Annotated in this window: 56 protein-coding genes, 2 pseudogenes and 1 riboswitch; of the genes and pseudogenes, 21 read left to right on the top strand and 37 right to left on the bottom strand. The window is 63.9% G+C overall.

All coding sequences use genetic code 11. The features are described 5' to 3' along the window. Window positions 1–87: 87 nt before the first annotated feature. From F3J20_RS21410 to F3J20_RS21400, 3 genes are all read left to right on the top strand, one after another. The gene (locus tag F3J20_RS21410) at window positions 88–1,473 is read left to right on the top strand and encodes a DUF2957 domain-containing protein (protein ID WP_167047556.1); all 1,386 of its coding nucleotides are present in this window, start codon (window positions 88–90) and stop codon (window positions 1,471–1,473) included. Between the two features lie 144 nt (window positions 1,474–1,617). Further along, window positions 1,618–2,868: a DUF2957 domain-containing protein gene (locus F3J20_RS21405; protein ID WP_167047553.1), complete on the top strand. Its 1,251-nt coding sequence runs from the start codon at window positions 1,618–1,620 to the stop codon at window positions 2,866–2,868. Between the two features lie 186 nt (window positions 2,869–3,054). Continuing rightward, complete coding sequence (locus tag F3J20_RS21400; RefSeq protein ID WP_167047550.1) at window positions 3,055–3,879, top strand: OmpW family protein; 825 nt, start codon at window positions 3,055–3,057, stop codon at window positions 3,877–3,879. 338 nt (window positions 3,880–4,217) lie between these two features. Here F3J20_RS21400 and F3J20_RS21395 read toward each other — a convergent pair whose 3' ends face one another. Next, entirely contained in the window at window positions 4,218–4,850 is a 633-nt protein-coding gene (locus tag F3J20_RS21395) for a LysE family translocator (protein WP_167047547.1), read from the bottom strand. Between the two features lie 103 nt (window positions 4,851–4,953). Beyond that, entirely contained in the window at window positions 4,954–5,823 is an 870-nt protein-coding gene (locus F3J20_RS21390; RefSeq protein ID WP_167047544.1) for an NAD(P)-dependent oxidoreductase, read from the bottom strand. Window positions 5,824–5,940: 117 nt separating this feature from the next. On the opposite strand from F3J20_RS21390, the gene F3J20_RS21385 reads away from it, so the two are divergent. Continuing rightward, window positions 5,941–6,699, top strand: coding sequence for a Mut7-C RNAse domain-containing protein (locus F3J20_RS21385; protein WP_167284450.1), 759 nt, complete (start codon window positions 5,941–5,943; stop codon window positions 6,697–6,699). Window positions 6,700–6,749: 50 nt separating this feature from the next. Then, on the top strand, window positions 6,750–7,028 hold the full coding sequence (locus F3J20_RS21380) for a hypothetical protein (RefSeq protein WP_167047538.1): 279 nt from the start codon (window positions 6,750–6,752) through the stop codon (window positions 7,026–7,028). Between the two features lie 204 nt (window positions 7,029–7,232). Here F3J20_RS21380 and F3J20_RS21375 read toward each other — a convergent pair whose 3' ends face one another. Next, complete coding sequence (locus F3J20_RS21375) at window positions 7,233–7,448, bottom strand: hypothetical protein (RefSeq protein ID WP_167047535.1); 216 nt, start codon at window positions 7,446–7,448, stop codon at window positions 7,233–7,235. A 472-nt stretch (window positions 7,449–7,920) separates the two neighbouring features. Here F3J20_RS21375 and F3J20_RS21370 point away from each other — a divergent pair, with 472 nt between their 5' ends. Further along, on the top strand, window positions 7,921–8,850 hold the full coding sequence (locus tag F3J20_RS21370; protein WP_167047532.1) for a DMT family transporter: 930 nt from the start codon (window positions 7,921–7,923) through the stop codon (window positions 8,848–8,850). 37 nt (window positions 8,851–8,887) lie between these two features. Here the strand turns inward: F3J20_RS21370 and F3J20_RS21365 are convergent, their stop codons facing one another. From F3J20_RS21365 to F3J20_RS21355, 3 genes are all read right to left on the bottom strand, one after another. Continuing rightward, entirely contained in the window at window positions 8,888–9,139 is a 252-nt protein-coding gene (locus F3J20_RS21365) for a hypothetical protein (protein WP_167047530.1), read from the bottom strand. 793 nt (window positions 9,140–9,932) lie between these two features. Further along, the gene (locus F3J20_RS21360; RefSeq protein WP_240159213.1) at window positions 9,933–10,751 is read right to left on the bottom strand and encodes a DUF2242 domain-containing protein; all 819 of its coding nucleotides are present in this window, start codon (window positions 10,749–10,751) and stop codon (window positions 9,933–9,935) included. A 208-nt stretch (window positions 10,752–10,959) separates the two neighbouring features. Next, window positions 10,960–11,649, bottom strand: a complete 690-nt coding sequence (locus F3J20_RS21355) for a transglycosylase SLT domain-containing protein (protein WP_167047527.1) — start codon at window positions 11,647–11,649, stop codon at window positions 10,960–10,962. A gap of 357 nt (window positions 11,650–12,006) precedes the next feature. Between F3J20_RS21355 and F3J20_RS21350 the strand changes: the two genes are divergently transcribed. Then, window positions 12,007–12,267 carry a DUF6723 family protein gene (locus F3J20_RS21350; RefSeq protein ID WP_167047524.1) on the top strand — a complete coding sequence of 87 codons (261 nt, stop codon included), beginning with the start codon at window positions 12,007–12,009 and terminating at the stop codon, window positions 12,265–12,267. Between the two features lie 101 nt (window positions 12,268–12,368). Further along, a complete protein-coding gene (locus F3J20_RS21345; RefSeq protein WP_167284449.1) occupies window positions 12,369–13,019 on the top strand; it encodes a hypothetical protein in 651 nt (216 codons plus the stop codon). Between the two features lie 223 nt (window positions 13,020–13,242). Here F3J20_RS21345 and F3J20_RS21340 read toward each other — a convergent pair whose 3' ends face one another. Beyond that, window positions 13,243–13,833 (bottom strand): rhomboid family intramembrane serine protease, encoded by a 591-nt coding sequence (locus F3J20_RS21340; protein WP_240162858.1) that lies wholly within the window; start codon window positions 13,831–13,833, stop codon window positions 13,243–13,245. Between the two features lie 563 nt (window positions 13,834–14,396). Here F3J20_RS21340 and F3J20_RS21335 point away from each other — a divergent pair. Next, the gene (locus F3J20_RS21335) at window positions 14,397–15,302 is read left to right on the top strand and encodes a collagen-like protein (RefSeq protein WP_240162857.1); all 906 of its coding nucleotides are present in this window, start codon (window positions 14,397–14,399) and stop codon (window positions 15,300–15,302) included. Window positions 15,303–15,355: 53 nt separating this feature from the next. Here the strand turns inward: F3J20_RS21335 and glmS are convergent, their stop codons facing one another. The 5 genes and pseudogenes from glmS to F3J20_RS21310 form a co-directional block, all read right to left on the bottom strand. After that, window positions 15,356–17,173, bottom strand: a complete 1,818-nt coding sequence (glmS, locus tag F3J20_RS21330) for a glutamine--fructose-6-phosphate transaminase (isomerizing) (RefSeq protein WP_167284446.1) — start codon at window positions 17,171–17,173, stop codon at window positions 15,356–15,358. Between the two features lie 55 nt (window positions 17,174–17,228). Beyond that, complete coding sequence (gene glmU, locus F3J20_RS21325) at window positions 17,229–18,590, bottom strand: bifunctional UDP-N-acetylglucosamine diphosphorylase/glucosamine-1-phosphate N-acetyltransferase GlmU (RefSeq protein ID WP_167284445.1); 1,362 nt, start codon at window positions 18,588–18,590, stop codon at window positions 17,229–17,231. 148 nt (window positions 18,591–18,738) lie between these two features. Further along, window positions 18,739–19,665: pseudogene (gene ttcA / locus F3J20_RS21320) on the bottom strand (tRNA 2-thiocytidine(32) synthetase TtcA); the annotation flags it as partial. 141 nt (window positions 19,666–19,806) lie between these two features. Further along, window positions 19,807–20,202 (bottom strand): dihydroneopterin aldolase, encoded by a 396-nt coding sequence (locus F3J20_RS21315; RefSeq protein ID WP_167047507.1) that lies wholly within the window; start codon window positions 20,200–20,202, stop codon window positions 19,807–19,809. A gap of 90 nt (window positions 20,203–20,292) precedes the next feature. Next, window positions 20,293–21,144: an SDR family oxidoreductase gene (locus F3J20_RS21310; RefSeq protein WP_167284443.1), complete on the bottom strand. Its 852-nt coding sequence runs from the start codon at window positions 21,142–21,144 to the stop codon at window positions 20,293–20,295. A gap of 13 nt (window positions 21,145–21,157) precedes the next feature. Here F3J20_RS21310 and F3J20_RS21305 point away from each other — a divergent pair, with 13 nt between their 5' ends. Further along, window positions 21,158–22,369, top strand: a complete 1,212-nt coding sequence (locus F3J20_RS21305) for an SAM-dependent methyltransferase (RefSeq protein ID WP_167284442.1) — start codon at window positions 21,158–21,160, stop codon at window positions 22,367–22,369. 31 nt (window positions 22,370–22,400) lie between these two features. Beyond that, window positions 22,401–22,595, top strand: a complete 195-nt coding sequence (locus tag F3J20_RS21300; protein ID WP_167047497.1) for a DUF2905 domain-containing protein — start codon at window positions 22,401–22,403, stop codon at window positions 22,593–22,595. Between the two features lie 237 nt (window positions 22,596–22,832). Here F3J20_RS21300 and F3J20_RS21295 read toward each other — a convergent pair whose 3' ends face one another. The 4 genes from F3J20_RS21295 to F3J20_RS21280 form a co-directional block, all read right to left on the bottom strand. Further along, window positions 22,833–24,065 carry a multifunctional CCA addition/repair protein gene (locus tag F3J20_RS21295; protein ID WP_167284441.1) on the bottom strand — a complete coding sequence of 411 codons (1,233 nt, stop codon included), beginning with the start codon at window positions 24,063–24,065 and terminating at the stop codon, window positions 22,833–22,835. Beyond that, the gene (locus F3J20_RS21290) at window positions 24,062–24,721 is read right to left on the bottom strand and encodes a glutathione S-transferase family protein (protein ID WP_167284440.1); all 660 of its coding nucleotides are present in this window, start codon (window positions 24,719–24,721) and stop codon (window positions 24,062–24,064) included. Before F3J20_RS21290 ends, F3J20_RS21295 begins: the two co-directional genes overlap by 4 nt. 42 nt (window positions 24,722–24,763) lie before the next feature. Continuing rightward, window positions 24,764–25,717: a complex I NDUFA9 subunit family protein gene (locus F3J20_RS21285; protein ID WP_167047487.1), complete on the bottom strand. Its 954-nt coding sequence runs from the start codon at window positions 25,715–25,717 to the stop codon at window positions 24,764–24,766. 81 nt (window positions 25,718–25,798) lie between these two features. Then, a complete protein-coding gene (locus tag F3J20_RS21280; RefSeq protein ID WP_167047484.1) occupies window positions 25,799–27,766 on the bottom strand; it encodes a lytic transglycosylase domain-containing protein in 1,968 nt (655 codons plus the stop codon). Between the two features lie 77 nt (window positions 27,767–27,843). On the opposite strand from F3J20_RS21280, the gene F3J20_RS21275 reads away from it, so the two are divergent. After that, complete coding sequence (locus tag F3J20_RS21275) at window positions 27,844–28,386, top strand: 5-formyltetrahydrofolate cyclo-ligase (RefSeq protein ID WP_240162856.1); 543 nt, start codon at window positions 27,844–27,846, stop codon at window positions 28,384–28,386. Window positions 28,387–28,451: 65 nt separating this feature from the next. Here F3J20_RS21275 and F3J20_RS21270 read toward each other — a convergent pair whose 3' ends face one another. Continuing rightward, window positions 28,452–28,964, bottom strand: coding sequence for a winged helix DNA-binding protein (locus tag F3J20_RS21270; protein ID WP_167047481.1), 513 nt, complete (start codon window positions 28,962–28,964; stop codon window positions 28,452–28,454). A gap of 242 nt (window positions 28,965–29,206) precedes the next feature. Between F3J20_RS21270 and pxpB the strand changes: the two genes are divergently transcribed. From pxpB to pxpA, 3 genes are read left to right on the top strand one after another with little or no spacing between them, the layout of a single operon-like run. Next, entirely contained in the window at window positions 29,207–29,860 is a 654-nt protein-coding gene (pxpB, locus tag F3J20_RS21265) for a 5-oxoprolinase subunit PxpB (RefSeq protein ID WP_167284439.1), read from the top strand. Then, a complete protein-coding gene (locus F3J20_RS21260) occupies window positions 29,857–30,891 on the top strand; it encodes a biotin-dependent carboxyltransferase family protein (protein WP_167047475.1) in 1,035 nt (344 codons plus the stop codon). The genes pxpB and F3J20_RS21260 overlap by 4 nt, the downstream gene beginning before the upstream one ends. A 41-nt stretch (window positions 30,892–30,932) precedes the next feature. Continuing rightward, the gene (pxpA, locus tag F3J20_RS21255; protein WP_167047472.1) at window positions 30,933–31,685 is read left to right on the top strand and encodes a 5-oxoprolinase subunit PxpA; all 753 of its coding nucleotides are present in this window, start codon (window positions 30,933–30,935) and stop codon (window positions 31,683–31,685) included. A 157-nt stretch (window positions 31,686–31,842) separates the two neighbouring features. Here pxpA and F3J20_RS21250 read toward each other — a convergent pair whose 3' ends face one another. The 18 genes from F3J20_RS21250 to ahcY all read right to left on the bottom strand — a co-directional run bounded on the left by F3J20_RS21250 (window position 31,843) and on the right by ahcY (window position 46,894). Next, complete coding sequence (locus F3J20_RS21250) at window positions 31,843–32,121, bottom strand: hypothetical protein (protein ID WP_167284438.1); 279 nt, start codon at window positions 32,119–32,121, stop codon at window positions 31,843–31,845. A 39-nt stretch (window positions 32,122–32,160) separates the two neighbouring features. Further along, window positions 32,161–32,439 carry a hypothetical protein gene (locus tag F3J20_RS21245; RefSeq protein WP_167284437.1) on the bottom strand — a complete coding sequence of 93 codons (279 nt, stop codon included), beginning with the start codon at window positions 32,437–32,439 and terminating at the stop codon, window positions 32,161–32,163. Window positions 32,440–32,478: 39 nt separating this feature from the next. Further along, entirely contained in the window at window positions 32,479–32,757 is a 279-nt protein-coding gene (locus F3J20_RS21240; RefSeq protein WP_167284436.1) for a hypothetical protein, read from the bottom strand. Between the two features lie 39 nt (window positions 32,758–32,796). After that, window positions 32,797–33,075: a hypothetical protein gene (locus F3J20_RS21235; RefSeq protein ID WP_167284435.1), complete on the bottom strand. Its 279-nt coding sequence runs from the start codon at window positions 33,073–33,075 to the stop codon at window positions 32,797–32,799. Between the two features lie 39 nt (window positions 33,076–33,114). Then, complete coding sequence (locus tag F3J20_RS21230) at window positions 33,115–33,411, bottom strand: hypothetical protein (RefSeq protein WP_167047461.1); 297 nt, start codon at window positions 33,409–33,411, stop codon at window positions 33,115–33,117. A gap of 21 nt (window positions 33,412–33,432) precedes the next feature. Continuing rightward, entirely contained in the window at window positions 33,433–33,711 is a 279-nt protein-coding gene (locus F3J20_RS21225) for a hypothetical protein (RefSeq protein ID WP_167047459.1), read from the bottom strand. Further along, window positions 33,708–34,190, bottom strand: a complete 483-nt coding sequence (locus F3J20_RS21220) for a DUF2778 domain-containing protein (protein WP_167284434.1) — start codon at window positions 34,188–34,190, stop codon at window positions 33,708–33,710. The genes F3J20_RS21225 and F3J20_RS21220 overlap by 4 nt, the downstream gene beginning before the upstream one ends. 1 nt (window position 34,191) lies before the next feature. Continuing rightward, window positions 34,192–34,671 carry a type VI secretion system tube protein Hcp gene (locus F3J20_RS21215; protein ID WP_167284433.1) on the bottom strand — a complete coding sequence of 160 codons (480 nt, stop codon included), beginning with the start codon at window positions 34,669–34,671 and terminating at the stop codon, window positions 34,192–34,194. Window positions 34,672–34,988: 317 nt separating this feature from the next. After that, a complete protein-coding gene (locus tag F3J20_RS21210) occupies window positions 34,989–36,170 on the bottom strand; it encodes a TraB/GumN family protein (protein WP_167284432.1) in 1,182 nt (393 codons plus the stop codon). Next, the gene (locus F3J20_RS21205; protein WP_167047447.1) at window positions 36,163–37,182 is read right to left on the bottom strand and encodes a peptide ABC transporter ATP-binding protein; all 1,020 of its coding nucleotides are present in this window, start codon (window positions 37,180–37,182) and stop codon (window positions 36,163–36,165) included. The genes F3J20_RS21210 and F3J20_RS21205 overlap by 8 nt, the downstream gene beginning before the upstream one ends. Then, window positions 37,179–38,183, bottom strand: coding sequence for an ABC transporter ATP-binding protein (locus tag F3J20_RS21200; protein WP_167284431.1), 1,005 nt, complete (start codon window positions 38,181–38,183; stop codon window positions 37,179–37,181). The genes F3J20_RS21205 and F3J20_RS21200 overlap by 4 nt, the downstream gene beginning before the upstream one ends. A gap of 2 nt (window positions 38,184–38,185) precedes the next feature. Next, window positions 38,186–39,103: an ABC transporter permease subunit gene (locus F3J20_RS21195; protein WP_167047441.1), complete on the bottom strand. Its 918-nt coding sequence runs from the start codon at window positions 39,101–39,103 to the stop codon at window positions 38,186–38,188. A gap of 6 nt (window positions 39,104–39,109) precedes the next feature. Beyond that, window positions 39,110–40,120 carry an ABC transporter permease subunit gene (locus tag F3J20_RS21190; protein ID WP_167047438.1) on the bottom strand — a complete coding sequence of 337 codons (1,011 nt, stop codon included), beginning with the start codon at window positions 40,118–40,120 and terminating at the stop codon, window positions 39,110–39,112. Between the two features lie 125 nt (window positions 40,121–40,245). After that, window positions 40,246–41,877 carry an ABC transporter substrate-binding protein gene (locus tag F3J20_RS21185; RefSeq protein WP_167284430.1) on the bottom strand — a complete coding sequence of 544 codons (1,632 nt, stop codon included), beginning with the start codon at window positions 41,875–41,877 and terminating at the stop codon, window positions 40,246–40,248. 205 nt (window positions 41,878–42,082) lie between these two features. Further along, a complete protein-coding gene (locus F3J20_RS21180) occupies window positions 42,083–43,741 on the bottom strand; it encodes an ABC transporter substrate-binding protein (protein WP_167047432.1) in 1,659 nt (552 codons plus the stop codon). Between the two features lie 337 nt (window positions 43,742–44,078). After that, a complete protein-coding gene (gene metF / locus F3J20_RS21175) occupies window positions 44,079–44,909 on the bottom strand; it encodes a methylenetetrahydrofolate reductase [NAD(P)H] (protein ID WP_167047429.1) in 831 nt (276 codons plus the stop codon). A gap of 11 nt (window positions 44,910–44,920) precedes the next feature. Further along, window positions 44,921–45,274, bottom strand: a complete 354-nt coding sequence (locus tag F3J20_RS21170) for a phage holin family protein (protein ID WP_167047426.1) — start codon at window positions 45,272–45,274, stop codon at window positions 44,921–44,923. Window positions 45,275–45,475: 201 nt separating this feature from the next. Beyond that, entirely contained in the window at window positions 45,476–46,894 is a 1,419-nt protein-coding gene (gene ahcY, locus F3J20_RS21165) for an adenosylhomocysteinase (protein ID WP_167047423.1), read from the bottom strand. A gap of 33 nt (window positions 46,895–46,927) precedes the next feature. Beyond that, window positions 46,928–47,061, bottom strand: a riboswitch (S-adenosyl-L-homocysteine riboswitch). Window positions 47,062–47,177: 116 nt separating this feature from the next. Between ahcY and F3J20_RS21160 the strand changes: the two genes are divergently transcribed. Continuing rightward, the gene (locus F3J20_RS21160) at window positions 47,178–48,146 is read left to right on the top strand and encodes a LysR family transcriptional regulator (protein ID WP_167284429.1); all 969 of its coding nucleotides are present in this window, start codon (window positions 47,178–47,180) and stop codon (window positions 48,144–48,146) included. Window positions 48,147–48,288: 142 nt separating this feature from the next. Here the strand turns inward: F3J20_RS21160 and F3J20_RS21155 are convergent, their stop codons facing one another. Then, the gene (locus F3J20_RS21155) at window positions 48,289–49,953 is read right to left on the bottom strand and encodes a GMC family oxidoreductase N-terminal domain-containing protein (protein WP_167284428.1); all 1,665 of its coding nucleotides are present in this window, start codon (window positions 49,951–49,953) and stop codon (window positions 48,289–48,291) included. Window positions 49,954–50,319: 366 nt separating this feature from the next. Here F3J20_RS21155 and F3J20_RS21150 point away from each other — a divergent pair, with 366 nt between their 5' ends. From F3J20_RS21150 to F3J20_RS21130, 5 genes and pseudogenes are all read left to right on the top strand, one after another. Next, window positions 50,320–51,738: a coniferyl aldehyde dehydrogenase gene (locus F3J20_RS21150; RefSeq protein WP_167284427.1), complete on the top strand. Its 1,419-nt coding sequence runs from the start codon at window positions 50,320–50,322 to the stop codon at window positions 51,736–51,738. Window positions 51,739–51,981: 243 nt separating this feature from the next. After that, window positions 51,982–52,203, top strand: coding sequence for a hypothetical protein (locus tag F3J20_RS21145; RefSeq protein WP_167284426.1), 222 nt, complete (start codon window positions 51,982–51,984; stop codon window positions 52,201–52,203). Further along, window positions 52,178–52,651, top strand: a pseudogene (locus F3J20_RS21140) (type VI secretion system tube protein Hcp). The gene F3J20_RS21145 and the pseudogene F3J20_RS21140 overlap by 26 nt, the downstream one beginning before the upstream one ends. A gap of 11 nt (window positions 52,652–52,662) precedes the next feature. Continuing rightward, window positions 52,663–53,160, top strand: coding sequence for an STM2901 family protein (locus F3J20_RS21135; protein ID WP_167284425.1), 498 nt, complete (start codon window positions 52,663–52,665; stop codon window positions 53,158–53,160). Further along, on the top strand, window positions 53,132–53,533 hold the full coding sequence (locus tag F3J20_RS21130; RefSeq protein ID WP_240162855.1) for a DUF1493 family protein: 402 nt from the start codon (window positions 53,132–53,134) through the stop codon (window positions 53,531–53,533). The genes F3J20_RS21135 and F3J20_RS21130 overlap by 29 nt, the downstream gene beginning before the upstream one ends. A gap of 402 nt (window positions 53,534–53,935) precedes the next feature. On the opposite strand, the gene F3J20_RS21125 is transcribed toward F3J20_RS21130, so the two are convergent. Continuing rightward, window positions 53,936–54,756: flagellar hook-length control protein FliK (locus F3J20_RS21125; protein ID WP_167284424.1), on the bottom strand; the 821-nt coding region annotated here is incomplete at its 5' end.

Here is a 54,756-nt window from a genome sequence, read left to right as displayed (position 1 = left end):
CAGCCTTTTTAGACGGCTCATTCAATTGACAGCGATTAAACGCACAGCAAAATGACTCCGCACAATTACATGAAGGGAGACAGCAGCATGTCGCACGCCATGACCCGCGGCCTGGCAATGGCCATTGCCACAGCGCCATTCCTGATTGCCTGCGGCGGTGGCAACGCCGACAGTCCGGGCCCCGTCAACCCACCGCAATGCTCGGGTGCGAGCTGCGGCCCCCAGGGGGCGCCGACGCCTGCGGCGAGCACGGCCACGCTGTGTCCCGATACCGGCGACATCGTCAAGAGCACCTACCTCGGTGGCGCCGGCAGCGGCGAAATCGTGCAGCTGAACATCGACGCGACGGCGATGACCTACACGCTCAAATGGCTCGAGTCGCCGATTCCGCTTACGAGCGCGAGCGTTTCGATCACGCGCAAGGGCACGCAGATCACCGGCGCGGTGATTCATCCGCCCACCGGCATGCTGCCGACCGCCGAGCAGACGCGCTGCGCATTCATTCTCGGCGCGGGCAGCGGCACCGCGTCGGACGGCACGACCTACACGACGCCGGACTTCGTCAACAACCCGAATCCGCCGATGATCCTGATCGGCAAGGGTGTCGCGGGCGGCGGCATTCCCGGGGCTACGGTCGAATACGCGGGCGTCACGATCATTCCGGGCGTCCTGACCCTTGGCACGGTCAACAAGCGGCACTTCGACTTCTATCCGTTCCTCGGCTTCGCAAGCACAACCACCGACATCACGAAACTGCCCGGCACCTACAACGGCCTGCTCTATCACCTTTCGCCGACGGCCAACTACGAAACCGTCGCGACGAACTCGCTTGAAACGTTCGACGCGAGCGGCAACTGCACGTCGTCGAGTTCGGCGGGCTGCCTGTCCACCGGCAACGCGCTGACGCTCAACAGCAACGGCTACTTCGACAGCACGAACCCGCCGCAGATCGTGCCGAGCACCGGCGGGACCAGCAATCCGTTCCGCACCGGCAACTTCGGTACCGCGCACATGATCCTCGGCCAGCTCAACGGCGCGACGGTTCCGCTCGTGGTTCGCACCGGCTACGTCGATACCAGCAACCTGCTGACCGCCAAGGTCGACGACGAATCCGGCATCGCGATGCTCGCCGCGGCGACCCCGCTCGCCTCGGGCGGTTTCGACGGCGGCTACGTCGGCGCCGACTCGAACTTCAAGTACACGGCGACGCTCGTGCAAGGCGCGGCCGCGACCTTCCTCAACCCCTCGACGTCCGCCGCGGAAAGCTCGATCGGGCTGAGCTACGGCGCATCGAGCCCCGGCCTCGTCGACGTTCAGGACAGCAACGGCAAGACCGGCCTCGCGATCGCCTCGGGCGGCTTGTACGCGATCGTGGTGCAGGGCGCGGAAAACGGCGGCATCACGCCGACCTCGGCCAACGCGGACACCCCGAGCGCACCGTACTTCGGCATCGGCGCGCAGATCAGCAAATAGCCGCCGCGCCCGGGCGCAGAGGTACGGACAAAGGCGGCGGCACAGCGCAATCACCCGGCGGCTCACGGCACGGCCGGGACATATCAGCAGAACGTGGCCGGAATGGGAGCCGGCCGCATACAACGAGAACATCAGGGAGGCAGTATGAATTGGAGAATCGTTTCGGTGCTTGCTCTTTGCGCACCGATGCTGGGCGCGTGCGGCGGTGGCGGCGGCGGAAGCGGCGACGGACCGGTGACCGAAGCCCGGCTGTGTCCTTCCTCGCTCGACTACGGCACGGTCTTCACGGGCGGCGGCGGCGACGGCGAACTCGTCAAGCTGCAGCTCGATACGACGAAGATGACGTGGCAGATCAGCTACATCCAGTCGTCGATCCCCGCCGCCACCGGCACTGTGGTCCCGACGCGCGCGGGACAGACCGCGAGCGGCACGCTGACCCAGGAAACGCTCCTGCCGACCAGCAAGCTCAACCAGTGCGCGTTCCGCCTGAACGGCGCGAGCCTCGACGCCAGCCGTCCGGCGCGGATTTTCGTCGGCGAGGGCGTGGCGGGCGGCACAATCCCCGGTGCGGAAATCTCGTTCGCGGGCGTGCTCGGCGTCGGCGCGGTGCCCGACACCACGTTCCCGTACTACCCGTTCATCGGCTTCTCGTCGATCGAGACGAATCTTTCGGCCGTCGCGGGCACGTACAACCAGGTCGGCTATCACCAGGTGCCGTCGCAAAACTTCGCGCCGGTCGCGGTCGATTCGAAGATCACGATCAACGCCGACGGCACGTGGAGCGAGTGCGACAACACCGGCATCAACGCGGGCACGTGCCAGCAGCCCGGCGGCAACTTCCCGACCGCGGCCGACGGCAGCGGCGCATTCGAAACCGATCACTTCCTCGGCCAGGCAAAGCCGACGCTCGCGACGACCGCCGAGGGACGCGGCTACATGATCGTCGGCAAGCTGCGCGGTCAGCTGGTGCCGATCCTCGTGCGCACCGGTGCGGCCAATCCGTCGCCGACCCAGACGGTCAACGGCGCGGCCGGTCCGTACGCCGACGACGAATCGGGCATCTCGATCCTGTCGCCGCAAACCGCGACCACGGTGAACGCGCAGAACGGCGAGTACATCGGCGTGGATAGCCAGTTCGACTACCGCACCACTGCGCTCGAAGGCAGCGAGGCCACCCTGCTCGATCCGTTCAACGCGTCGCAAGCCTCGCTCGCGACCGCGCTGAATCTGGACTTCACGCAGACCGTGCCGGGCGTCGTGACGACCACCCAGGTGGGCGCGTCGACGGGCACCAAGCCGACCGGAAAGATGATCTTCACGGGCGGCGTGTTCGGCTACCTCGACATGACCAACGCCGCCTCGCCGTACTTCACGATCGGCGCGTTCGTCCAGTGACGAGCGCCGCATGCAGCGCCGTCATGACCGAGGGCGCCGCATGCCGGCCTCCGGCCCCGCGAGCATCGCGCGACGCGGCGGCTGGAGCCCCACGAACATCCCGCGCAGCGGCCGGGCCCATGCCCTTCGCCACCCGCAGCCGCCCGCCGCGCACGTGAGCCGCGCGGGCGCCAGAGGAGAAACACGATGAAAAAATTCTGTCTCGCGATACTGGCGACGCTGCTGTCGGCCAGTGCATACGCCCAGCATGCGGGCGACAACGTCGCCGTGCTCGGCTGGTTCCATGTGATGCCGCAGGATTCGAGCACGCCGCTCACGACCAACGTCGCGCCGACACCGATCAACACGCCGCTGCGTCTGCCGAACACGTTCACGTCGGCGGGCACGGGCCTGTCGACCAACAGCGCCAACACGGTCGGCCTCGTGTTCAGCCATTACCTGACCGACCACATTGCCGTGACGACGGTGGCGGGCGTGCCGCCGACGTTCAAGATCTACGGCCACGGCACGATCAAGCCGCCGGGACCGGCCGGCGCGCTCGGGCAGCAGGATCTCGGCGATCCGCAGGCCAATCCGATCGTGAAAAGCGTGCGCCAGTGGAGCCCGGCGCTGCTGTTCCAGTACTACTTCAACGAGCCGACCGCGAAGCTGCGGCCGTTCGTCGGCATCGGCGTGTCCTACAACTGGTTCTCGGATGTCCAGCTCAGCAACGGCTTCGTGCAATCGACGCAGAACAACCTCGGCGCGGTGCTCGCGGCCGGCGCGGGCAAGCCGGGGCAGACGCAGGTCTCGGCGAAGGCGTCGTCGTCGTGGGCGCCGGTGTTCAACGCGGGGCTCGCGTACAACATCACCGATCACTGGGGGCTCGTCGCGTCGGTGACCTATATTCCGCTGAAGACGACGTCGTCGGTCATCATCAAGGCGGCGGACGGCACGGAGCTCGGGGTGTCGAAGGCCGATCTGAGCGCCGATCCGATCATTTCCTTCCTGGCCGTGTCGTATAAATTCTGAATTCGGTTCCGGTGCAGCGAGGCGTACGGCCGGGCGCCAGAAACGACAAAGCCGACGGTCCTGTACGAGGGACCGCCGGCTTTTTTTATTCGCGTCGCCTGCGGGATTGCGCCGCCGCTTCGGCGGCGCGCGGCAAATTCAGGGCAAAAAAAAGCCCGCCTAGGTTGGCGGGCTGAATCCATATCAGAGGAGACATGGAGGAGACAAGACGTACTATAGCAAACCACCTGGTGCGTCGCAACATGAAAATTAGGGTTGACCCTCAATGTCGCATAAACGCAACAATTACGTTCGCTATCGCCTGTATAGCTCCCCTCGCCTGTTGACAGAACAGACGCCTAGTGGCGCACCAGCGCCATCATCGCGCCGAAACCGACGAACACGCCGCCCGTCAGCCGGTTGAACATACGCGCGACGCTGCGGCTCTTCAGCTTCGCGCCGATGCGCGTGCCGAAGCCCGCATACACGAAATACCAGCTCACATCGATCGCCGCGAAAGTCGCGACGAGCACGCCAAACTGCGGCAGCTTCGGCAACGCGGGATCGATGAATTGCGGCAGCAGCGCGGCCGCGAACATGATCGCCTTCGGATTGCTGCTCGAGACGAGAAAACCGTTGCGAAACAGTGAGAAACGCGAACGCACCGGACGCGCCGAGAGTTCGTCGACGTTCGGCGCGGCGGCGTCTGCCGACGCGCGCCACGCCTTGATGCCGAGATAGACAAGGTAGGCCGCGCCGATCATGCGCAGCGCGTCGAACATCGCCGGCCACGCGGAGAGAAACACGCCGAGCCCCGCCGCCGATACTGCCAGCATCAGCACCAGCGCCGACAGGCAACCGGCCATGGTCGCGCTGGCGCGGCGCAAACCGTGCTGGGCGCCGTGCGTCATCACGAGCAGCGTGTTCGGACCGGGAATCGAGGAAATCACGAAAACGGTGGCAACGTACAAGCACCAGGTATGTAGAGTCATCGGAATGGAAGCAGAAGAAGCGGGCGGGCTATTATGCCCGCTACCCGATGCGACCCTGCTCGACTCCGGCAAACCGCAAGGGAACGTCAGCGCGCTAACGGCCTCAGCGGCCGGCGCGGCGCGTCGCGACCTGGCCCAGCACCGCGAAGTCCTTCTCGCCGTCGCCATGCGCGATGGCTTCAATCAGGCTGTCGCGCACCACGCTGGCGACCGGCATCGGCGTCGTCACCGCATCGGCGGCGGCGAGCGCGAGGCGCAGGTCCTTCAGACCGAGCCGAGCCTTGAAGAGCGCCGGCTCGAAGCGCTGCTCGGCGATCAGCTTGCCGTAACCCGAGTACACCGGCCCCTGGAACAGGCCGCTCGTGATCACGTCGAGGAAGTCCTGCATCGCGAGGCCGTGGCCGGTCACGAGCGCGGCCGCTTCGCCGAGCGTCTCGATCGCCGCGCCGAGCATGAAATTCGCGGCGAGCTTCATCACGTTCGCCTGCTGCGGCAGCGAGCCGATGCGCCAGGTCTTCTGGCCGAGCACATCGAAAATCGGCTGGAGCCGGTCGATCGATTCCGCCGGACCGCCCGCGACGATCGTCAGCTTGCCCGCGGCCGCGACGTCGGACCGCCCGAGCACCGGCGCGGCCACGTAGTGAATGCCGCGCGACGCATGCGCGGTCGCCAGTTCCTCGGCGAGCGCAACCGAGATCGTGGCCATGTTCGCGTGGATCAGCCCGCGCGGCGCATGTTCGAGCAGCGACGCGGTGATGACCTCGCGCAGCGCGGCATCGTCGGCGAGCATCGAGAACACGGCGTCGCCTGCAAACGCTTCAGCCGGCGTCGCGACGATTTGCGCGCCCTGCCCAGCCAGTGCCTGCGCCTTTTCCGGCGAGCGGTTCCACACGCGCACCTGGTGGCCCGCTTTCAGAATGTTTTCAGCCATCGCGGCACCCATCTCGCCGAGGCCGATAAAACCGATGTCCATCTATTGCTCCGTCTTCTAAAGAACCCGAAGTAGAGCACACTCATGCGACACGCGCAGGACAACAAGTAATACGGCGGGCAGCACAGCGAACCACGCGAGCGGTGCGATACTGCTCGCATGGTCATCGCGACATTCCGCTTCTACGAGGAGCTGAACGACTTTCTCGCCCGGCCGCTGCGCCGGCGCGAGTTCGCCTGCGTCTGCGCGCGCGGCGCGACGGCCAAGCACATGATCGAAGTGCTCGGCGTGCCGCATACCGAGGTCGAGCTGATTCTCGTGAATGGCGAATCGGTCGGTTTCAATCACCTGCTCGCGGAAAGCGACCGCGTCGCCGTCTATCCGAAGTTCGAAGCGCTCGACATTCAACCGTTGCTGCGCGTGCGCGAACGGCCGCTGCGCGTGACGCGCTTCATCGCCGACGCGCACCTCGGCGGCCTTGCACCGCTTCTGCGCCTTGCCGGTTTCGATACGCTCTACGACAACCACTATCCCGACGCCGACATCGAAGCGCTCGCCGCCGCGCAGCAGCGCATCGTGCTGACGCGCGACCGCGAGCTGCTGAAACGCCGCAACATCACGCATGGCTGCTACGTGCGCGCGCTGCGGCCGCGCGAGCAGTTTCGCGAAGTATTCGAGCGGCTCGATCTCGCGCGCAGCGTGCAGCCGTTTCGTTTGTGCCTGATGTGCAATGCGCCGCTGCGGCGCATTGCACGAGAAGAGGTCGGCCCGCGCGCGCCGCGCGGTGTGCTGCAGCGGCATAGCCGCTTCGTCACCTGCGACGTGTGCGAGCGCGTGTTCTGGGAAGGCACGCATTGGCAGAAAATGCGCGCATTGATCGACAGTGTTGCGACGGGAACGTCGGATCGCTCCGGCTAAGGGCGCGCTGCGTACAATGCTGGATTACCTATTTCGCAGAGGCCTTCCAGATGGCGATGAAAAAAACCGACCTTGAAAAGAACAAGGCACTGAAACTGAACAACGCAATGAAGCAAGCGGGCGTCGGCCGGGGCGGCACAGGTCTCGCGGCCGAGCCGAAGATCGACCGGCGCGAGCAACGCAAGCTCGATCAGGCGCAGGGCCTCGTTCCATTCGCGTGCAAGCTGAACAGCGAACTCGCGGAAGAACTGAAAACGCGCGCCGCCGCGCATCCGGACGGCATGAACGGCCTGCTGGACCAAATCATCCGACGCGGCCTCGCGGGCTGACGCCGAACCGCGCGCGTCGACACGCTCGCGGCGCACGGTTCGCGCGAATGCCGGGCCGGACCGCGAACCCGTCGCGCATGCAAAAAGGCCAGAGCACAAGCTCTGGCCTTTTTGCTGGCAACGCCTTGCCGCGCCCGACTGCGACGGCCCGCTAACGGCCCGGTGCAACGGTACGGCACGCGTGCCCGACGAACGGGCGTCAACTTAGTTCGTCGCGCCCTTGTCGTTCGTGCCGGCTGCCGACGCTGCGGCAGCAACCGGAGCGCGCTTGCCGTGGGTCTTCAGCTTCTTGATGTGATGCTTCTTCGGTGCAGGAGCGGCAGCAGCCGGCGCAGCGGCTGCGTCGGATGCCTGTGCGAATGCCTGAACCGAAACCAGCGCGATCGAAGCAGCTGCGAGCGAGACGATAACTTTTTTCATATGTTGTTCCCCAAACCGGACGACTGAGTCGAATGTGAAAGAAGACACCTGCACGGTAGAGCAGACAGGGCTTCACGGCGCCTTTTACTCCCCGCGAAAGAGTATTACCCAAGCGTAGGCGGTTTGTCATGCCCAAAACTCAATATGTATTTTCTGGGAGACAACGAGCTTTCGTGATGCTTTCACCCATCCTGAATAACGCACCAGGGACAACACCAGGCCGTTCGCCGCAAAGCTCGCCGATTCAAACAGGGCAGCGCTCGGCCGACGGTTACGCGATCGTCGCGCAAGTCGCGCCGCTTGCCTGTCCGGCCGCGAGACGCCCGCGTATCATGTGAACAATCTCCGGCCGGTCCGACGCCGGATACGTCATCCCGGCACCACGGGCCGCGCCTCGACAGCCTGCCCGCGCGCACCACCGCAAACGAATAACGCGCTTGCCGGCACGACCCACTCCAGAAACCCAAAAAACTTGAATTCCGATACCCGCCAACACCTGCGCGCCAACGTGCTGATGCTGATCGCCGCAATGATCTGGGGCTCCGCGTTTGTCGCGCAGCGGCTGAGCCTCGACGCGATCGGCCCGTTTCTGTTCACCGGCCTGCGCTTTCTGCTCGGCGCGCTCGTCGTGCTGACGATGATCGTCTGCGTACGCCGCCCGGCGCTCGCCGAACTGACGAGGCGCGAGCCGGGCGGTGCTCGCGAACTGCTCGGCGCCGGTGGACTGCTCGGTGTCGTGCTGGCCGTATCGATTTCATTGCAGCAGATCGGGCTGCAATACACGAAGATCGCCAACGCCGGCTTCATCAGTTCGCTGTATGTCGTGATCGTGCCGTTGCTCGGCGTGCTGTTTCGCCATAAAACCGGCCTCGGCACGTGGCTCGGCGCGCTGCTCGCGGCCGTCGGCATGTATTTTCTGAGCGTCGACGAACATTTCTCGATGCTATACGGCGACTGGTATCAGCTCGCGGGCGCGCTGGTGATTTCCGCGCAGATGATGCTCGTCGGCCGCTTCGCGGCGCGCCACGACACGCTGATGCTCGCGCTCGTGCAGTTCGTGACCTGCGGGCTCGTGTGCCTCGCAATCGGCCTCGCGGTCGAGCCGGTCAGCGTCGCGGTGCTCACACGCGCAGCGCCGACGATCGCGTATGGCGGAGCGATGTCGGTCGGCATCGCCTATACGATCCAGGTGGTCGCCCAAAAGCATGCGGCGCCGTCGCACGCGGCAGTGATCTTCAGCATGGAAGGCGTGTTCGCGGCCCTCGCCGGCTGGCTCGTGCTGGGAGAAACGCTGACGGCGCGCGCGCTGTCCGGCTGCGCGCTGATGCTGGCGGGATTAATCGTGTGTCAGGTGCTGCCGGGCTGGCGGCGCAACCGCGAACGCGTGCCGCAAGCGTCGTAAGCGGCAAACCCAGCGGTGCCTGTCCGATTGAAACCCTTCATGCGGCCCGCGGATGCGCATACAGCTTCGGCGTATCGGCGGTGGGCGGAAACACGCACCAGCAGCCGTCGTCGTGACGAAAGAAGAACAGGCCGCGCGCGCCCTCTTCCGACGACGTCTCCACCCGCACATAACGCCGGCCGCCCAAGCGCGTGCGGCTGAATTCCGTGACGTGAACCAGCGCCGAAGGCAGCGGCGCAAGCCACTTCTCGACCAGAAACCGCAGCGACTGCTCGCTTGCGGATCTCATGATCCGCTCCGGACCGGTTTGTCCTGATGGGCGTCGCGCGTGGACTCGATGCTGTCGCCGTCGTCGGCGGCATGTTCGTCGGTTTCGGCGGCGGCCAGCGCCATCGCCCGATTGGTCGCTGCCGCCCTCAAGGTACTGCAATGAGCCGCATGCCGAAGGTCCGAGAGAAGACGGACGAGTTGTCGTGCTGATCTGCGTTTCATACATCCCCCCGCATTGCACCAAGAACCTCAGAAATCACTTTAACTCTATGCCGGGATGGCTCGGTGCCCAAATGTTTTTGACTAAATAGCAACAGTTGCGCTTGCAAAAAGAAAGCGCGCAATCTTCATGCCGCGGTTCGAATGTGCGCGTCCGGCGCGCGAGGGTCTGTGCGGTGGCGAGCTCTTCGCGTCGCGCGAACTGCGGGCTGTCGCACACGGCGAAAGGCGCTCGAGGCGACAGGTTATCCACAACAAGCTATGAACAACGTCGGGATATCCCGTCGAACAGCTTGTGTGCGAAATCTTGATAAAGACGGGTGCCGGTCAACGTGCTGCCGAACTTATCCCGCTTATGTAGTTTTTCTACAACCGTGTTCCGCAGGGTTATGGGTTTTGCATCACCTTGATGAAGCGAGGAATTTTGGCGTTATCCACAGAACGGGTAAGCCTTTGTTAACTATTACTACATATGTATACGTATGAAGTAAAAAACATAGGATAAGTCCCGCTGCGCGCGCGGATGACAGGCTGGGCAGCGCTTGATCGACCTGAATCCGCAGGCTGCACCGCGATGTTGGCCGCCTCGACGTTTATGGTGCGGGGCTCGCTCCGCTCGCCGGCTGGATGCCGGCCGCCTGGCCGATCGCATCGGGCAAAGTAGGAGCCAGCGCGGGGACCGCCACTGGCGCCGCAGCGGCAATTGACGCGTGAACCGGCTCAGGAACCGCGGTGGGCGTCGTCACCGGAACCGGCGCCGATGCAGGCTCCGGTGCAAGTACCGGCGTCGGCATCGGTTCGGGGGCCGGCAGCACGCGCGTTTCGATTGTGCTGCTCGTCACCGGCTGTGTGCGCACGACGGTTTGCAGGTAGTGATCGACGAGGCCGAAGAAACGGTCGTAGAACTTGCCCGACGGAATCGTCTCGCTCGATATCTTGACCATCGCGTCGCTGTTCGAGCGGATCGGCAGCGACAGCGAGCCAAGCACGCTCAGCCCGACGCTCGCCGAGGTATCGCTTTTCTTCAGCGCGAAGCCGTTCTGCACCGCGTTCACGTAGACGATGCTCGTGCTGGCCGCCTCTTCTCCCGGCGTACACACCACATGAAATTCGACGACTACGTGGGTATCGCTCGTCGGCTGGAAATTCTTCGTGCCGTCGACGGTATCGGGACGCGCCATCGTCGTCAGATAGCCTTGGCTCAGCAAGGCGCGGCGCGCGGCTTCGCAGGCGTCGGTCGTGCTCGAATTGAAGTTGCGGGCGTACGGGCTCGCACCGGTTTCGAACAATTCCTGCTGGAATTGCGGTTGCGGTGTGCTGCTGCATGCCGCGAGCGCCAGCAGCCCGAACAGGGCCGCGGCGGTGGTTCTGGAAAACGGGATCTGCATGATCGAGTACAAGGAGCGCCGCATGGGCGCGAATGGAAATGCATTGTAGAGCGCGCCGCCGGGTGTGCGTAAAAGCGTGCAGCGGGAACCTGTCACCGCGTGGCGGTGAGTGACAAAGAGACGAAACCGGGGAGGGTTGCGTGGATGCCGCGACAGTCAGCATTCGCAGTGATTGCAGCAGCCTCTGATACGGAAAGTAGGCTGAAGCGAAGGGAAAACCGTGCGGATGCGGTTAATTCGATGCGGTACGCGCCGAGCCTGAAACCGAACGTGTGGCCGGAGCCGAAGTGGCGGCCGAAGAGGAAGACACGGAAGACGCCGTCACCGCCGCACTCGCGGGTTGCACCGCCGGCACGCTAAACGCATCGGCCCACTGATTCGCCCCGGCGCAACGATCGGCCTCGCACGGCACGGCCTGGCTGTCGGCATGCTGCGTGTCGTTCTGCGGCGGAGCGATTGCGGCGAAGTCTTCGACGCGCAAGCTCACCTTCTGCGCATATGCCTTCGATCCGCCGTAGCTCTTCAGCGCGGCGCTCAGATCGCCGTTGGCCGAGCGCATATAGCCGTAAAGGATTGCCGAGCCGGCTTCGATGTTCGCGCCCGGCTCGGTGAGGTCCTTGACGTTGCGCAGCAGTCCGCGATGCGCCTGCGGCACGACCTGCATGAGCCCCGTCGCGCCGTTGGCACCGCGGGCTTTTTCCTTGAAACGGGATTCGATCGAGATGATGGCGAGCAGTAGCGCCGGCGGGAGGGAGTATTTGGAGGAGGCGGACTGCACCGCGTCGGAAATCTTTTGAGCTTTGTCCTTGGCCAGGCCGAATTTGTGCGTGAGATACGCCGATATTCGGTCGCTGTTTTCGTCGGCTGCTGCGGTTTGCATCAGGCCTAACGAAAGCACGATCAGGCAAAGTAACCGGCTCATAACGGGGACGGAAGGTAGCGGCAATCCTCGCATTATATCCCTGCCCTGTTGTCCGACACTGGGTCATTACAAATTTTGTCTTTTAAATCAAGGGGAATCGGGATGCGGGTCGGTTGCCTGAACGACTCTCTCTTGGGATAAAAGCCACCAGGTAGCGGTGCGAGTAACGAAGGCGACGTGGTCACCCGCTGTTTATCTCCAAAATTTATTCTGTTAGTTGCATTTATGGATCGACAGCGGTTGCAAGCGGAGATTTGAGACAATGGGTGCGGTCCGCACGCCCGTCAGCGCGAACTCTGGCTGCACAGCGTTCTCTTGCTGGCGTGCCGGTTCGGCGAATAACCGATGTTTTCAACCATGAGCAAAACCGCATTCATTCCCAGCGTCCCCGGCACGTCGGAGGACGATTTCGACATTTCGGCGACCGCGAAGATGGCCGGCTATCGGCGCTTCTACGGCGTGCTGAAAGTCGTGCGCAACACCGACGGCCGCGTGCTGTTTCCGTTCGACGGCGCACCGGAGCTCGGTCCGCATGCGACGCGGCTCGAAGCGATTGCCGCCGCGCAGGTGTACGGAGAGCATATCGTCACGAGCGATCTGGCCCGACCGGAGCTTTAGCCGCGAGGCGTTGCGCCTGTGCATGCGACGACGGCGGCAGTGACAGCAGGTTGCCCGCATATGGCAAACAAGGCCGCAACAGCGAACAGGCGCAATGAAAAATGAACAAGAAGACCGACATGGAAAGCGCGATGAGCCACGACAGGAAGCATGACAGGAGCCGTCGGCGCACGGCGAGGCTACCGGTTGCGGCGCTCTGCGGCGCGGCTCTGTTCGCGAGCGCGTTGGCTCAACCCGGCTTCGCGCAGGACACCGCCGTCGCCGCCGATACCGTGCAAGCGGCGCTGCGTGAAGCGGACGTCGTTCATATGCGCGTGCACGTCGCCGCCGTCGATGCCGCCAGCAATCGTGTGCTGCTGCGTGGTCCGCGCGGCCAACTCGCCGACGTCGAGGTCAACCGGGGCATCGCGGACGTGAGCCGGTTGCGTGTCGGTGATCGCCTCAACGTCGCGTATCAGCAGGCGATGCTGATTCGCATCGAGAAGCTCGCAACCCACGGTGTGCGCGAGCGCACCGAAACGACGCTCGCACTGCCGGCATCGGCGGGCGTGGTGTCGTCCGCGCATCGGGTGCGGATCGTCGCGACTGTCGTCAGGATCGATGGCAAGAACCGCACGGTGACGCTGCGTGGACCGAAACATCGGCAACTGCTGCAAGTCGCGCGCGATATTCCGCTCGACGAACTCCACGTTGGCGAGAGCGTGCGCGCCGAGTTCGTGTCGGCGGCGGCGGTGTCGTTGGTGAGAGAGTGAGCGCCGCGTTGTAGGGCAAGCTCGCGCCGGCGTATCCGTGTCCGGGAATGGGCGGATTGTTTGCCACCTGCGCCGAACCCGATTTGAGGAAACGGGAATACGCTTGCCGATAAACGCGCGCGCTTCCGAAGCCAAGCGCCGCGCGGTTGGATATACGCAGCCCGCCTCGATTCCGTCGGCCATACCACGACGACATACCGAGGCGGCAATGCATGCGCATCAATCAGCGCATGCGCACGCTTCTAGCCGCCCCGGCCGCCGCGCGCGCCGCAAGCACGCCACCGAGCGCGCCGCCGATATGGCTCTGCCACGACACACCGGGATAGACCGGCAGCACGCCGAACAGCATGCTCAGACCGTAGCTGCTCACGACGACCAGCGCCACGACGATCGAGACGAGATTGCGCGTGTAGTAACCGCGCGCAACCAGATAGCCCGCATAGCCAAACACCAGGCCGCTCGCGCCGATATGCACCGAATAAGGCGCGCCCAATAACCACGCGCAGAGACCCGCGCCCAGCATTGCGCCGAGGGTCGCGCGCCAGAAGCCGGCGATGTCCGGCCACGTGCACAACCAGCCGAGAACGAGCAGCCCGCTCGTGTTGGCGGCGATGTGCGCGAGGTTCGCATGCAGCCACGGCGCAAACAGGATGCCTTGCAGGCCGCCGAACGTGCGCGGCACGACACCGTGCTCGTTCAGATGGAGGAAAGGCAACGCGGCCGACAGAAAGAACACCGCCCACATCGAGCTGACGAAGAGCGCGAGCAGTACGGCTCGAGTTTTGAGTTGGGCGGTGAACGTCGCGGTTCGCATTGGGTCGGAAGCCGAGGTCTTCATGTGTCGATGATGCCCTGCGTGGTATCGGCCGAGCGTAGTCGATAGGGTGCCGCCGCGTCGAGCCGTCGTGGAAAAAACGGATTAAGCCGACACGGCATGGGCGCTTCGCCACGCTGGGTCATTGCACTTTCTTTTGGCGAATCATGCCGCGGTTTCGCTTTCAGAATTCCGCTATGCTGAAGACGCGACAGTCGTTGAATCCGGCAGCGTCACCTCATCGGGCAAAGGCTATTTGCTTGACCACGACGACGAAATAAAACAATCGAGATAATCCGATGAAGCGGTTATTGAGTGTTGCGGCGATAGGATTCTGCATGACTCTTTCGGCGTGCGCGAGTCGCGATCAGTCCGGTCACGCGGCTACGGCCCCCGATAACACGCCCATAGGCACCGGGTACGTCACGAACGTGCTGCTTCCAGGCGGGCAAAACGCGAATGGGGATACTGGCCGAGGCAGCCGGAGTGCGAGGGAGAATACTGGGGTCAACGGGGTCAACGGGGTCAACGGGGTCAACGGGGTCAACGGCGTTGCCGGGTCCGTGGGCCCTCAAGGTGCCGCCGGCAAGCCCGGCGAACAGGGGGCAAAAGGCGACACCGGTGCGAAAGGCGAGCGTGGCGAACGCGGAGAGAAAGGCGATCGCGGCGACTCGGGCAGCAAGGGCGAGAGAGGCGATCGCGGTGAAAAGGGTGACCGGGGCGAAACAGGCGACCGCGGCGAACCCGGGCCTCCCGGCCGTGATGGTCTGCAAGGCCCTGCCGGCGTTTCGCTGGTCAGTTTGCTCTACCCGCAAGGAAAGTCGGCGGATGGCAACAACAATCCCAAACCGGATGGAGGTTCCGGCTCGCCCCCAGAGAACCTCCTGACCTCTCTCGCAAAACTCGTCACGGCATTGACGCCGATCATTCTCGCTTTGCTCGAGATATGGAAACGCAACCTCTCCGCGGGTCGCCCACCGACTCTGCGGGAATCGAGAGAATACGCGGAAAGCAAGATATCTCACTCGCCCGATCTCTCCGAATTCGACCGTGAGAAGCTCATTGCCGCGCTCACGAGGCAGGACTTCAACCGGCGTCGGGCCCTATACCGGGCCCGACGCAACAGAACCCGCGAGCAATCGAATATTGCCCGCGTGCTTCAGTTGCTTATCGTGTGCTGTGGACTCGTCGGTATCGTCTATCTCGGTTACGAGTTGCTCGTTTCGCTGTTGATATTCATTTGCGCGTACACACTGATCCTTTCCGTTGCGCTTCTCTGTTGCGCACTGGCGAAGAAACTGCTCGACGAAAAATCGCACAAAAAGAATCTTCTCGAATTCAGAGTGCGATTGATGGAAATGAAGTACGCGCACGAACTCAATATGTCCCGGCAGCGCTTTGACGAGCAAATGAAACTGCTTCAGGAAGGGAATGCGCGGCGGGATCGTAGCAATAAATTCGAGTTGTAGCTGTGTGCCGGAGAGAAGCGAGAGGCGGGATACCATAGCATCCCGCCCAAAGCTCACTCGACAGTCACCGACTTCGCCAGATTCCGCGGCTTATCCACATCCGTCCCCCGCGCACATGCCGTGTGATACGCGAGCAACTGCAACGGCACGACGTGCAGGATCGGCGACAGCAGCCCGTAGTGCTCCGGCATCCGGATCACATGCAGCCCCTCGTCGTTGACGATCTTCGTATCCGAATCGGCGAACACGTAAAGCTCGCCGCCACGCGCGCGCACTTCCTGAATATTCGACTTCAGCTTTTCGAGCAGCGCATCGTTCGGCGCGACCGTGACCACCGGCATCGCTTCGGTCACGAGCGCGAGCGGCCCATGCTTGAGCTCGCCGGCCGGATACGCCTCGGCATGGATATACGAAATTTCCTTGAGCTTCAGCGCGCCTTCGAGCGCGATTGGATAGTGCAGGCCGCGGCCGAGGAACAGCGCATGCTCCTTGCGCGAAAACTCTTCCGACCACGCGATGATCTGCGGCTCGAGCGCCAGCACGCTGTTCAGCGCGGCGGGCAGATGGCGCAACTGCTTCAGATAGTCCGCTTCCTGCGTGTCGCTCAGGTGACCGCGCAGCTTCGCGAGCGTGGCCGCGAGCACGAACAGCGCGACCAGTTGCGTCGTGAACGCCTTCGTCGATGCAACGCCGATCTCGCGGCCCGCATGCGTGAGGAACGACAACTCCGTCTGCCGCACCATCGCGCTCGTGCCGACGTTGCAGATCGCGAGCGTGTGCGCGTGGCCGAGCGCCTGTGCGTGCTTGAGCGCCGCGAGCGTATCGGCTGTTTCGCCCGACTGCGAGATCACGACCACGAGCGACTTCGGATTCGGCACCGACTCGCGATAGCGATACTCGCTCGCGATCTCGACCTGGGTCGGAATCTTCGCAATCGATTCGAGCCAGTACTTCGCGGTGAGCCCCGAGTAGTAGCTCGTGCCGCACGCGAGAATCAGCAGGCTGTCGATCTCGCCGAACACCTTGCTCGCGCTGTCGCCGAAGATCCACGGATCGAACGCATCGGTCTGCGGAATCGTGTCGGTGATCGCGCGCGGCTGCTCGAAAATTTCCTTCTGCATGAAGTGGCGATACGGGCCGAGTTCGACCGCGCCGCCATAGGCCGCGACCTGGCGCACTTCGCGCTGCGCGCGCTCGCCGTTGCGATCGGCGATACGCACGCCGTCGAGCGACAGTTCGCACACGTCGCCTTCCTCAAGGAAGATGAAGCGTTCGGTGCTGCCCGCGAGCGCGAGCGCGTCCGAGGCGAGGAAGTTCTCGCCGTCGCCGAGCCCGACCACGAGCGGCGAGCCCTGGCGCGCGCCGACCACCGTGTGCGGCTGGTCCTTGTGCAGCACCGCGATCGCATACGCGCCGTGCAGTTGCGCGATCGCTTCGCGCACCGCCGCGAACAGATCGCCGCGATACAGGCTGTGGATCAGGTGCGCGATAACCTCGGTGTCGGTCTGCGAAACGAACGTGTAACCCTTGCCACGTAGCATCTCGCGCAGTGTTTCGTAATTCTCGATGATGCCGTTGTGTACCAACGCGAGCGCGTCGCGCGAGAAGATCGGGTGCGCGTTGTCGGTGACCGGCGCGCCGTGCGTGGCCCAGCGCGTATGCGCGATGCCCGTCACGCCTTCGAGCTGCCCGTCGCGCACCTGGTCGTCGAGGTCGGCGACGCGCGCGACGCTGCGCGCGCGGCTCGGTCCGTTCGCGCCGAGCACGGCGACGCCGCACGAATCGTAGCCGCGATATTCGAGGCGCCGGAGTCCTTCGATCAGGACGGGAACGATATTACGTTGCGCAACCGCGCCGACAATGCCGCACATGGTTTATTCCTTTTCAGAGCCGGATTCGGGAAGCGCGCCTCGCGCGCCGTCTCCGTCAGTTTTTCTTCTTGACCGGGCGCACGTAGCCCGTTTTGCTCGTTTGAGTCTTGTCATTCAGCACCAGCGCATCGGGCTCGACGTCTTTCCAGACCGTCGTGCCCGCCGCGATCGTCGCGCCACGCCGCACGCGCACCGGCGCAACCAGTTGCGTGTCCGAGCCGACGAACACGTCGTCTTCGATCACGGTGCGGAATTTGTTCGCGCCGTCGTAGTTGCAGGTAATCGTGCCCGCGCCGATGTTCACGCGCGCGCCGATATCCGCGTCGCCGATATAGGTGAGATGGTTCGCTTTCGAGCCATGGCCGAGCACTGCGTTCTTGATCTCGACGAAGTTCCCCACGTGAGACTCGTCTTGCAGCGCCGCGCCGGGACGCAAGCGCGCGTACGGGCCGAGCACGGCCTTCGCGCCGACTTCTGCGCCTTCGATATGCGTGAACGCGTCGACGCGCGTGCCCGCGCCGATGTTCGCGTTGCGGATCACGCAGTTCGGGCCGATTGTCACGTTGTCGGCCAGCGTCACGCGGCCTTCGAATACGCAGTTCACGTCGATCGACACGTCGCGGCCGCATTCGAGCGTGCCGCGCACGTCGAGGCGCGCCGGGTCGGCGAGCGTCACGCCCGCGACGAGCAGCGCGTCGGCCACGTTGCGCTGATGAATCCGTTCGAGTTCGGCGAGCTGCTGCTTGCTGTTCACGCCGAGCGTTTCCCACTCGTCGTCGGGCTGCGTGGTGACGACTTCGAGGCCGGCTTCGATCGCCATTTCGACCGCGTCGGTCAGATAGAACTCGCCTTGCGCGTTGTCGTTTTTCAGCGCCGCGAGCCAGCCGGCGAGCCGCGCGGTCGGCGCGACGATGATGCCGGTGTTGATCTCGGCGATCTTCAACTGCTCGGGGCTCGCGTCCTTCTGCTCGACGATGCGCTGCACCTTGCCGCTCGGGTCGCGCACGATGCGGCCGTAGCCGCTCGGGTCGTCGAGCGTGACGGTGAGCACGCCGTAGCCGTCGCGGCCCGCGCGTTCGGTGAGCGCCTGCAGCGTTTGCGCGCGCGTGAGCGGCACGTCGCCGTACAGCACGAGGGTGGGTCGCGAGGGATCGAGCAGCGGCAACGCCTGCTGCACCGCGTGGCCGGTGCCGAGCTGCTGCTCCTGCACCGCGAATTGAATGTCGGGCGCCGCGACCGCTTCACGCACGGCCTCGGCGCCGTGGCCGATCACGACGATCAGACGCGCGGGCTTCAGCGCGCGAGCGGTGTCGATGACATGAGCGAGGAGCGGCTGGCCAGCCAGGGGATGGAGCACCTTGGGAAGCGCGGAACGCATGCGCTTGCCGGTACCCGCCGCCAAAATCACGATGTTCATGGCGTCGGCAATCAGACGAGTTTGGAGCCGACGATTCTAGCATGCTGCACCCGCAAAAAAGGCCGCGGGTGCGGCCTTGGCGGGAACAGAAGGCCAGCGGAAAAGCGCCGGCATATCCGCAAAATCGGGCGCTTTTCGCGGGCGGCTCTCAGAGGTCGTCGAACTGGACCAGCGAGATGGTCTTCGCGCCGGTGAGCGGTGCGCCCTCGTCGCTGCCGGTCGAGCACGGCTCTTCGTCGAAGGCGATGTCGCCGTTCGGATCGGCTTCGCCGCTCGCGCGCAGCCCCGCGAACGGGAACAGCTGATGGTCCATCAGATGCGACGGCACCACATTCGAGAGCGCGTTGAACATGTTCTCGATACGGCCCGGGAAGCGCTTCTCCCAGTCGCGGACCAGCGCCTTCATTTCGGCCCGCTTCAGGTTCGGCTGGCTGCCGCACAGATTGCACGGAATGATCGGAAATTCGCGCAGCTCCGCGTATTTTTCCAGATCGGTTTCCTTCACGTAGGCGAGCGGCCGGATCACGATGTTCCTGCCGTCGTCCGATTGCAGCTTCGGCGGCATGCCCTTCAGCTTGCCGCCGTAGAACAGGTTCAGGAGCAGCGTCTGGAGGATGTCGTCGCGATGGTGGCCGAGCGCGATCTTGGTCGCGCCGAGTTCGCCCGCGACGCGGTACAGGATGCCGCGCCGCAGCCGCGAGCACAGCGAGCAGGTGGTCTTGCCTTCGGGCACGAGCCGCTTGACGATGCTGTAGGTGTCCTGGTTCTCGATATGAAACGGGATGTCGAGCTGCGTCAGGTATTCGGGCAGCACGTGCTCGGGGAAGCCCGGCTGCTTCTGGTCGAGATTCACCGCGACGATGTCGAAATTGATCGGCGCGCGCTCGCGCAACCGCATCAGGATGTCGAGCATCGCGTAGCTGTCCTTGCCGCCCGACAGGCAGACCATCACCTTGTCGCCGTCCTCGATCATGTTGTAGTCGCCGATCGCCTGGCCGACCTGGCGCGCGAGGCGCTTGAACAGCTTGTTGTTCTCGTACGCCTCTTTCTGCTCGCGGCGCGTGAGCGGCGACTTCGGGGCGCGGACGGTTTTCGTGGCCGTAGCGGTTTCGCTGGCTTCGACGGCGTCGACCGCGCTTTGCGCCGCCGCCTGTGCCAGGGCTTCGGCGTGAGCGTCGTGCCGGCCTTCGTTGAGCGTTTGCGGAGCGTTCATCGCTCAAATCTCCTTGATGCGAAAGACTTCGACGCCGACCGCGTCGCAGTCCGGATAGACGTCCGGCTTCTCGGTCGACACGCGCGCGGCGCGCACGTGCGGATGTTCGAGCATCGTCGTTACGACGTCGTCGCACAGCGTTTCCTGCAGATGGATATGGCCTTGCGCGACGCGCTGCGCGATGGTCGAGCGCATGAAGTCGTAGTCGACGACTTCGTTGAGCTTGTCGTGCACCGGTGTGGACAGCGACAGCGGCACGAACAGTTCGACGTTGATGACGACGCGCTGCTCGCCGCGCTTTTCGAAGTCGTGCACGCCGATATTGATGTGCACCTCGTAATTGCGCAGAAAGAGCCGGCGGCAATCGGCAAGCCGGGGATGCGAAAGAGCGTCAAACATGTTCGTTCCAGTCAAAAAAGCGTGCGTGGCACGCAAAGGGGCGCTTCACCACGCGCACCGGCCGCCTCGGCAAGGCAGGCCGCGCGCGTGTCAGGCGCCCGTCAAAAACATCACGTCGCGCGGCAGCGGCACGAGATGCTGCCCGCCGTCGACCACCAGCGTCGTTCCGGTGACGCCGGCTGCATCCGCGAGATACAGCGCGGCGGCGACGATATCCTCGGGCCGCGACGCACGGCCCAGGGGCGTCGTTCGGTGAGCGGCTTCGAAGCCGTCCGGCGTCTGATCGGCCGATTGCAGCGTGAGGCCGGGCGCGAGCCCGACCACGCGGACCTTCGGCGCGAGCGCCTGGGCCAGTGCGACCGTCGCGGTCTGCAAGGCCGCCTTCGACAGCGTGTACGACAGGTAATCCGGATTCATGTTGTACAGCTTCTGGTCCAGCACGTTGATGACCACCGCGCGCTGGCTTTCGTCGCGCAAGGCGGCCTCGGGTGTCGCCTCGAACAGCATGCGCGCGAGCACGAGCGGCGCGCCGAGGTTCATCGCGGTCAGCTTGAGCAGCAGCTCGTAGCCGACGTCGCGCGCCGTGTCTTCCTCGAAACGCGACGCGTTGTTGACGATGCACGTGGGCCGCCCGAGCGCCGCGGTACAGGCCGGCAAAAGCCGCTCGACCTGCGCCTCGTCGCCGAGTTCGGCATGCAGCGCGACCGCGCGGCGGCCCATTGCGGCGATCCGCGCGACCACTTCGTCGGCTTCCTCGCGCGACGCGCCGTAGTGAACGGCGACGTCCCAGCCGCGCGCGGCAAAGCCGAGCGCGAGCGCGCGCCCAATACGGCGCGCCGCGCCCGTAATCAGCACGACGCGGGACGCGTCAGGCCGCCGGGCGGGCGGCCCGTCCGGCGGCGCTTCGGCCGCGCGGGCAGCGGTGTGCGAAGAGACGGTCATTTACAATGCGGGGATGAATCCGAAAGCTCACCAACCCGATAGTTTACCTGCTCCCGGCCCGAGCGCGCTCGCGCAGTCCGAAGCGCTCATCGCGCAGATTCGCGCGGAGCTCGACGCGGCCGGCGGCTGGCTGCCGTTCGACCGCTATATGGAGCGCGCGCTGTACGCGCCGGGGCTCGGCTATTACAGCGGTGGCGCGCGCAAATTCGGGCTGCGCGGCGACGACGGCAGCGACTTCGTGACCGCGCCGGAACTCTCGCCGCTGTTCGCCGCGACGCTCGCGCGTCCGGTAGCCGAGGCGTTGCGGGCGAGCGGCACGCGCGAGGTAATGGAGTTCGGCGCCGGCACCGGCAAGCTCGCGGCCGGATTGCTCAATGCGCTCGACGCGCTGGGTGCGGCGGGTGCCGAATTCGACCGCTACTCGATCGTCGATCTGTCGGGCGAGTTGCGCGAGCGTCAGCGCGAAACGATCGCGGCGGCCGCGCCCGCGCTGCTCGCGAAAGTGCGCTGGCTCGATGCGCTGCCCGAGCGCTTCGAGGGCGTCGTGATCGGCAACGAGGTGCTCGACGCAATGCCGGTGCGGCTCTTCGCGCATCGCGGCGGCGTATGGCACGAGCGCGGCGTGGCGTGGCGCGACGGCGCGTTCGCGTTCGACGACCGGCCGGTCGCGGCCGCCGAGGACCTTGCGCGGCTGGCGGAAATCGATGCCACCCGCGACACCCTCGGCGAAGACTATCTGACCGAAACGCATGAAGCCGCCAGCGCATTCACGCGCACGATCTGCGCGATGCTCGCGCGCGGCGCGATCCTGCTGATCGACTACGGCTTTCCGCGTCACGAGTACTACCATGGCCAGCGCGCGCAGGGCACGCTGATGTGCCACTACCGGCACCGCGCGCACGGCGATCCGTTCCTGTACCCGGGCTTGCAGGACATCACCGCGCACGTCGAATTCACGGGCATCGCCGAGGCGGGCGTCGAGACGGGCGCGGACCTGCTCGGCTTCACATCGCAGGCGCGCTTCCTGATGAACGCGGGCATCACCGAGGCGCTCGGCGAAATCGACCCTGCCGATACCGCACGCTTTCTGCCTGCCGCGAATGCGGTGCAGAAGCTATTGTCCGAGGCAGAGATGGGCGAGCTGTTCAAGGTGATCGCCTTTTCGCGCGGACTCGATGATACGCTGCGCGCATTTTCGAGCGGCGATCGCTCGTATACGCTGTGATTTCCGCCCGGCCCGGGCTCGAGGACTCGCGATGATCCGCTGGCTTCTGACCACCTTCATTGCCGTCGCAGTGCTGTCGTCCTGCTGGCCGTGGCTCAGGAAGCTCGGCATCGGCCGGATGCCCGGCGACGTGACCTTGCGGCTGTTCGGCCGGGAGTATCCGTTTCCGTTCATGTCGACGCTGGTACTGTCGATGCTGTTGTCGCTGCTGGCGCGGGCGTTGTAGGCATTGGCGGTTTCGCGGCGCTCGCCGCGCCGCCCTGATGGCGATGACCGGGACTGACGGCGGCGACAGCGGCCCAAACCGCGTGTACAGCCGCATCGCCCGCGAGAGCCTGTAGCCGACACCGCTTCCATTGCACGGCAGCACGCACAAGCCGCACGGCCTGCGGATTTGACAGTGGGCACTCACCTCAGCGACGGCGGCCAATCCACCCGCACCGCTACGGCCCGCCAACACCCCCTAAGCAATCGCCGCTTCCACCGCCCGAATGCGCTCCTGATGCACGGCGTCCTTGATACCGGCCGGCGCATCGGCGAAACGCTTCGCGACCGCTCCCGCATCGACGCCGCGCGCGGCGACCAACGCCACCCTGAGCCGCTCCGCCTGCGGATAATCGCGCGTCTCGAAGCCAAGCCGCCCGCGCGCGTCGGACTCGCACGCCTGCAACGCCTCGGCGAAGCGCGCCGGCTTTCGGATCGCGTCGCTGCGCTCGAAAAGCCGCACGAGCGCGGCCGCGCCCATTTCCATCACGCGATGAATATTGCCGTGCTCGCGCGCCACCAGCAGCGCGAGGTCGCGGCACTCGTTCGGCACGCGCAGCCGCTCGCACAGCGGCTTGAGCAGATCGACGCTGCGGCCCTCATGGCCGATGTGGCGCGGCAGCACGTCCTCGGGCGTGGTCGCCTTGCCGAGATCGTGCGTGAGCGCCGCAAAGCGCACCGGCAGCGCATAGCCCTGCTGTGCGGCATGGTCGAGCACCATCATCACGTGGACGCCCGTATCGACCTCGGGGTGATAGTCGGCGCGTTGCGGCACGCCGAACAGCGCGTCGATCTCGGGCAAAATCCGCGCGAGCGCGCCGCACTCGCGCAGCACCGCAAACATCCGCGACGGCTTCTTCTCCATCAGCCCGCGCGACACCTCCTGCCACACACGCTCGGCCACCAGCGCGTCGGCCTCGCCTTCCGCGACCATCGCGCGCATCAGCGCCCTCGTTTCGGGCGCGACGGTGAAATCGACGAAACGCGCCGCGAACCGCGCGATGCGCAGAATCCGCACCGGGTCTTCGAGGAACGCGGCGCTGACGTGGCGAAAAAGCCGCGCCTGAAGATCGGCCTGGCCATTGAACGGATCGACGACCGGCCCGCTCAGCTCGCCGTCCGGACGCACCTCGCGCGCCATCGCGTTGATCGTCAGATCGCGCCGCGCGAGGTCCTCTTCGAGCGTGACGTCGGGTGCGTAGAAAAACTGGAAGCCGTGATAGCCGGCCGCCGTCTTGCGCTCGGTGCGCGCGAGCGCGTACTCCTCGTGCGTCTGCGGATGCAGGAATACCGGGAAGTCCTTGCCGACCGGACGATAACCCTGCGCCACCATCTGCTCGGGCGTCGCGCCCACCACCACGTAATCGCGATCCTGCACCGGCACGCCGAGCAGTTCGTCGCGGATCGCACCGCCTACTGCATAGATATTCATGGGCATTCGTCTTGATAGGGAATCGCGTGCGTTTCGCCGTGCGCGGCCTCGATCCACGCAGCGACCGCGGGCAGCGCGGTGACTCGCTCGACATAGGCCGCGGCCGCGGCCGCAGCCGACAACGCCGGCTGCCATGTGTTGAAGCGCATCGCGACCGGCGCGTACATCGCATCGGCAATGCCGAACTCGCCGAACAGGAACGGGCCGCCATAGCGTTGCAGGCAATCGCCCCAGAGCGCCTCGATGCGCGCGATATCGGCGAGCACGCCGGGCTTCGCGTTCTTGCCCGGGAACGACGCGCGAATGTTCATCCACATGTTCGAGCGCAGTTCGCCGAAGCCCGAATGCATCTCGGCGCTGACGCTGCGCGCGTGTGCGCGCGCCGCCGCGTCGCGCGGCCACAGCGCATGCTGCGGGAAACGCTCGGCGAGCGTTTCGGCGATCGCGAGCGAATCCCACACGGCCTGCCCCGCGTCGTCGATCAGGCAGGGCACCTTGCCGGGTCCGCGCGGCGCCTGAGCGAGCACCTTCGCGTTCGTGTCCGGCTCGTTCAGCAGGATCAACGCCTCATCGAACGGAATGCCGAAATGCTTGAGCAGCAGCCATGGACGCATGGACCATGACGAGTAGTTTTTGTCGCCAATGAGAAGTTTCATGCCTGGCAGGAAAGAAGAGTGAGAAAGGAAATGGGCAAGGCTTCAGCGTCCGGCGTTCGCGCGGAAGTCATCGAGACGCGAACGCGTGGCCGAGCCGCTCAGATACGTCGGCACGATCGCCTCGATGCTGGTCGGTTCGAGCCCGAGTTCGGGCGCGAGCGGTCCGCTCAGCACGTTGTCGACCTTCATCGAATCGAGATTGTCGCGCGAAATCGCCGGTTCGCCGGGTGCCATTTCGAAGCTCAGCGCCTGCAAACGCGCAAGCGTTTCGGGCAGCCGGATGATGCGCGCATGCTTGCCGATCACGTCGCCGCAATACGCGACGAGGTCTTCGAGCGTATAGACGGTCGGGCCGCCGAGTTCGTAGGTGCGGCCGCTGGCGGCGTCGAGATCGAGCACGTTGACGATCGCCTTCGCCACGTCGCCGACATAGACCGGCTGGAATTGCGCATCGGGCATCGCGAGCGGAATCACCGGGAACACGCGTTGCAGGAATGCGAACTTGTTGAGGAACTGGTCGCCGGGACCGAACACGACCGATGGCCGAAAAATCGTCCACGCGACGTTCGCCGCATGCACGGCCTTCTCGCCGTCGCCCTTCGAGCGCGAGTACATGCTCGGGCCGTTCGGATTGGCGCCGAGCGCGCTCAGATGAATCAGCCGATGCACGCCCTTGCCTTCGCAGGCGGCGACGATGCGCGTCGGCAGATCGACATGCGCGTGCGCGAACTCGGCACCATAGGGTTTGCCGCGTTTGCCGTGCAGCACGCCGATGAGGTTGATCGCGCAGTCGGCGCCCTCGACGAAACGCGCAAGCTGGACCGGATCGAACACGTCGGTTTCGATCACGTCGATCGGCAGCATGGTGAGATGGCGCGCGTTGTAGCGCCGCCGTGTGGCGATGCGCACGTCCTTGCCCATCTCGACGAGCGCGTTGACGAGCTGGCTGCCGATAAACCCGGAGCCGCCGATGATCGCAATGGCTTGATGTCGCATTTTCGACTCCCAGCTGGAAGCCGCGGCAACGGCTGGCGAGGCGCGCCGCAACCCCGGAGCGAGGTCGCGGCGGCATGGCGCTTACGGTGCGATGTAACCCAGGCGCGCCTTCAGCGATTGCGGACGGCCTTCGAACAATGCCGCGTAGTAGACCGTGTTGGACAGCACATTCTTGACGTAGTCGCGGGTTTCCTGGAACGGAATCGCCTCGGCGAAGATCGCACCTTCGACCGGGCGCTGCAGCGACTGCCGCCAGTTGCGCGGACGGCCCGGACCTGCGTTGTAGCCGGCGGTAGCCAGCACGGCGGACCCGTCGAATTGATTGTAGATCATCGCCAGGTAGTTCGTGCCGAGCAGGATGTTGGTGTTGATGTCGTTCATCTGCTCGCGCGACACCGGGCCGAGACCGATCTTCTTCGCGACCAGTTGCGCGGTGGCCGGCATCAACTGCATCAGACCGCCCGCGCCGACTTCCGAACGCGCATTGATGATGAAGCGCGACTCCTGGCGGATCAGCCCGTACGCCCATTCGATGTCGAGCCCGCTCGACTGCGCGTCCTGTTCGACGATATCGCGGAACGGCGACAGATAGCGCAGCGAGAAATCGTGCTCGCTCTTCGTGCGGTCCGCGGTGTTGACGGTGCGGTCGTACAGCTGGATGCGGCGCGCGTACTCGGCGGCGGCGAGCAGTTGCCGGTCGGTCATGTTGCGCAGCGGCCAGTTCCATTCGCGATTGCCTTCGAGCCGCAGATTCAGCGCATAGAAGCGCTGCGCGAGGTCGAAGCCCGGCGTGTTGCCGGCCTGCTGCACTTCGGCGTCGGTGACCGTGGTCTTCGGCGGCACGGTGATCTTCTGGCCGAGTTCTTCGAGCGCGAGCTGGCCGTAGAAGTTGAAGTTCGACGAGATCGATTGGAATTCCTGGCTGGCCGTGGCCGTGTCGCCGGCCTGCTTCAGCGCGCGCGCATGCCAGTACACCCACGACGGCTGCTTGCGCAGCGACTCGGGCATCTGCTCGATCGACCAGCGCACCATGTTCCAGTCGCCGGCGAGCAGCGCGCTGCGCGTGCGCCATTCATACGCGGGATTCGACAGCGGCGCGTTGGCCGAGAGCCGGAACCAGTCGACCGCGCCGGGCATCTGCTTGAGCGCGCCCTGATAGCCGATCGTGCCCCAGCCGATCGCGCGCTCGGGCGAATTCAGCGACGGCGCGACCGACGCGAACGTGGCCGCCGCCATCGCCGGATCGTTGCGCGCCATGCGCGTGATCGCGAGCAGCGCCAGCTGATGCGCCTGCGGATCGGCGCCGACGCCGCGCGCAAGCAACAGCGGCGGCGTATTGACCGCCTGGCTGAACTGCACCGGATCGGGCGCCTGGTCGGCGAGCGCGTCGACGAGCTTGCTGCCGGTGCTCGTGTAGTTCTGCTCGTACGCAAGGCGAATCTGCTGCCAGACGTCGTTGCTGCTGAACTGGCGGTTCGCGCCGAGCACCGTGATGAGATCGACGCAGCCGTCGCCGTACCATTTCGGATCGACGAGCAGCGCGCGCGCCGCATCGGCGACGTTTTCGCCGCGCGAGGCGCGCGATTCGAGCGCGTAGCACTTCACCTGGGTGTCGTCGTCGAGCACGAACTTCGCGTACTGCTGGTCGAAGTTGCGCCAGTCGTGGCGTGTGCCGAGCACGTTCAGGTAGTCGTTGCGCAGACGGTCGGCAATTGCCTGGCCGTCGTACTTCTGCAGGAACGCGAGCACCGGCGCGTCGGGCGCATCGACGCGCGCATGGCCGCTCGAGTCGAACAGCTGCGGCTTGATCTGGAAGTACTCCACATACGACGGCGCCGGGTAATTCGGGATCATGCTCGCGAGCTGGGCCGCGCGTCCGGCATCGTTGGTGCGGGCGGCCTCACGAAGCTGCACGAAGATCTGGTCGTCGTTCGTGAGCTGGGTGATCGGAATCGGTCTGACGGCGGAAGCCGTGCTGCACGCGACGAGCGCCGCCGCGGCGAGCGCCATGCCAACCGCGCGATATACTCGAAAGAGGCTTTTTGACATCGTTGTTTCTGGAGCGCAAATTGGACCCAAGCATAGCATGCAACCCTGTCCCGTCAGCGAAAAAGGCGCTGCGCCGGATGCTACTGGAAGCCCGTCTGCAAGCGGCTTCCGAGCCGGCCAACAATGCCGCGCTCGGGCGCCGCGTGCTCGACGCGCTGAAGCACTTCGCGGTGCATGGCGTGGGGTTCTACTGGCCGCTCGCGGGCGAGTTCGACGCGCGCGGCGCAATCGCGATCTGGCTCGCGGCCAGCACGCGACATGAGGCCAGTTTGCCGATCGTTACAGAACGTGGCGCGCCGCTCGAATTTCACGCATGGACGCCCGACATGCCGATGCGAATCGGCCATCACCGGATCACGGAGCCCACCTCGGAGCGCATCGTATTGCCCGAGCTGCTGTTCGTGCCATGCGTCGGTTTCGACGACGACGGCTTCCGGCTCGGCTATGGCGGCGGCTATTACGACCGCACGCTGGCCGGCTGGCCGGCGGCGCAGAAGCCGATCACCGTGGGTATCGCCTATGAAGCGTGCCGCACGCAGGCACTGGAGCGCGAAGCCCACGATATTCCGCTCGATCTGATCGTGACCGAGGCGGGGTTTCATCCGGGCTTGCCGGTTTGAGAAGGTAAAGCGCAAGCGCGCACGCTCGCGCGGTATGCCGCCGTTATCCTTCCTTGATTCGGTTCTTATAGCGAAGCCGCCGCGCGCGCCGCCGTGTCGTACAACCCCGACGCATTGCGCATCAGGTGCGCGGCCTCGCCGATCTGCTGGTTGGTCAGGCCGCTTTCCTTGAGCGTCGAAATCAGGCAGTTCTCGCGCACCTCGCGATACTTCAGACACAGTTCACGTCCCGCCTCGGTCGCCGAGAAGAACACTTCCTTGCCGGTCTTTTCGCTTTTTACATACCCTCTAGCTACGAGCTTCTTGAGCGCGTAAGTGGCGACGTGCGTGTCCTCGATGTTCAGCACGAAGCAGATGTCCGCCAGTTTCTTGCGGCGTTCGCGATGGCTTACATGATGCAGCAGCGATACCTCGATCGCGGTCATGTCCTTGTCGCCGGCCGCCGACATGCAACGCACCATCCAGCGGTTGAACGCGTTGCCCGCCATGATCAGCGCGTATTCGAGCTCGGACAGTTCCGCGCTGGTCTCGGAGACGAGATGCTCCGACGAAACGATCTTGGTGGGATGACGCGCCATGCGAGGCTCTCGGAAATGGGGTGGAAAGTGTCGAAAGTGTACGACGAGCGGACGTTTCCAGCGAGCCTGGAGAAAATTGTTATTAGTAAAACGTTGATAATTTATTGATAATATATGTCTCACGCATTGCCGCTAATGTATGCCTCACGCTTCGTCGCAATAATTACGGTAATCGCGGGAATCGTCGCGACTGCCGCCGCGCTGTCCGCCGCCTCTTTCGACTCGACCCAGACCGTCAAGCCATGAGCCAACCACGAATTTTTCCTCTCGGCGATGCCGCGCTCGTCTGCGAAGCGCCGCCGCCCGCCACGCTGGAATGCCAGCAGCGCGTGTGGGCCACGGCGATTGCCGCGCGCGACTGGGCCCATGTGCTCGAAGTCGTGCCCGGCATGAACAATCTGACGCTCGTGTTCGACCCGCTCGAAGCCGATGCCGGCGCGCTCGCCGAACAACTGCTCGCGGCCTGGAGCGCGGCGAGCGCAACCGACGCGCCCGGCCGCGACATCGAGATTCCGGTGCAGTACGGCGGCAAGTTCGGCCCCGACCTGCACGCGGTCGCGGAACACACGGGGCTGACCGCGTGCGAGGTCGTCGAGCGTCATGCGGGCGGCTGTTATGTGGTCTTCTTCATCGGCTTCCAGCCGGGCTTCGCGTATATGGGCGGGCTCGACGCCGCGCTGCACACGCCGCGCCGCGCGTCGCCGCGGTTCGAGGTGCCGGTCGGCTCGGTCGGCATCGGCGGCGAGCAGACCGGCATTTATCCGGCCGTGTCGCCGGGCGGCTGGCAGCTGATCGGCCGCACCGAGGTGCCGCTGTTCGACCCGGCGCGCCGTCCGCCCACGCTGCTGCAACCGGGCGACCGGGTGCGCTTCACAATCGCGGGGATGCACGCATGATCGACGTGATCCGCGCGGGTCTTCTGACCACGATTCAGGACCTCGGCCGCCACGGCCACCGCCATCTCGGCGTCGCGATGGGCGGGGCGCTCGACCGGCTCGCGCTCGAAGTCGGCAACCGGCTGGTCGGCAACCGGCCCGACGCGGCCGGCCTCGAAATCACCTTCGGCCCGACCGTGCTGCGCTTTCTGCGCGCGACGCGCGTCGCGATCACCGGCACCGAATTCGGTGCAACGCTCGACGGCAAGCCGGTCTACTCCTGGTGGAGCCTGCCCGTGCAGGCCGGCCAGGAACTCGTGCTGAACGCGGCGAAGCGCGGCATGCGCGGCTACGTGTGCATCGCGGGCGGCATCGACGTGCTGCCGATGCTCGGCTCGCGCAGCACCGATCTCGCTGGCCATTTCGGCGGACTCGGCGGGCGGGCGCTCGTCGACGGCGACCGTCTGCCGGTCGGCGCGACGCCGCCACGCGCTCGCGCGAGCTTCTCGCCCGAGGCGCCCGAGTTCGGCGTCAAGGCGCCCGCATGGTGCAAGTTCGTGCTGGTCCACGAGCCGTTGCGGCGCGGCCGGCATCCGTCGGGCGTGCCGTGGGCCGTGCCGATCCGCGTGCTGCGCGGCCCCGAATACGACAGCTTCACCGACGCCGCGCAGCAGTCGTTCTGGTCCGACGAGTGGCTCGTCACGCCGAACAGCAACCGCATGGGCTACCGGCTCGCCGGCACTCAGCTCGAACGCACGCACAAGACCGATCTGCTGTCGCACGCGGTGCTGCCGGGCACGGTCCAGGTGCCGCCGAACGGTCAGCCGATCGTGCTGATGAGCGACGCGCAAACCACCGGCGGCTATCCGAAGATCGGCGCGGTGATCCAGGCCGATCTGTGGAAGCTCGCGCAGGTGCGCCTGAACGCGGCGATCCGTTTCATCCCGACGACGCCCCACGAGGCGCGCCAGGCTTTGCAGGAAGAACGCGCGTATCTGCGGCAGATCGACGCCGCGATCGCGATGCATGAAGAACGTTGCGCGCGCCAGTAGGCGACCGCAACGCTATAACACTAAAGAGAGAGAGGAACCCCATGGAAATCGATCTGAATGCCGACCTCGGCGAGGGCTGCGGAACCGACGAGGCGTTGCTCGATCTCGTCAGCTCCGCCAACATCGCATGCGGCTGGCACGCCGGCGGCCCCAACGCCATGCGCGACTGCGTGCGCTGGGCCGTGCGCAAAGGCGTGTCGATCGGTGCGCATCCGAGCTTCAACGATCCCGAGAATTTCGGCCGCAAGGAAATGGATTTGCCGGCCAACGACATCTACGCGGGCGTGCTGTATCAGCTCGGCGCGCTGTCCGCGATCGCGCAGGCCGAGGGCGGCCGTATCGCGCACGTGAAGCCGCACGGCGCGCTGTACAACCAGGCTGCGCGCGATGCCGGGATCGCCGACGCGATCGTCTCGGCGGTGCACGACTTCGATCCGTCGGTCGCGGTGTTCGCGCTTGCCAACAGCAGGCTCGTGAACGCCGCGCGCGACGTGGGCCTCATCGCGATCGAGGAGGTGTTCGCCGATCGCGGCTATCGCGCCGATGGTTCGCTCGTGCCGCGCAAGGAGCCGGGCGCGCTGCTCGACGATGAAAACGAAGTGCTCGCGCGCACGCTCACGATGATCCGCGAGCAACGCGTGAAGGCTGTCGATGGCCGCTGGGTGCCGCTCAACGCGCAGACCATCTGCCTGCACGGCGACGGCCCGCACGCGCTGGCTTTTGCGCGGCGCATTCGCGATGCGCTCGCTGCCGCGGGTATCGAGGTTCATGCTGCGGGTGCTGCGCGCGTTTGAGTCGCGCGGCTGGCGGGTTTGGTGTATTTGGTGAAGCGGGCTGCGGCTGGCTATCGAACGTGTGTGATGGATCCGGCGCTCCGTTTTGAGGCGGGGCGCTGGATCGTGTGGTGCGATGTGATGGTGGCCGTTGCGGTGCGTGCGGTGAGCCCGAGGTCTAGTGGCGGTGTGTGCGGCGCCAACGGCTGACGATTGCCAGAAGGGCGGCCGCTAACATCAGCGAGAGAGTAAAACTGACGGTGTACAGCGTGCCGAAGATGATGTCAGAGTTGGTTTCGCTGCCGTGAGAGTCCAGTGCCTGGAAAAGCGGAGTGAAGAACTCGTAGCCTGAGCCGGTGTCCAGCCATTCATCAACAGCGGGGATGCACAGAATCCCGGCTCCGACTGGTAATGTCATCACCAGTGCGAACGTGATGCAAATAAGCGTCTTCTTCATTATCTTCTTGAATCTCATTGTTATACGTTTGTGAGCGCTTCAATGGCGGTGCGTGCGACGCCAACGGTTGACGATTGCCAGAAGGATGGCCACTAACATCAGCGAGAGAATAAAACTGACGGTGTACAACGTGCCGAAGATGATGTCGGAGTTGGTTTCGCTGCCGTGAGAGTCCAGTGCTTTAAAAAGCGGGGTGAAGAATTCATAGCCTGACCCGCTCGCAAACCATTCAGCAACACCCGGGATGTATGCAATCCCGACTCCGACTGGCAGTGTCATCACCAGCGCGAGTGTGATGCAAATAAGCGTCTTTTTCATTACCTACTTGAATCTCCTTGTTATACGTTTGTGAGTGCTTCAACGGCGGTGCATACGACGCCAACGGCCAACTATCGCCCAAGTTGCAACGACTAATGCCAGTGACAGAAAGAAGCTGACAATGAGCATCGTGACGACGATAACGTCCTCGGTTTCTTCCCAGCCGCGGGCATCCAGCGCGATGAAAAGATGTTCAAAAAGTTCATGGCCCGTACCGTTGCTTATCCATTCATCAATACCCGGGAAGCGCGCAAGCCCGGCCGTGACGGGTAGTGTCATCACCAGTGCGAGCACGAAGCAGATAAGCGTCTTTTTCATTGTTTTGTTGAATCTCGTGGTTAGACGTGCGTGAACGCTTCAACGGCGGTACGCACGGTGTAAATGGCTGACAATCGCCCAGCACGCAATGATTAGCGCCAGCGACAGGAAGAAACTGGTAATGAGCATCGTTGCGAAAACGATATCCGAGTTGCTTTCGTTGCCATCCGAACCTAGTGCTTTGAAAAGTGGTTCAAAGAAGTCGTAGTCAGCACCACTCGAAAACCATTCATCCATTCCCGGGATGCGTATGATCCCGATTGCAACGGGCAGTGTCATCACCAGCGCGAGTGTGATGCAAATAAGCGTCTTCTTCATTACCTACTTGAATCTCCTTGTTATACGTTCGTGAGCGCTTCAACGGTGGTGCATACGACGCCAACGGCCAACTATTGCCCAAGTCGCAACGACTAATGCCAGTGACAGAAAGAAGCTGACAATGAGCATCGTTACGGCGATGACGTCCGCGGTTTCTTCGCAGCCTTGGGCGTCCAGCGCTATGAAAAGATATTCAAAAAGGTCATGGCCCATACCGCTGTCTATCCATTCGAACACACCTGGTAAATGTGCAAGCCCGACCATAACAGGCAGTGTCATCACCAGTGCGAGCGCGATGCAAATAAGCGTTTTTTTCATTGCTTTGTTGAATCTCATGGTTAGACGTGCGTGAACGCTTCAACGGCGGTACGCACGGTGTAAATGACTGACGATCGCCCAGCACGCAATGACCAGCGCCAGCGACAGGAAAAAACCGGCAACAAGAAGCATTGCAACAATGACGTCCGTATCGTATTCGCCGGTGCTCGAACCGAGTGCGATGAAAACTGGCTCAAAGAAGTCATAGCCCGCGCCGCTGTCCAACCATTCATACACGCCCGGTAAGCGTGCAATCCCGGCGGCGACGGGCAGTGTCATCATCAATGAGAGAGCGACAGAAATCAGCGCCCTTTTCATTGCACCTCGACCATGCCGTAGCATCGGGTCACCGTTCCAGGCACGAAGGCGGGTGGCTGTGCTTTCAGATATGAGCGAAGCGCGTTGAACTGTTCTCGGGATGGAAGCGTGATGCAACCGTCGCTCTCCCCAGTTCGTCCAACCGGGTGTAAGCGAAAATTGCCACGCCGGACACTGCCTACGAAGGTCCAGTCATCGATGGCGCCGTCATCGCAATGGAGAGCAAACCATTCTTCGCGGCGCGTGCCCACCCACAGATCCTTGACTGCATCCAGAAGCCAGCCAAGATGCCCGCCGCTTTCTCGATCGATGATGTAATACGTACCTTTGGGAATAGCGCCCTCTTTAGGCGCGTTCGTAAACTCCGGATCATCGATATAGCGCCCCTTCCCCGAAAACGCCTCAACACTCCCAAACCCCGGACAAACCAGCACCGACATAGGGCGTCGATTCAATGTGAAAGTACAGGACACCGGCATTTCACTGTTCCTGTCTGTTCGCCCGGATGTCGATCAGCGCGGTGACCGTGCCGCCGCTGCCGCCCCGGTCGTTCTGCAAGATGTACTCATGCTTTATTTTTGCGAACGAGAGATGCACCTGTTCGTGAGAACCGTGACCGCCACCCACGGGCTCGACATGAGAAACGAGCACGTCGTACATCATGATTCTTGCGTACTCGTGAGGAGCGCCACCGGCCCGTCGCACGGTGAGCCTGGCTTCGCGAATACGCTTGCCGGAAAAGCAGTAGCTCGCCAAGTTCGGACTTGCCCGGTCCAGCAGATGAGTAAATTCGAGGTCGGAAACCGTGGCTTTTGCAACACCGCCGTCTGAACCAGCGTGCATTGCCGATTGCTGCGTCACCTGCCAGCGCCATCCGATTACGTCGATTTCATTGAGATGCGCCGCGTCCTGCGATTCGCCTTCGATACCGTCGATCTTGATGAAAATGTCCTGCGCCATCCGTGAATCTCCTTCGTGCCAAATCGTGCTAATCGATTAAGAAATATTGCCTGGCGAAGGTATCGAAATCAGGACGCGAAAAACATAGGAATTTTCTGAGAATTACGTCGAGGGCCGCTAGCTATCCTGAGTAATCGGATAAAACGTTACAAAGGGTAATGGAAGCATTGCAATCGCACCCGAAGGAGCCTTTACTCCGGCTTTTGCTCAAGGGCATGAGCAAGGTAGGAAGTGTTCAGCATTGAAGATGCGTTTGGCGATATGCACGATGCACGCAGCCGCACACCGGAGCTCGCCGAAGAAGCGTTGCTCGCCGCTCAACCCGGCTCGACCACGAAACCATGCTGCCGCAACAATTGCAGCACGCCTTTCGGTCCGCCGAGATGCAGCGCGCCGATCGCGACGAACAGCGGCTTGTTCGGCGCGGCGATTTGCAGCATCCGCGTGACGAAGCGGCGGTTGCGCTCGTAGACGATCCGGTTGTCGATCGAGTTGGACACGCGCTTGTCGCGCGCGAGTTTCTCCGATTTCGCGGCCTGCCACGCGGCGATCGCATCGGCATCGCCGACCTGCCACAGCCGATGCAGCGCGCGCACGTCCGCGACGTTTTGAGCCGGCGTCTGCACGAGGTCCTGCGCGAGCATTTCGCGCTGCTGCGCGGCCGACAAGCCGGTGAACGCGCGCATCTGCTGCTGCAGCGTTTCGAGTCCGATGATCTTGCCGCGCGTCTTCAGATACACGTTCTGCAATTGCGCTTCGGTGCCGTACTCGGTCTGCAATCCCGCGGAGAGCGAGTCATAGGTTTCGACCACGAGCGAGGCGAGCCACGGCCGCATCTTCTTGATCGCATCGAGCGCGGCCGGGTTGCCGCGCAGGCGCAGCGCGAGCTTGTGCCACAGCGGCTCGGGCAACAGGCCCGGCAGGCAGTCGCGCTTGCACACGCCGTACTTCGATACGTCGTCCTGCGAGACGAGCAGTTCGTCGGGCGACAGTTCGAGCGCGAGCGTCGGCGAGGCGGCGAGCGCGGCAAGGATCGGCGCGCGGAACGGCTGCCCCACCGGATAGTCGACCGGATCGCCAACGTGCAGCGTGCCGAGCACGTAGATCGTGGTGGTGCCGCGCGTCGCGACATAGAACGGCATGCGCGCGGGCTGCACGCGCACCGGCCCGCTCGCCGTGGTGCCAGGCGCCGCGGGCGGCGCAACGGATGGCGGCGGTGGCGAGGCCGGCACCGCTATCGACGGACGGCCCGCCTGGCCGGGTGCATTGGCCGCCGCGCCGGCCGCGTGGGCGAGATGGGGGACGGCCGCGCCGAGATACAGCGCGAGCCCCGACGAGAAAAATGCGGAGAAAAGCGTAGAGAAAACTGCGCAGAAAAAAGCGCCCACGAGCGCGACGCCACCCGGCGCACGCGCTCCTGAGCGCCGCGAGAAGGCAGCCGCGCGGCCGCCCCCACGCAAGCGGCGCGCAAGACGACGCGCCGCCGCCACATCAGGCATCCACGTCCCCCACCTCCTCGGCGCGGTGACACGAGACCTGGCGGCCATCCACCTCGCGCAGCTTGGGCTCCTCGCTGCGGCAACGGTCGATCACGTACGGGCAGCGCTGATGGAACGTGCAGCCCGACGGCGGATTGAGCGGCGAAGGCATTTCGCCCTGCAGCTTGATCTTGATCGTGCGGTCCGCTTCGAAGATCGACGGCGTCGCCGACATCAGCGCGCGCGTGTACGGATGGCGCGGCTTCGAGAAGATGCGCTGCTTGTCGCCGAGTTCGGCGACGCCGCCGAAGTACATCACCATCACGTCGTCGGCGATATGCTCGACCACCGAGAGGTTGTGCGAGATGAACACATAACTCGTCTTGAACTGATCCTGCAGGTCCATGAACAGGTTCAGAATCTGCGCCTGGATCGACACGTCGAGCGCGGACACCGGTTCATCGGCGACCACGATCTGCGGATCGAGGATCATCGCGCGCGCAATCGCCACACGCTGACGCTGACCGCCCGAGAACATATGCGGATAACGCTTCGCATGCTCGGGCCGCAGGCCGACCGTGCGCATCATCTGCGCGATGCGTTCGGCGCGCTCGGTCGCCGTCAAGGCCGTGTTGATCGCGAGCGGCTCGCCGAGCGTCTGCTCGACGGTCTTGCGCGGATTGAGCGAGGCGAACGGGTTCTGGAACACCATCTGCACGCGCCGCCTGAGCGCCGCGATCTTCTCGTGATTCGCACCGGCCACGTCCTCGCCGTCGATCAGCAGACGGCCCGCGCTCGGCGTTTCGATCATCGTCAGCTGGCGCGCGAGCGTCGACTTGCCGCAGCCGGACTCGCCGACCACCGCGAGCGTCTTGCCGCGTTCGAGCGCGAACGAGACGCCGTTCAGCGCCTTCACCGTGCCCGACGCGAACATGCTGCGCTTGACCGTGTAGTAGCGCGCGAGCCGATCGGCGACGAGCACGTGGTCGCCGGCACGATCCGGCTCGCGGCCGGTTTCGGGTACTGCGCTCATCGGGCGCCTCCTTGCGTGTGAACGTTGGCGTCCTTGTCGAGGTTCAGCGGCTTGATGCAACGCACGCGCGTGAAGTCCGCATGACCTTGCAGCGGCGTGAGCGCGGGCCGCGCCTTCAGGCAGTCGTCGGCCACGTATTTGCAGCGCGGCGCGAACAGACACCCCTTCGGACGGTCGTCGCGGCCCGGCACCATGCCCGGCAACGCCGCGAGCCGCACCGCGCCCACGTTGTGCTCGGGAATCGCGGCCAGCAGCGCTTCCGTGTACGGATGATGAGGCGCCGCGAAAATATCGGGCACCCGGTTCGTTTCGATCACCTCGCCAGCGTACATGACCGCGACGCGCTGCGCGACTTCGGAGACCACGGCCAGATCGTGCGAAATCAGCACGAGCGCCATGCCGCGTTCCTTCTGCAGGCGCATCAGCAGTTCCATGATCTGCGCCTGGATCGTCACGTCGAGCGCGGTGGTCGGCTCGTCGGCGATCAGCAGCTTCGGGTTGCAGGCGATCGCCATCGCGATCATCACGCGCTGGTTCATGCCGCCCGACATCTGATGCGGAAATGCGCCGATGCGGCTCTTCGCATCGGGAATGCCGACCTGGTCGAGCAGTTCGAGCGCGCGCTTGTCCAGCGCGCCGCCGCGCAGGCCCTCGTGCAGCTTCAGCACTTCCTTGATCTGATAGCCGACCGTGTAGCTCGGGTTCAGGCTCGTCAGCGCGTCCTGGAACACCATCGCGATGTCCTTGCCGATGATCCTGCGGCGCTCCTTCGCCGAGGCCTTCAGCAGGTTCTTGCCGTCGAACGTGACTTCGTCGGCGGTGACCTTGCCGGGCGCGTCGATCAGGCCCATCAGCGCCATCATCGTCACGCTCTTGCCCGAGCCCGATTCGCCGACCACGCCGAGCACTTCGCCGGGCGCGACGTCGAGATTGATGCGGTCGACCGCGGGCAGGCCGCTGAAGTTGACCGCGAGATTGCGGATGGTCAGCAGGTTATTCATGTTCAGGCCATCCGCTTCAATTTGGGGTCGAGCGCGTCGCGCAGCCCGTCGCCGAGCAGGTTGATCGCGAGCACCGAGATCAGGATGGAGAGGCCCGGCATCGTGACGATCCACCATGCGCTGTCGATGTAATCGCGTGCCGACGCGAGCATCGCGCCCCACTCCGCCGACGGCGGCTGCACGCCGAGGCCGAGGAAGCCGAGCGCGGCGGCATCGAGAATCGCCGAGGAAAAGCCGAGCGTCGCCTGCACGATCAAAGGCGCCGTGCAGTTCGGCAGCACCTGCGAGAACATCAGCCGCAAGGTGCCGGCACCGGCCACGCGCGAAGCAGTCACGTACTCCTTCTGCAACTCGCCTTGCGCCGATGCGCGCGTGAGACGCACGTAACCCGGCAGCGCGACGATCGCGATCGCGAGCATCGTGTTGACGAGACCGGGGCCGATGATCGCGACCACCGCGACCGCGAGCAGCAGCGACGGCAGCGCGAGCAGCACGTCCATGATGCGCATGATCGGCGTGTCGGCCCACTTCTCGAAGAACGCGGCGATAAGGCCGAGCACGATGCCCGGAATCAGCGCGAGCACGACCGACACGAAGCCGATCCAGAACGACAGTCGCGCGCCGTACATCAGACGCGAGAGGATGTCGCGGCCCGCTTCGTCGGTGCCGAGAATGAACTTCCAGTTGCCGCCGTCGAGCCACGCCGGCGGAATCTTCACCGAGTCGCGATACTGCTCGATCGGGCTGTGCGGCGCGATCAGCGGCGCGAAGATCGCGACGAAGATCAGCACGAGCACGACGATGCCCGCACCGACCGCGCCGCGGTTGCGCGAGAAGTTGGCCCAGAATTCGCGGGCGGCGAGTGCGCGGCCGCTCGGCGGGGCGACCGATTGGGGGACGGTGTTTTGAATGTCAGCCATAGTGATTTACCTCGTATGGCGAATGCGTGGGTTCAACACGCCGTACAACAGATCGACGACGAGGTTCACGACGATCACCAGCGTGGCGATCAGCAGAATGCCGCCTTGCACGACCGGATAATCGCGCCGGCCGATCGCGTCGATCAGCCATTTGCCGATGCCCGGCCAGGAAAACAGCGTTTCGGTCAGCACCGCGCCAGCAAGCAGCGTGCCGACCTGCAAGCCGATCACGGTCACGACCGGAATCAATGCATTGCGCAACGCATGCACGACGATCACGCGCGCCGGCGACAAGCCCTTCGCGCGCGCGGTGCGGATGTAGTCCTCGCGCAGCACTTCGAGCATCGACGAGCGCGTCATGCGCGCGACGACCGCGAGCGGAATCGTGCCGAGCACGATCGCCGGCAGGATCAGATGGCTCACGGCCGAGGTGAACGCGCCTTCGTCGGTCGACATCAGCGCGTCGATCAGCATGAAGCCGGTCACGTGCGGAATGTCGTATTCGACCGCGATGCGGCCCGACACCGGCGTCCAGCCGAGCTTGACCGAGAACACCATGATGAGGATCAAGCCCCACCAGAAGATCGGCATCGAGTAGCCGGTCAGCGCGGTGCCCATCACGCCGTGATCGACCACCGTGCCGCGCCGCAAGGCCGCGAACACGCCCGCCGGCAGACCGACGATCAACGCGAACAGCATCGCGCAGATCGACAGTTCGACGGTGGCGGGAAAGCGCGCGAGGAATTCGCCCATCACGCTCGTGTTGGTGATGATCGAGGTGCCGAGGTCGCCGTGCAGCGCACGGCCGATGTAGTGGACGTACTGCATCGGCAGGGGTTCGTCGAGCCCGAGGCGGTGCATCGCGGCAGCGTGCATCGCGGGATCGACGCCGCGCTCTCCCATCATCACTTCGATGGGATCGCCCGGAATCAGGTGAATCAGCGCGAACGCGAGGATCGTGATGCCGATGAACGTCGGTATCACCATGCCAATACGGCGCAAAACGAAACGGAACATGGCTCGTCCCTTTGGTCTTGTGATGAAAAAACGCAACCGGCGACGAGGGCTCGTGACCCCGGTCGCCGGACCATTTCGACCAGTTTTCTAACCGTGCGAAAAGCGTACTGCGTCAATGTTACGAATTACTTGACACTCACGCCGTCGAAACGCGCATAGCCGAGCGGTTCGATGCGCATGTCGACCACCTTCTTGCTGACCGGCTGATAGACGGTCGAGTGCGCGATCGGCGAGAACGGCAATTGCTGCGCGAAGATGTGCTGCGCGTCGCCGTACAGCTTCGTGCGCGTCGCCACGTCCGACGTCGTGCGGCCCTTCTGGATCAGATCGTCGAACGGCTTGTAGCACCACTTCGAGAAGTTGTTGCCGTTGATCGCCTCGCAGCCGAGCAGCGTGCCGAGCCAGTTGTCCGGATCGCCGTTGTCGCCGGTCCAGCCGATCAGCATCGTGTCGTCCTCGCCCGCGTGCGCGCGCTTGATGTACTCGCCCCACTCATACGTGACGATCTTCGCCTTCACGCCGATCTTGGCCCAGTCGGCCTGGATCATTTCCGCCATCAGGCGCGCGTTCGGGTTGTAGGCGCGCTGCACGGGCATCGCCCACAGCGTGATGTCGAAGCCGTTCGGGTAGCCGGCCTTCGCGAGCAGATCCTTGGCCTTGGCCGGATCGTACGAGGCGGCCGGCAGGTTCTTGACGAACGACCACTGCGTCGGCGGCATCGGGTTGGTCGCGAGCTGGCCCGCGCCCTGATACACCGACTCGATGATCGCCTTCTTGTTGATCGCCATGTCGAGCGCCTGACGCACTTCGAGCTTGTCGACCGGCTTGTGCGTCACGTTGAACGCGAGGTAGCCGAGGTTGAAGCCCGGCTGCGAAGGCATGTCGAGGCTCGGCTCGGCCTTCAGCGGCGCGATGTCGGCCGGACGCGGATAGCTCATCACCTGGCATTCGTCGCGCTTGATCTTCTGCACGCGCACGCCGGCATCCGGCGTGATCGAGAAGATCAGCTTCGAGATCTTCACCGCGTTCGGCTTCCAGTAATCAGGATTGCCGTCGAAGCGGATCGTCGCGTCCTTCGTGTAGCTGCGGAAAATGAACGGGCCCGTGCCGACCGGGTACTGGTTGATGTCGGCGGCCTTGCCGGCCTTCAGCAGCTGATCCGTGTATTCGGCCGAGAGAATCGATGCGTATTCCATCGCCAGGTTCTGGATGAACGGCGCGTTGACTTCCTTCAGCGTGAACTTGACCGTGTACGGGTCGACCTTCTCGACCTTCGTGATCAGCTTGTCGAGGCCCATGTCGGTGAAGTACGGGAACTGCACCGGGTACGCCTTGCGGAACGGCTGGTTCGGATCGAGCATGCGCTCGAACGTGAAGATCACGTCGTCGGCATTGAAGTCGCGCGTCGGCTTGAAGAACGAGGTGGTCTGGAATTTCACGCCGTGGCGCAGATGGAACGTGTAGGTCTTGCCGTCCGGCGAGACGTCCCATTTTTCGGCGAGGCCGGGCTCGACCTTGGTGCCGCCGCGCTCGAATTCGACGAGGCGGTTATAGACGGTGAACGTGTTGGCCGTGAAATCGACGCCCGTGGTGTACTGCGCCGGATCGAAGCCCGCGGGACTGCCTTCTGAGCAGTAGACGAGCGTCTTGTTCGGAATCCCCGCAGCCTGCGCGCACGTCGCGCCGATGAGAGATGCCGCTGTGGCAGCGACGAGCGTTGTCCTACGCGCGACGCGCAACAGATTGTTTTGCTTCATGTTTCCTCCAGGATCGTGGCCGGCTTGCGCCAGCGTAGCGGGATATTACTTGAGCTTGGGCCGGCCACCAAGCAGAGGAAATTCCCTCTGTTGACGATAGGAAACAGTTCAGGCAAACGTTTTGCCGCGCGCGTGAGCAGCCCGGCGCGCGCGGCTCGCAGAACCAATGATGCAAAAAACGGCGCAAAAAACGCGCCGCCCGTGCTTATTTCAAACCCACGCCCATGAATTGCGTGGGCCCGAACGGATCGATCTTAAAGCCCGTCACGTTCTTGCTGATCGGCTGATACACCGTGGAGTGGGCAATCGGCGTGAACGGCACCTGGTCCTTGAAGATCTCCTGAGCCCCGGTATAAGCCTTGGTGCGCTCGGCCATGTTGGTCGTGCTGCGGCCCTGCTTGATGAGATCGTCATAGGGCTTGTAGCACCACTTCGAGAAGTTGCTGCCGTTCACCGCGTCGCAGCCGAGCAACACGCCGAGCCAGTTGTCGGGGTCGCCGTAGTCGCCGGTCCAGCCGATCAGCATCGCCTGATGCTCGCCCGCATGCGCGCGGCGGATGTACTCGCCCCACTCGTACGTGCCGATATTCACCTTGACGCCGATCTTCGCCCAGTCCGCCTGCAGCATTTCCGCCATCAGCCGCGCGTTCGGGTTATACGGGCGCTGCACCGGCATGGCCCATAGCGACAGCTCGAAGCCATCGGGATAGCCGGCCTGCTTGAGCAGTGCCTTCGCCTTGTCGACGTCGTAGGGCGCGTCCTTCAGATTCTTGTCGTAGCCCCATTGCGTCGGCGGCATCGGGTTGGTCGCGAGCTGGCCCGCGCCCTGGTACACCGACTCGATGATCGCCTTCTTGTTGATCGCCATGTCGAGCGCGCGGCGCACGAGCACGTTGTCGAGCGGCTTCTTCGTCGTGTTGTAGGCGATATAGCCGAGGTTGAAGCCGACTTCGCTCGGCATCGCGAGCGACGGGTCCGCCTTCACGGCGGCAATATCGGCCGGACGCGGATAGCTCATCACCTGGCATTCGCCGCGCTTGAGTTTTTGCAGACGCACGGCCGGATCGACCGTGATCGAGAAGATCAGCTTGCCGACCTTCACGATGCCCGGCTTCCAGTAGTCGGGATTGCCGTCGAAGCGGATCGTGTCGTCCTTCGTGTAGCTGCGGAAGATGAACGGCCCCGTGCCGACCGGGTACTGGTTGATGTCGGACGCCTTGCCCGCCTTCAGCAACTGGTCGGCATATTCGGCCGACAGGATCGACGCGAACGGCATCGCGATCTGCTGCAGGAACGGCGCGTCGACTTCCTTCAGCGTGAAGCGCACCGTGTACGGGTCGACCTTCTCGATCTTCGCGATGTTCTTCGCGAGGCCGAGGTCGTTGAAATACGGGAAGTTGACCGGATACGCCTTGTGGAACGCATTATCGGGATCGAGCATGCGCTCGTAGGTGAAGACGACATCGTCCGCGTTGAATTCGCGGGTCGGCTTGAAGAACGAGGTGGTCTGGAATTTGACGCCGTGGCGCAGATGGAACGTGTAGGTGAGATTGTCCGGCGAGACGTCCCACTTTTCGGCGAGGCCCGGCTCGATGTCGGTGCTGCCGCGCGCGAATTCGACGAGCCGGTTATAGACCGTGTACGAGCCGGCGGTGAATTCGACGCTGGTCGTGTATTGCGCGGTGTCGAAGCCGGCCGGACTGCCTTCCGAGCAGAAGATGAGCGTCTTGTCGGGCAGCGTGGCAGCCTCGGTCGAGGCAGGCGCGAGGCTGGCCGTGGCGAGCGCGCATGCGGCGAGAGCGGGAAGGCAGAACTCGTGAAGCGTCAACCATCGTTGTGCCGCAGTCTTTCTTGTCACTGTCATATCGTCCTCCGCAGTAGCCTGGGTGGCTGCGTTTTTCGATCATAGACAGCACAAAATCGAGCTTCAACAGGTACTTACCACGCTGTTGGCGACAAATTCCCGCCTCGATCGCACCTCGCGCGAGGGTTTTTCCTGGGGCAGGCGCGATGGCATGACCGCCGGTTCGGACGGCTGGCCGGCTGGCGCGAGACGCCTTCAAGGCCGACGAGGAAAGGACGGCGCGAAGCCGCGCGACCATTGCGGCCGCGCGGAAGCTGATGGGTTGGCCGTGCGCTCGGGACGGTTACGCTCGCGGACGACGGCCCGCGGGGACGGCCCGCGGGCGCCAGTCCCGCGCTCAGGCGCCGAGCCGCTCGCAGATCGCCCGGGTGGCAGCGGCGGCGTTCAGCGTGTAGAAGTGCAGACCCGGCACCTTCGCATCGACGAGGCGCTGGCACAGGTTCGTCACCACGTCGAGCCCGAACGCGCGGATCGACTCGCGATCGTCGCCGAAACTCTCGAGCCGGCGAGCAACCCAGCGCGGCACTTCGGCGCCGCACATTTCGGAGAAGCGCATCAGCTGCGAGAAGTTCGTAATCGGCATGATGCCCGGCACGATCGGCACGTCGACGCCGAGCTTCCTCGCATCGTCGACGAAACGGAAGTACGCGTCCGCGTTGAAGAAGTACTGCGTGATCGCGGAGTTCGCGCCGGCCTTCACCTTGCGCGCGAAGTTTTCGAGATCGTGACGCGGCGAGCGCGCCTGCGGATGGTATTCCGGATAGCCGGCCACCTCGATCCAGAACCAGTCGCCGAACTCGGCGCGAATGAAGCTGACGAGTTCCGACGCATAGCGCAGCTCGCCGACCGAGCCCATGCCCGAGGGCAGGTCGCCGCGCAGCGCGACGATATGGCGGATGCCGTGCGCGCGGTACTCGTTGAGGATCGCGCGCAGGTTGTCCTTCGACGAGCCGACGCACGACAGATGCGGCGCGGCCTCGAGGCCTTCCTTCGCCATCTCGATGACGGTGTCGAGCGTGCCCTGTTGCGTCGAGCCGCCCGCGCCGAACGTCACGGACACGAACTTGGGTTTGAACGGCACGAGTTGCGCGCGCGTCGCGCGCAGCTTGTCGAGGCCGTCCTGGGTTTTCGGCGGAAAGAATTCGAATGAGAGTTCGATCGGATTCATGATTCAGTGGGTCAACCGAGACTGCGGTTGCCGAAGATAAGCGCGGACAGCAGCCACGACACGATGCTGTACAGGATCGAGCCGAAGAACGCCGACCAGAAGCCCGACACCTCGAAGCCCTTCAGCAGCGACGCGCACAGCCAGAAGCACAGCGCGTTGACCACCAGAATGAAGAGCCCGAGCGTGAGAATCGTGACCGGCAGCGTCAGCAGGATCAGCACCGGCCGCAGGACCGCGTTGATGAGGCCGAGCACGACCGCGACGATCAGCGCCGTGCCGAAGCTGCGGATATGGATCGACGGGACGAGGTAGGTGATGATCAGCAGCGCGAGCGCGTTGATGAGCCAGGTGAGCAGCACGGTCATGGAGAACTCCTTGTGGGCCGGATGTGGGCCGGATGTCCGTTGAACGAAAAAAAGACGGCTAGAGGCGAGCCGGGCGAGTGAACAAAGCGGCGCATGATGCGCCGCCCCGTTCCGGTGATGCCCTTGCGCCCTGGCGACGTTGCGCCTGCGTAGCCGCCCGCGTGCCGATGAGCCAGCGCGCACCGAAGTGCGCGCGCGTGCTCAATAGCGGTAGTGGTTCGGCTTGAACGGACCGTTCTTGTCGACGCCGATGTAGCCGGCCTGCTCGTCGGACAGCACGGTCAGGTTCGCGCCGATGCGCGCGAGGTGCAGACGCGCGACCTTCTCGTCGAGATGCTTCGGCAGCACGTACACCTTGTTCTCGTACTTCGCGCCCTGCGTGAACAGTTCGATCTGCGCGAGCGTCTGGTTCGTGAACGAGTTCGACATCACGAACGACGGGTGGCCCGTCGCGCAGCCGAGGTTCACGAGGCGGCCTTCGGCCAGCAGGATCACGCGCTTGCCGTCCGGGAAAATGATGTGGTCGACTTGCGGCTTGATGTTTTCCCACTGGTACTGGCGAGTCGACGCAACGTCGATTTCCGAGTCGAAGTGGCCGATGTTGCAGACGATCGCGTTATGGCGCATCGCCTTCAGGTGATCGTGGTTCAGCACGTGGTAGTTGCCGGTGGCTGTCACGAAGATGTCGGCCTTGTCGGCCGCGTATTCCATCGTCACGACGCGGTAGCCTTCCATCGCCGCCTGCAATGCGCAGATCGGATCGATTTCGGTCACCCACACGGTGGCGCCGAGACCGCGCAGCGATTGCGCGCAGCCCTTGCCCACGTCGCCGTAACCGGCCACGACCGCGATCTTGCCCGCAATCATCACGTCGGTCGCGCGCTTGATGCCGTCGACGAGCGACTCGCGGCAGCCGTACAGGTTGTCGAACTTCGACTTCGTGACCGAGTCGTTGACGTTGATCGCCGGGAACGGCAGGCGGCCTTCCTTCTCCATCTGGTACAGACGGTGCACGCCGGTGGTGGTTTCCTCGGTGACGCCCTTGATGTGCGCGAGGCGCTTCGAGTACCACGCCGGATCGGCATCGAGGTGCGTCGCGATCGACTTGTACAGTGCGACTTCTTCCTCGTTGGTCGGCTTCGCGATCACCGAGCGGTCTTTCTCGGCCTTCGAGCCGAGGATCAGCAGGAGCGTGGCGTCGCCGCCGTCGTCGAGGATCATGTTGGCGAACTCGCCGTTCGGCCATTCGAAGATGCGGTGCGAGAACTCCCAGTATTCGTCGAGCGATTCGCCCTTGAACGCGAACACCGGCGTGCCGGCCTGGGCGATCGCGGCGGCGGCGTGATCCTGGGTCGAGAAGATGTTGCACGAAGCCCAGCGCACGTCGGCGCCGAGCGCGGTCAGCGTCTCGATCAGCACGCCGGTCTGGATCGTCATGTGCAGCGAACCTGCGATGCGCGCGCCCTTCAGCGGCTGCTGCGCCTTGTATTCTTCACGCGTTTGCATGAGGCCGGGCATTTCGGTCTCGGCAATCGTGAGTTCCTTGCGGCCCCAGTCGGCCAGCGACATGTCGGCAACGAGGTAATCCTGGTTCTGGGAATCGATGACTGCGGCGTTCATCACGCCCTCCTTTCTAAGAAATTGACTAGAAATGTGACGTGAGCGCGGTTCGATGCGGGGGATGGGATGGCGCAACGCGCATCCGGCCCTCCGATTGAAGCCTTCGAGCCTGGCGGGCGGCCGGCGAATAGGGATTCGCGGTACCCGTCGCAACGCTCCTCGAAGACGAACGGCGATTGTAGCAAATCGGCATGGCATCTGGCATGACAGACGCCGTCGCGCCATCAATGCCATGACTTACAATCGCCCGAATCATTCCGATCTGGAATCTGGAGACAGGATCATGGAGCTGCGTGCGCTGCGCTATTTCGTCGAAGTGGTCCGACAGCAGAGCTTCACCGTGGCCGCCGAGCAGATGTTCGTCACGCAGCCGACCATCAGCAAGATGGTCAAGTCGCTGGAAGACGAGATCGGCTCGCCGCTTCTGCTGCGCGACGGCCGCCAGATGGTGCTCACCGACGCCGGCCGGATCGTCTATCAGCGCGGCCAGGACGTGCTGGCCGCGCATGCGCAGTTGCAATCCGAACTCAACGATCTCGACACGCTCGGGCGTGGCGAACTGACGATCGGCATCCCGCCGATGGGCGGTGCGCTGTTCACGCCGGCGATTGCCGCGTTCCGCCAGCGCTATCCGAAGATCGAACTGAAGCTGTTCGAGCAGGGTTCGCGCGCGATCGAAGCGGCGCTGATCGATGGCGAGCTCGAATTGGGCGGTGTGCTGCAACCGGTCGATCCCGAGCATATCGACGTGCTACCGATCTCGCGTCAGTTGCTCTGGCTCGTCGCGCGCAACGGCTCGCGTTGGGATGCACTGCGCGCAGTGCCGCTCGCGCAGCTCGCGAACGAACCATTCGTGTTCTACGGCGAGAGCCTCGCGCTCAACGACGTCGTGCTCAACGCGTGCCGCGCGGCCGGTTTCGCACCGGCGATCGTCGGGCGCAGCGGGCATTGGGATTTCATGGCGGCGCTGGTGCTCGCCGGGGTCGGCATCGCGCTCCTGCCCGCGCCGTATTGCCGGCGGCTCGATCCCGCTCAGTTCACCTGCCTGCCGGTCGTCGAGCCGGAGATTCCGTGGGAAATGGCGATCGGCTGGCGCCGCAACGGCTATCTGTCGCATGCGGCACGTGCGTGGCTCGACGTCGCGCGCGAAACGCTGCCGGCGCAGGTCAACGATGACTTCATGGTCGGGCCGGGGATCGGCTTCAACGGAATTGCGACGGCGGGTGGCGCGTCAACGGCTGCTGCCGAATGACGTGCGGTGGAAGGCTAGGATAAGTGGCAAGTTAGTTCGTTAGCCCGTTAGTTCGGCCAGGCGTTTGCCTCGCTGCGCATGGGTTGCCTTGGTGCTCTCATGCCTTTCGCCATCACCTCGCCTCGTCTCACGTCACGTTACCTCACGCCGCGCGCGCCGCCACGCCACTCACGCTACCCACACCGCTCACGGCCCGCAGCGCGCCCTCCCCTTCCCGCCGGCTCGCCGCGATCAACTCGGCCGCGCGCTCGCCGATCATCACCGTCGGCGCATTGGTGTTGCCGCCGATCAGCGTCGGCATCACCGACGCATCGACGATCCGCAGCCCGCTCACACCCCGCACGCGCAATTGCGGATCGACGACCGAGCGCGCGTCGCCGCCCATGCGGCACGTCGCGACCGGGTGATAGATCGTGTCGGCATGCCTCGCGATAGTCTGACGCAACTCCGCATCCGATTGCCCCGGCCGCGTGTACAGCTCCTGACCGCCATACAGCGCGAGCGATGGCGCATCGAGAATGCGCCGCGCCATCTTCACGCCGTCGACGAGCAGATCGAGATCGCGCGTATCGCCGAGGAAGCACGGATCGATCAGCGGCGCGACGCGCGCATCGGCGCTCGCGAGCGTGACCGTGCCGCGGCTATGCGGACGCAGCACGCACACGTGCAGCGAATAGCCGTGGCCCCAATGCATGTGGCGATTGTGATCGTCGACGAGCGCGGCGCAGAAATGCAGTTGCAGATCGGGCCGTTCGAGCGTCGGCCGGCTCTTCAGAAAGCCGCCGGCCTCGGCCACATTGCTCGACAGCATGCCGCGCCCATGCCGCATGAACGTGACGAATTGCGGCAGCATCCGCGCGATGCCGCGCACCGAGAAGCCGGTCGGCTCGATCGACTTCGTGCGCTTGTTGATCGTGAAATCGACATGATCGATGAGGTTGCGGCCGACGTCCGGCGCATCGTGCAATACGTCGATGCCGAGCGAGCGCAATTGCGCGGCCGGCCCGATGCCCGAGCACATCAACAGTTGCGGCGAATTGAACGCGCCCGCGGCAAGCACGACCTCGGCGCGCGCTTCGAGCGTTTCGGTGCGGCCGCCGCGCACGATTTCGACGCCGCTCGCGCGCTTGCCGTCGAAGACGACGCGCAGCACGGTCGCATCGGCGATCATGTGCAGATTCGCGCGCGGCCGGTCGTAGATATAGGCACGCGCCACGCTGCAACGACGGCCGTCGCGCTGCGTCACCTGATAGAAGCCGATACCTTCCTGGTCCGCGCCGTTGAAATCGCGATTCGGTTTGTAGCCCGCTTCGAGCGCGGCCTGCACGAAGCGTTTCGAAAACGGATTCTGGAAGCGCAGATCGGATACGCTCAGCGGCCCCGTGTCGCCGTGCCATGCATCGGCGCCGCGCTCGTTGCCTTCGGCGCGGCGAAAATACGGCAGCACGTCGGCCCATGACCAGCCCGCGCAGCCGAGCTGCGCCCATTCGTCGTAATCGAGCGGATGGCCGCGCGTGTAGATCATCGCGTTGATCGCACTCGATCCGCCGAAGCCGCGTCCGCGCGGCTGATAACCGCGCCGCCCGGCGAGCCCCGGCTGCGGCGTGGTCAGATAGCCGTAGTTGGTCTTGAGCCGGTTCGGCACCACGGCCGCGACGCCCACAGGCATGTTCACGAGCAGATTGCGCCCGGTGTGCGGACCGGCTTCGATCAGCGCGATGGTCGCATCGGGGCAGCTATCCGCGAGCCGGCTCGCGAGCGAGCAACCACCCGAGCCCGCCCCGACGATGATGTAGTCATATTGCATGCGCTCCTCCTGATGGACCGCGTGGCGCGCGGACCCTGTCTCGTGCACAGTTGTCTACGTGTGTTTTCTGCGCATTGTAGGGAGCGTTGCGGAGGCTGCGGCGGCTTCGGGACAGAGCGATTCCTCTAAACGCCGGTACCGTCGCGCCCCTATGATGAACGACGCGCGCGGCATGCATACGCGGCCGCCAACCGGCCACAAGCCGGCCGCGCGAGGCATTCAAACATGACGCGGTGCGCGCCATCCCCCTCGCACGCGGCGTCACACGTAGCGATCAAACAGATGCATGGCCGACCAGTGCCAGCGAACCAGCAAACTCATCAGCGCGGCCCACGCGCACCGTCATCGATCAGGGAGTGGACTCGGATGAAAAACGATCTGCCGGAGGTCGCCGCGCTCGAAGCGCTGCTGCGCGATCAGCGTCACGCGTATCTGCGCGAGCCGTATCCGTCGTGGGACGCGCGCGCGGCGCATCTGCGTGCGCTGCGCAAGCTCATGCTCGACCATCGCGACGCGCTCGCCGAGGCGATGCATACCGACTTCGGCAATCGCTCAAAGCAGGAAGTGCTGCTCGCCGAATTCCTGCTCGTGAAGGAAGAGATCGATGCCGCGCTGCGCCACGGCAAGCGCTGGATGAAAGCACAGCGCCGCAGCACCAACAAGTGGCTGCTGCCCGCGCGCGCGAAGGTGGTGCCGCAGCCGCTCGGCGTGGTGGGCATCATCGTGCCGTGGAATTATCCGGTGCTGCTCGCGGTCGGGCCGCTGATCAGCGCACTGACGGCCGGCAATCGCGCGATCATCAAGATGTCCGAACTCACGCCGCGCACCTCGGCGCTATTCGAGCAGTTGATCGGTCAGACCTTCGCGCGCAATCACGTCGCGGTCGTCAACGGCGACGCGGCGCTTGCCGCCGCGTTCAGCGCGCAGCCGTTCGATCATCTGCTCTTCACCGGTTCGACGAAGGTCGGCCACGAGGTGATGCGCGCGGCGGCCGAGCATCTGACGCCGGTCACGCTCGAACTCGGCGGCAAGTCGCCGGCGATCATCGGCGCGCAGGCGCGCTTCGACAACGCGGTCGACAACCTCGTCGCCGGCAAGACGCTCAACGCGGGGCAGACCTGCATCGCGCCCGACTACGTGCTGGTGCCGCGCGGCAAGGAGCAGGCGTTCATCGAGCGGGCGCGCGGGCGCATGGCGAAGATGTACCCCGACTTCATCCGGAATCCTGATTACACGTCGATCATATCGGCGCGTCACTTCGAGCGGCTCGAACGTCTCGCCGACGAAGCGCAGGCTGCCGGCGCGCAACTGCATGCGCTGACCGACGCGGTGCCCGATGCCGGGAGCCGGCGTTTTCCGTTGATCGCGGTGACGGGCGCGCCGGACGAATGCGCGCTGATGCAGGAGGAGATTTTCGGGCCGCTGCTGCCGCTGGTGCCATACGACACGCTCGACGACGCGATCGCGTGGATCAATGCGCGGCCGCGGCCGCTCGCGCTTTATCTCTATGCCGACGATACGGGCACGATCGAGCGCGTGACGCATGAGACGATCGCGGGCGGGATGGCGGTGAACGAAACGCTGATGCATCTCGCGTGTGAGAGTTTGCCGTTCGGCGGGGTGGGCGCGAGCGGCATGGGGGCGTATCACGGTTATGAGGGGTTTGTGACTTTCTCGAAGATGAAGCCCGTGTTGACGCAGGCGCGGTTCAACGCGCGGGGGTGGATTGCGCCGCCTTATGGGAGGCGGGTGGAGGTTTTGTTGAAGTTAATGATGAAGGGGTAGGGGCCCTGTGCAGGGCTGGGCTTTTTTGTCGTTGTTCTGGTTTTGTTGGCCTTTCCTTGTTTTCATGCCGGTCTATTGGCGTTGCCCCTGTGCGGGCGATTTTGCTTGTTCATAGCGTGCGTTGACGTATCATTGAGCACACAAACCCATTGAAAATCAATGAGTTACTGTTCATGATGCGTCGCGTAGTGCATAGCCGTTCACGGCGTGCATTGTCCTGAAATTGTCCAAAGGGAACACGCAATGGCAAACCACCAGAAACACAAAATCGACCGCGCGTTCATGCGCGCCCTGAACACGACTGCCGCGAAGGAATATCGTGGCCGCGCCATCATGGCACGGGCCAAGATTGAGGGGGCGCAAACTCTTGACAGTGTTTTGCAAATCCGAATGGGAATAAGGGGTACGCTGGAAGCCCCAAACCATAACTGGAATCGCAATGGCAGATATTTTTCTCAAAATTGACGGTATTGCGGGCGAATCGCAAGATGCGACACACCCTGATGAAATTAAGGTTCTTGGCTGGAACTGAAACGTTACGCAGAAGTCCAGTATGCATTCTGGTTCAGGTGGTGGGGCGGCAAAGGCTTCGGTTTCGGATTTGAACTTTACGCATACGATTGACCGGGCAAGCCCCAATCTTGCGAGCTACTGCTTTCAGGGAAAACATATTCTAAAAGTGGTGTTGACCATGCGCAAAGCTGGTGGTTTGCCGCTTGAATATCTGAAATACACCATGTCTGATGTAATCATCACGCACGTGGAACCGGCGGCTGGAGACAGATTGGCGCTAGAACATGTTGCGCTGTCGTTTGCCCGGTTGAAGAAAGAGTATGTGGTGCAAGGCGTAACTGGCGGCAGTCAAGGCACGGTGACCGCACTAATCGACGTGAAGCAGAACACGGCGACCTGACCGGGGCATCTATGAACGACTATGAAAGTCTGATAAGCAATGACGCGCCACCAAGACAGATTAATCTTTATAGCTATGGGACGCTAAAGGATTTAACCCCGATTGAGCTTTATTTGTGCCTATTGACTGAAGAGGCGGCGAAACAATTTGGAACACAAGACGTTGTTGCCGTGATGTCGCTCATACTGGGGTATCCATTTTTGAGCACACGTGCGAAATTCAGAGGGGCAACTCCGGGTGTATCGGTGGCATCACTTATTTGTCGGGAACTGATTGATATCCGCCTAAAGAAAGATTACTTGCCCGCTATTACAGGGACAATTTTCAGTCTAAAAATATCGTGGACGAATAACGTCGGAGCCTTTGTTGGTCGGACTATTCCTGAAATTGGGTGGGTGATTGGTATTTGTGATGTTGTGGTGATAAGCACGAAAACGACCTTGCGCTACAACACCATCGTAAAACCGGAGGACAGATTAAATGATGCAACAGTCGGAACCCTCGGATAATCTGCTTCAATTTGTAGAGAAACAGGCGGGATTGTGGCGAAAGCACACGTTAATTCTCTCCACAAAGATTGAGCGAGATTTGGGGGTCACGGGAATTGATGCGGATGAATTCATGGAGGCATTTTTTCGGGAATTCGACGTTGCGTCAGGGGACTATGACGGTGGGCGATACTTCGGTCCGGAAGGGCTTGAGGTTGGTCTGTCGTGTATTGGGCGATGGCTTGACCGGCGTCGTGGAGTAAAGCGATTCCCGAAGGAGGAGTTAACGCTAGGAATGCTCCAACATGCCATTGACCTCGGCGTATGGGACAGCGAAAGGTTGAAGGAACAGGCGGACACGCAGTCCGACCGTCCCAACGAAGATACCGACTGACGACCGGCGCGCCGAAAACCACGTCTTCACCCATACGCGCCGATACCCCGACCGCTTGAATCCCGGCCCGCTGTGCCGCTCGCGCGGGTCGGGGCATACGTTGCCCTTCAACCATCGCCAAGTCGTCAGAAGCCCGCTAAACGCGTCTGCCGGATTCCTGCCGAACTTGTCCGCATATTGTCCTGAACGCAAATAAAAACGTCTTTTCTACATGCGTTCGATTCGCGCAAAGTCTTTCCTGACAAGGCTTCTGGCGATACAGCGTCGTTTTTCGTAATTTCCCCTGTGCGGGGCGGCACCAATAGACCGACATGAACACAAGGAAAGGCCAACAAACCCAGGAACAACGACAAAAAAGCCCAGCCCCACACAGGGGCAACACCACCAGAACAACGAAAAAACCTACACAAACGTATCCACCAACCCCACAGCCTGCCGCACGGCAACAACCTCACCACTATCAGACGCCCCGCCCCCGGCAATGGCACCACCACTGCCACCCGAAGACTTCCCTCCCGAACGCCCACTCGACCCCGCGTTCTGCTGTCCGCCGCCCTGCCGGGCAAACCCATCACTCACACTCGCGCTTCCGAGCCCGATGCCATTGGACTCCATCGCCTCCCGCAGCTTCGGCAAAGCCGCCTCGACCGCCTCCCGCACCGACTGGTGCTGCGAAACAAAAAGCGCATGCGCATGGTTATCGGCCACCTGCAATACGACCTGCAACGGCCCGAGATCCTTCGGATTCAACGTCAGTTCGGCACTCTGCGAATGCGCATTCGACAAGAACACCACCTTCTGACTCAGCGCCTCCTCCCAATCGCTCGTGCCGACCTGCGGCGCCAACGCATTCGCAGCAGCAGCCGCAGCACTCGCGTTGCCCGTGCTCTGCACCGCGGCCGTCGTACTCGCGGCATTGGCCGCCGCCTGCGTCGCGGCAAGCGCGGCACTCGACGCATCGGCCTCGTTGCGCGCCGTCGCGAGATTGTCAGCCTGCGCGCTGCTGGATGCAGCCGCGGTCAAGGCATCGGCGGCCGACTTCGCTGTCGCCGGATCGCTCAGCGCGGTCGCGGCGGCGCCCGTCGATGCGGCATGGCTCGCGCCCAAGCCCTTGCCGTCGCCGAAGAGGCCGTTTGCGAGCGGCTTGCCCCATGACGCGCCGTTCGAGCCGGCCGTCGCGCCCGTGAGGCTGCCCGCCGCGCTCGCGGCTTTCGCGGCCGCAC

The organism is Paraburkholderia sp. Cy-641 (assembly GCF_011752945.1).
In the GTDB taxonomy this organism is placed as follows: Bacteria; Pseudomonadota; Gammaproteobacteria; order Burkholderiales; family Burkholderiaceae; genus Paraburkholderia.
This window is presented reverse-complemented; position numbering and strand designations above follow the sequence as displayed.

What these genes read in the sequence shown, in the direction of transcription:
- F3J20_RS21410 (WP_167047556.1), top strand. Translation starts at nt 88, where the DNA reads ATGTCGCACGCCATGACCCGCGGCCTGGCAATGGCCATTGCCACAGCG.
- F3J20_RS21405 (WP_167047553.1), top strand. Translation starts at nt 1,618, where the DNA reads ATGAATTGGAGAATCGTTTCGGTGCTTGCTCTTTGCGCACCGATGCTG.
- F3J20_RS21400 (WP_167047550.1), top strand. Translation starts at nt 3,055, where the DNA reads ATGAAAAAATTCTGTCTCGCGATACTGGCGACGCTGCTGTCGGCCAGT.
- F3J20_RS21395 (WP_167047547.1), bottom strand. Translation starts at nt 4,850, where the DNA reads ATGACTCTACATACCTGGTGCTTGTACGTTGCCACCGTTTTCGTGATT.
- F3J20_RS21390 (WP_167047544.1), bottom strand. Translation starts at nt 5,823, where the DNA reads ATGGACATCGGTTTTATCGGCCTCGGCGAGATGGGTGCCGCGATGGCT.
- F3J20_RS21385 (WP_167284450.1), top strand. Translation starts at nt 5,941, where the DNA reads ATGGTCATCGCGACATTCCGCTTCTACGAGGAGCTGAACGACTTTCTC.
- F3J20_RS21380 (WP_167047538.1), top strand. Translation starts at nt 6,750, where the DNA reads ATGGCGATGAAAAAAACCGACCTTGAAAAGAACAAGGCACTGAAACTG.
- F3J20_RS21375 (WP_167047535.1), bottom strand. Translation starts at nt 7,448, where the DNA reads ATGAAAAAAGTTATCGTCTCGCTCGCAGCTGCTTCGATCGCGCTGGTT.
- F3J20_RS21365 (WP_167047530.1), bottom strand. Translation starts at nt 9,139, where the DNA reads ATGAGATCCGCAAGCGAGCAGTCGCTGCGGTTTCTGGTCGAGAAGTGG.
- F3J20_RS21360 (WP_240159213.1), bottom strand. Translation starts at nt 10,751, where the DNA reads ATGCGGCGCTCCTTGTACTCGATCATGCAGATCCCGTTTTCCAGAACC.
- F3J20_RS21355 (WP_167047527.1), bottom strand. Translation starts at nt 11,649, where the DNA reads ATGAGCCGGTTACTTTGCCTGATCGTGCTTTCGTTAGGCCTGATGCAA.
- F3J20_RS21350 (WP_167047524.1), top strand. Translation starts at nt 12,007, where the DNA reads ATGAGCAAAACCGCATTCATTCCCAGCGTCCCCGGCACGTCGGAGGAC.
- F3J20_RS21345 (WP_167284449.1), top strand. Translation starts at nt 12,369, where the DNA reads ATGAACAAGAAGACCGACATGGAAAGCGCGATGAGCCACGACAGGAAG.
- F3J20_RS21340 (WP_240162858.1), bottom strand. Translation starts at nt 13,833, where the DNA reads ATGCGAACCGCGACGTTCACCGCCCAACTCAAAACTCGAGCCGTACTG.
- glmS (WP_167284446.1), bottom strand. Translation starts at nt 17,173, where the DNA reads ATGTGCGGCATTGTCGGCGCGGTTGCGCAACGTAATATCGTTCCCGTC.
- glmU (WP_167284445.1), bottom strand. Translation starts at nt 18,590, where the DNA reads ATGAACATCGTGATTTTGGCGGCGGGTACCGGCAAGCGCATGCGTTCC.
- F3J20_RS21315 (WP_167047507.1), bottom strand. Translation starts at nt 20,202, where the DNA reads ATGTTTGACGCTCTTTCGCATCCCCGGCTTGCCGATTGCCGCCGGCTC.
- F3J20_RS21310 (WP_167284443.1), bottom strand. Translation starts at nt 21,144, where the DNA reads ATGACCGTCTCTTCGCACACCGCTGCCCGCGCGGCCGAAGCGCCGCCG.
- F3J20_RS21305 (WP_167284442.1), top strand. Translation starts at nt 21,158, where the DNA reads ATGAATCCGAAAGCTCACCAACCCGATAGTTTACCTGCTCCCGGCCCG.
- F3J20_RS21300 (WP_167047497.1), top strand. Translation starts at nt 22,401, where the DNA reads ATGATCCGCTGGCTTCTGACCACCTTCATTGCCGTCGCAGTGCTGTCG.
- F3J20_RS21295 (WP_167284441.1), bottom strand. Translation starts at nt 24,065, where the DNA reads ATGAATATCTATGCAGTAGGCGGTGCGATCCGCGACGAACTGCTCGGC.
- F3J20_RS21290 (WP_167284440.1), bottom strand. Translation starts at nt 24,721, where the DNA reads ATGAAACTTCTCATTGGCGACAAAAACTACTCGTCATGGTCCATGCGT.
- F3J20_RS21285 (WP_167047487.1), bottom strand. Translation starts at nt 25,717, where the DNA reads ATGCGACATCAAGCCATTGCGATCATCGGCGGCTCCGGGTTTATCGGC.
- F3J20_RS21280 (WP_167047484.1), bottom strand. Translation starts at nt 27,766, where the DNA reads ATGTCAAAAAGCCTCTTTCGAGTATATCGCGCGGTTGGCATGGCGCTC.
- F3J20_RS21275 (WP_240162856.1), top strand. Translation starts at nt 27,844, where the DNA reads ATGCTACTGGAAGCCCGTCTGCAAGCGGCTTCCGAGCCGGCCAACAAT.
- F3J20_RS21270 (WP_167047481.1), bottom strand. Translation starts at nt 28,964, where the DNA reads ATGGCGCGTCATCCCACCAAGATCGTTTCGTCGGAGCATCTCGTCTCC.
- pxpB (WP_167284439.1), top strand. Translation starts at nt 29,207, where the DNA reads ATGAGCCAACCACGAATTTTTCCTCTCGGCGATGCCGCGCTCGTCTGC.
- F3J20_RS21260 (WP_167047475.1), top strand. Translation starts at nt 29,857, where the DNA reads ATGATCGACGTGATCCGCGCGGGTCTTCTGACCACGATTCAGGACCTC.
- pxpA (WP_167047472.1), top strand. Translation starts at nt 30,933, where the DNA reads ATGGAAATCGATCTGAATGCCGACCTCGGCGAGGGCTGCGGAACCGAC.
- F3J20_RS21250 (WP_167284438.1), bottom strand. Translation starts at nt 32,121, where the DNA reads ATGAAGAAGACGCTTATTTGCATCACGTTCGCACTGGTGATGACATTA.
- F3J20_RS21245 (WP_167284437.1), bottom strand. Translation starts at nt 32,439, where the DNA reads ATGAAAAAGACGCTTATTTGCATCACACTCGCGCTGGTGATGACACTG.
- F3J20_RS21240 (WP_167284436.1), bottom strand. Translation starts at nt 32,757, where the DNA reads ATGAAAAAGACGCTTATCTGCTTCGTGCTCGCACTGGTGATGACACTA.
- F3J20_RS21235 (WP_167284435.1), bottom strand. Translation starts at nt 33,075, where the DNA reads ATGAAGAAGACGCTTATTTGCATCACACTCGCGCTGGTGATGACACTG.
- F3J20_RS21230 (WP_167047461.1), bottom strand. Translation starts at nt 33,411, where the DNA reads ATGAGATTCAACAAAGCAATGAAAAAAACGCTTATTTGCATCGCGCTC.
- F3J20_RS21225 (WP_167047459.1), bottom strand. Translation starts at nt 33,711, where the DNA reads ATGAAAAGGGCGCTGATTTCTGTCGCTCTCTCATTGATGATGACACTG.
- F3J20_RS21220 (WP_167284434.1), bottom strand. Translation starts at nt 34,190, where the DNA reads ATGCCGGTGTCCTGTACTTTCACATTGAATCGACGCCCTATGTCGGTG.
- F3J20_RS21215 (WP_167284433.1), bottom strand. Translation starts at nt 34,671, where the DNA reads ATGGCGCAGGACATTTTCATCAAGATCGACGGTATCGAAGGCGAATCG.
- F3J20_RS21210 (WP_167284432.1), bottom strand. Translation starts at nt 36,170, where the DNA reads ATGCCTGATGTGGCGGCGGCGCGTCGTCTTGCGCGCCGCTTGCGTGGG.
- F3J20_RS21205 (WP_167047447.1), bottom strand. Translation starts at nt 37,182, where the DNA reads ATGAGCGCAGTACCCGAAACCGGCCGCGAGCCGGATCGTGCCGGCGAC.
- F3J20_RS21200 (WP_167284431.1), bottom strand. Translation starts at nt 38,183, where the DNA reads ATGAATAACCTGCTGACCATCCGCAATCTCGCGGTCAACTTCAGCGGC.
- F3J20_RS21195 (WP_167047441.1), bottom strand. Translation starts at nt 39,103, where the DNA reads ATGGCTGACATTCAAAACACCGTCCCCCAATCGGTCGCCCCGCCGAGC.
- F3J20_RS21190 (WP_167047438.1), bottom strand. Translation starts at nt 40,120, where the DNA reads ATGTTCCGTTTCGTTTTGCGCCGTATTGGCATGGTGATACCGACGTTC.
- F3J20_RS21185 (WP_167284430.1), bottom strand. Translation starts at nt 41,877, where the DNA reads ATGAAGCAAAACAATCTGTTGCGCGTCGCGCGTAGGACAACGCTCGTC.
- F3J20_RS21180 (WP_167047432.1), bottom strand. Translation starts at nt 43,741, where the DNA reads ATGACAGTGACAAGAAAGACTGCGGCACAACGATGGTTGACGCTTCAC.
- metF (WP_167047429.1), bottom strand. Translation starts at nt 44,909, where the DNA reads ATGAATCCGATCGAACTCTCATTCGAATTCTTTCCGCCGAAAACCCAG.
- F3J20_RS21170 (WP_167047426.1), bottom strand. Translation starts at nt 45,274, where the DNA reads ATGACCGTGCTGCTCACCTGGCTCATCAACGCGCTCGCGCTGCTGATC.
- ahcY (WP_167047423.1), bottom strand. Translation starts at nt 46,894, where the DNA reads ATGAACGCCGCAGTCATCGATTCCCAGAACCAGGATTACCTCGTTGCC.
- F3J20_RS21160 (WP_167284429.1), top strand. Translation starts at nt 47,178, where the DNA reads ATGGAGCTGCGTGCGCTGCGCTATTTCGTCGAAGTGGTCCGACAGCAG.
- F3J20_RS21155 (WP_167284428.1), bottom strand. Translation starts at nt 49,953, where the DNA reads ATGCAATATGACTACATCATCGTCGGGGCGGGCTCGGGTGGTTGCTCG.
- F3J20_RS21150 (WP_167284427.1), top strand. Translation starts at nt 50,320, where the DNA reads ATGAAAAACGATCTGCCGGAGGTCGCCGCGCTCGAAGCGCTGCTGCGC.
- F3J20_RS21145 (WP_167284426.1), top strand. Translation starts at nt 51,982, where the DNA reads ATGGCAAACCACCAGAAACACAAAATCGACCGCGCGTTCATGCGCGCC.
- F3J20_RS21135 (WP_167284425.1), top strand. Translation starts at nt 52,663, where the DNA reads ATGAACGACTATGAAAGTCTGATAAGCAATGACGCGCCACCAAGACAG.
- F3J20_RS21130 (WP_240162855.1), top strand. Translation starts at nt 53,132, where the DNA reads ATGATGCAACAGTCGGAACCCTCGGATAATCTGCTTCAATTTGTAGAG.